Raw genomic sequence first — 57671 nt, 5'->3', positions numbered from 1 at the left:
CATTGGTTAACCGATAAGGTCACAGCCAGTTCCAAACCTTTCACCTGCAGAAATTCATTGACCTGTGACCCTAGTCCAAAGGCAACCACGTCCAACTCCGTGCCAGCCTGATTGACTCTAAACTTGAGATGACTATTATCTTGTCCCATAACACGAGCAGAGACCACCTTCAGGTTTTGAAGGTAGAAAACAGGCTGTCTATTGTCCATACCAAAGGGGGCTAGCTTATCTAAGCCCTTTACCGTTTCCAAGGTCAGTTGTGATAACTCGAGAGCTTCATCAAGAAAAAGTTTTGGCTTTTGCTCTTTATCCCTTACAGTTTCCTTGACAAAGCTTCCAAGGACTTCCGCTAAGTCTTCCAGTTTGTCTGTTTCTAGGGTCATCCCTGCCGCTCCCGCATGACCACCAAAAGCAACAAAGAGCTCTGGATGCGGACTAAGTGCCTCAAACATATTCACGGCTTCGGTTGATCTTGCAGACCCCTTAGCCAGACCATCAGCTATTGTTAGAACGATTACAGGCTGATTAAATTCTTCAAGGAGACGCCCTGCCACAATTCCAAGAACACCTGGATTCCAACCTTCTTTGGCCAATACCTGAACGGGGTTGTCTGCATTAACCATGGCTCTAGCTTCCTCATAGATGGCCTGAACCACAGCCTTACGCTCCGTATTTTTATCCTCAATCAGTTGCGCGATGTCGCGCGCTTCTTCGTCATCAAAGCCTGTTAATAGCTCAATAGCTGGATTGGGATCGTCCAAACGGCCTAGAGCATTGAGACGCGGTGCAATTTGAAAGCCTACTGTTTCTTCCGTTAGGTTTGCCAAGTCAAGGCCAGCTAATTGAGCTAATTCTTGTAACCCTATGCGTTGCGTTCTTTTAAGAACTTCAAGGCCGTACTTGACCAAGACCCGATTTTCACCAGTTATGCTGACCATATCAGCAATCGTTCCAATAGCCACTAAATCTAGCAGTTCCATATTGACATCGTCTAAAAGGGCACAGGCTAATTTGAAAGCAACCCCACACCCTGCCAAGTGTTTAAAGGGATAATCCGCTTCGGGATGTTCCGGATGGACCACCGCAAAAGCATCTGGCAACTCTGCAGGCAAACTATGATGGTCAGTCACAATCACATCCACACCTTGCTCTTGCGCATAGTTAATAGCCTCGTGTCCTGCAACACCATTATCGACTGTAAGGATAAGACTGATGCCTTCTTGTTCAATGAAATACTTATAGACACTGAGATTAGGACCGTACCCGTCGGTGAAACGATTGGGGAGATAAACAATACTTTCAGCTCCGAGCTCATCCAGAGTCTCTTTTACAATGCTGGCGCTAGTCATGCCATCGGCATCATAGTCCCCATAGATTAGGATTCCTTCCCCATTTTCGATTGCTTGACGAATTCTTCCTACACTTTTTTCCATATCCTGTAAGAGATAGGGGTCATGAAGGTCCTCAATAGACGGGGCTAAAAATGACTGTAACTGTATCTCATCTCTGATGCCACGGGCATATAGCAACTGCGCTGATAACTCGTCTAGCCCTTTCTTTTTGGCCATTTTTAAAAAGGATGTATCCACCACTGCTGGAGAAAGTTTCCAGTCATATCTTGTCTTTATCATTCTTGTCCACTCTTCTTATTTCAATCCACTCTATTATAACATGAATCAATCAGTCAGGTAAAAAATCGGTGATTCCTTTTTAGTTTTAATTATGATATGATTAATAAAGTCTAAGATTGATGAAGAAAAGGATTAATGAACATGATACAAAAAGTTAAATTAGGTTACTTTAACAACAGAAATTTTATTCGTATTATTAGTTATAGTTTGTTGTCAGTAGCCTTGCTCTTAATCACTTGGTTGTTTGACTATCGTCTTCCAGGTTTAAAGACTTATTTGCCTGATTTTTTACTGTTATCAACCAATGTCTCTACTTCCTTTTTATCCAATCTATCTGGGGTCTTTTTAACAGTTACGACATTTACGCTGACCACTATTCTAACCATCCTCAATTATTATTCCAGTTCCTTTACACCACGAATCGTTCAAGATTTTATTGACAAACCTCATGTTCTAAGCCTTTTTGGTGTCCTCATTGGCGGCTTCTTTTACACTGTTTTAGCCCTTTTCTTCTTGCAAAATCTCTCTGAAGATGTGATGGTTATCTCCGGAACAATCGCCATTTTTTACGCCGTGACATCTATGATTGCCTTTGTCTTATTCGTCAGGCGGGTTCTGCGTGACATCAAGTATGACAATGTGATTGATAATGTCTTTGCTCAGGCGAATCGTTTGATCATCACAGAATCTGAGCAACGTAAATCCTCTGAACGTTATGATGCTGAAAAATTCCAATCAAAACTTAACATATTTGGCCAATCAACAGGCTACCTCTACCATATCGATCATAAAGCTCTCCTCACAACCTTAAAAGATATCCCTTGCGAACTGGTCATTACTAAAAAAATCGGTGAATATATTCCAAAAGGCGTTTACATCGCTACCTTAAACTTTCTCAATCAAAATGAGTTGTCCCATGAAGAAGAAATCGAACTGGCTAAAAAGATTTCAAATGCCCTTGTCTTTAATACGGTAAAAAACGAAAGCCAAGATTACCATTTTGAAATTACTAATATCATTGAAATCGCCTTGAAAGCCCTTAGTCCAGGGGTGAATGACCCCAATACTGCCATTATCTGTATCAATAAATTAGCCCTACTCCTTGGAAAGCTTTTCTCCAGCCAGAATCACTTCATCCTACTAGCATCTAACGACAATGCCAAAGTCGTGTACCATTCTTATTCTGTGGAAGAAGAAATGTATCTGACCTTCAACCAAATTTTATTTTATGGAAAATCAGACCCTGCTGTTGCTAGAGCCATCTTAGAAAGTATTTACCTCATCTACATGATTTCAGACAGGAGTGCTCAAGCAGAAGTGAAAAAATTCTTTCAGTATAGCTATACCTTATGCTTAGAAGCGCTATCCTCTAAATTAGATCAAGACATGCTAAGCCGCATCAAAGACGATTTTGATCAAAACAAAGACCATGTCTCCGATGAAAAAGCGTTACGAAGCGCCGATTAATGCGCAAAGAAAATCAAAAAGACCTCTCGATGTGCCCTATGAACGAGAGGTCTTTTAAGTCATGTTAGTTGCCTAATGCTCTAGTCCGCTCAATGGCAGCGTTAACAGCTGAAATAGTCGCGTGACGGAAGCCGTTTTCTTCTAGAGCAACGACGCCAGCGATGGTGGAACCACCTGGCGAGGTGACTTGGTCTCTAAGAACAGATGGATGTGTCCCTGTCTCCAACATGAGCTGGGCCGCACCAAGCAAGGTTTGAGCAGAGAGTTCTAAAGCATCTGCTCGCTGCAAGCCATTTTGCACGCCTGCGTCTGCTAAGGCCTCGATCATTTGAAAGACAAAGGCTGGTCCACAGCCTGCTATACCAGTCGCTGCATCAATAGAACTTTCAGGCAGCGCAAGGAGTTTTCCAGAATTGGCCATGACTTCTGTAAAGAGCTGATTGTCCCGCTCAGCACGCGCACTTTCACTTAGGCAATAAGTCGTCATGCCTTGCCCAACCGCAACAGGCGTGTTGGGCATCATCCGAATTAGTCCCGCTTCACTTGGTAACAGCTCTGCTATTTTGGAAAGGGGCAATCCTGCAGACATGGAGACCCAGAGAGCCTTTTTGTTTTGAGCAATAGCTGGCGCTAAAGTCCTCAACAACTCTGTAACCTGATAGGGTTTCACCCCAAGAAAAATCATGTCACAGCTTGCTGCTATTTCTTGGTTTGACCCTAAAACAGCGTTTGGAATATGAGCTTGCAACACTGCTGCTTTTTGAGGGTTATGACTAGATAAATAGAGGGTATACTTAGCAGCGTCAATGCTTTTTGCAATGGCTGCTCCCATGTTACCAACGCCAATAAAACCGATTTTCATGTATTACCCCCTTACCTGTCCATCACCTGTGATAATGTACTTATAGGTTGTCATTTCACCTAGTCCCATCGGGCCACGGGCATGCATTTTCTGCGTGGAAATCCCAAGTTCACAGCCCAAGCCAAACTGACCCCCGTCGGTGAAGCGGGTTGAGGCGTTGACATAGACCGCAGCGCTGTCGACTTGTAGGGTAAACTGATCGGCGTTCTCTTTGGTTTCAGTGATAATAGCTTCGCTATGCCCTGTTGAATGTTGAGCAATGTGCTCAATGGCTTCAGAAGTGCTTGCTACAACTTTGACCGCTAGAACATAATCTAAAAATTCAGTGTCAAAATCATCTGGACCCGCAAGAGTAGCTGTCTCTAGGTACTCCTTGGCTTTTGCTTCCGCTCTAAAGGCCACTTGACCAGCTAAGCTCGCTTCAAGGCGGGGTAAGAAAGCCTCTGCTACTGCCTCATGGACCAAAAGCACTTCTATAGCATTGCAAACAGATGGGCGACTGGTTTTGCCATTGATGGCAATGGCTAAGGCCTTGTCTAAGTCAGCAGACTCGTCCACGTAGAGGTGGCAAATGCCTGTTCCCGTTTCGATGACGGGCACCGTCGCATTCTCAACTACCGCCTGAATCAGCCCAGCACCACCGCGCGGCACCAGTAAATCTACCTTGTCTTTGGCCGTCATGAGCTCCGTTGCAGACTGGCGACTGGTGTCTTGGACTAGTTGGATGACTTCTGGAGAGATACCCGCTTTTACTAAGCCAGCCTTTAAAGCTGTAACGATGGCATTGGCCGATTGGAAGGCTTCTTTGCCACCGCGAAGAATACAAGCATTCCCACTTTTAATGGCCAAGGCTGCCGCGTCTGAAGTGACATTTGGTCTGCTTTCGTAAATCATAGCCACTAGGCCAAAGGGCACGGATTTTTTAACAATCTTTAGTCCATTTTCCAAAGTCTCGTCAGAAAGTTCTAGTCCTACTGGATCTGGCAAGTCAATCAAAGCTCGAATACCATCAGCCATCTCCTTAATCCGCTCTTGATTGAGCATCAGGCGGTCCAGCATAACCTCTGAAATCTGACCTTTGCTATTAGCCATATCACTCTCATTGGCTACAATAATCTCGGAACTAGCTGCTTCGAGGCTATCCGCCATTTCAGCTAGGGCCTGATTTTTTTGATCTGTTGTCGCAAAGTTGATGGCTTTTTTATGAGCCACCAAGGTATCTAATAACTCTTGTGTTGAAATTGTCATCGTTTCTCCCCCTTTACAGGCTCACCCAATCGTTACGGTGTATGAAAATCCCTTCCGGATTGAGCTGGGTCATCTTGTTTTTCAAGTCCGTTGAGGACAGCTTAACACGTCCCTTGCCAATTAAGCTTTGGTCTTTTTGGCTAAAGACAGACACAATATCCCCTTCGTTAAAATCACCTTCCATGGCTTTAACACCAGAGACTAAGAGGCTTCGACCATGTTCTGTCATGGCCAGGCTAGCCCCCTCATCCAGGTAGACGGCTGCGTCAGTCCTCGCATAAAAAGCCAACCACTGCTTGCGTTGTGTTAGCTTTTGGGTATCGGCATGAAAGAGCGTTCCCTTATTGGACTGAGTGACGGCATCTATCAAGGCGGTATCTGAGGCTGATGAGCAGATATAAACAGGTACACCTGAGCGTGTGGCAAGAACGGCTGCCTGAATCTTGGTCATCATGCCTCCGGTTCCATTTTCCGAACCTGCCCCACGTGCCATCCGATGTAAATCGTCGCTGATTTGCTTCACTTCAGGGATATGCTGCGCATCGGGGTCTGTGGTAGGGTTAGCAGTGTAGAGGCCATCCACATCTGTCAATAGAACCAGCAAGTCCGCCTTAAGGAGCGATGCAACCTGGGCAGATAAGGTATCATTATCTCCTACCTTGATTTCCTCGACGGCTATCATGTCATTTTCATTGATGATGGGAATAGCGCCTTGCTTTAATAAGACCTGCATGGCCTGAGAAACATTCTGGTAGCGTCTGGCATCCGCAAAATCGTCTTGGGTCAAGAGAACCTGAGCCGATACGATACCATCTTCAAGGAGGTATTTGGTGTATTCTTCAATCAGAAGTCCTTGGCCTACCGCAGCGGATGCTTGATTTTCAGCGATACGAGTCGGTCGTTTGTCAAAGCCCAATCGTCTAAAACCAGCCGCAATAGACCCAGAGGTTACCAAAATCAGTTGATACCCTTCTCGGTGCAAACTCGCCAACTGGCGCGTAATTTTTTCAATCTTTGCTGGCACCAAATTGCCATCCGAATCGGTTAGGGAGCTAGTCCCTACCTTAAAAACGATTTTCTGATCCGCCATAATTCTCTCTCACTGTGATATTAAGCTTCATTATAGCATGATTTTGACCAGAAAAAAAGACTGAAACCAGTCTTTCTTGCTAGTAGCTGTACTCACCTAAAATATCCTGACCAGAATTGATACACTTGGCTCCCTCCCTAATCAAGTGATGGCAACCATCTGACTGGCCGTCCAGAATGCTACCTGGTATGGCAAAGACATCACGCCCTTCTTCTAAGGCCCGCTCACAGGTGATCAAACTTCCTGAACGCATCTTGGCTTCAGCTACGATTACCCCACTGCTGAGCCCTGCAATGATGCGATTGCGTTCTGGAAAGTGAAATTTCAGCGGTTGTTCCCCAGGCTCGTATTCGCTTAAGACCAATTGGTTCCTACTTAGGTATCCCTGAAGTTCCTTATTCTCCTTGGGGTAAAAAACGTCTAGGCCTGTACCAATTACTGCAATGGTCTGGCCACCGTTTTTGAGACTGGCCATGTGGGCTGCCGTATCAATACCTCGCGCCAATCCACTAACAATGACAAATTGATTCTTTAATTCCTTGATGATTTTCTGGACAGATTTGGTCCCTGTTTGGCTAGCCTTTCGGCTCCCCACGATTCCTAATTTTGGCTTTTGAAGCAAGTCCAGATTGCCTTGGTAAAAGAGCAAGGTCGGTGGGTTGTAAATCTCTCTCAGGGCTAAAGGATAAGCCTCATCAAGAATAGACAGCGAGGGAAATTGCTCAAACTGCTCACGGCATTTATCACTATCCAGATTACGATAACGCTCCAAGATTACAGCTGGGTTCTTCACTTCTGAGACGATAGCAATATCTCGGTCCGATAATGCTTTACCTAATTTTTGTGCATAAGCAAGCACTCGGTTGATTTGCAGGTTGGTCAGGCCTGCCTGTTTCCACTTAAAAATATCAAATGCTTTCATGATAGTCCTCCATTTCTTTATTCGAAAAAAGAGCCAGAAAAAAACCTTTTCCATTCAAAAAGGTCTTTCTGCTCTTAAATGTCATAAAAAATGTCTTCAGTTTATCCGATATGTTGCAAATGGCTGACTGAAAGGTATCCTAAAATGGACTGGGGTCGACCCATTTTAAACGACTAGCGAATCAAGAGGGAAACAGCGCCTAGAATATTGCTACCGTTTCGAAAAGCACACGGTTCAATGACCAGATCTGTAAACATGAAATCATAGATTTCAGAACCCCGCTTGTAGTCCAGATAAATCTGTCTGATGGTATCGATGAGAAGGTTCTGACTGGAAATCCCGCCTCCGATAACCACTTTTTCGACATCAACCACCGCCTGAAGGTTATAGAGGATAAAGACAATTTCTCGGCAGTAGCTTTCAAAAAGTTCTTGTAAGTCTGGGTGCTGACCTGACTTCAGCGCTTCAAAGACAGCTTGACCATCACTAGAGTTCTCTAATCCTAAGCACTCTGCAGCCCGCTTGATGAAGCCGACAGCCGAGCACGCTGACCCACTCATGTTCTGCCAAGTGATCGGGCCTGGTGATCTGAGGTTAAAGGTAAGCTCCCCAGCTTGGAAGTGTGAGCCTTGCAGCAACTCATCCTTAAGGATGATGCCTGAGCCAACGCCTGTTCCAAGAACTAAGGCAGCACCATTAGACACCCCCTTGAGATTCCCCAACCAATGCTCTGCTAAAACAGCAGCCTTGGCATCATTGATAACCGTGCAAGGCAAACCGTGCTTGCTTTCGATCACTTCCTTTAAAGCGATGTCTTTCAGATAAGTTAAAGCACCACCGACATAGAGGTACCCCTTATCCACATCAATCCTACCTGGCGCTGAAATCCCCACACCACTGATCTGCTCCCGATGGTTTTCGATTAACTCATCGAGACAGGCTAAAAAATCTGCTATATTTTTTGGCGTCGGCACCTTGCTTTCTCGCCCTAATTGACCAGCTTCTGACACAAGGGCAGACTTGATAAAAGTCCCTCCCACATCAATACCTAAGAATTGTTTCATACCATACGATCTCCATTTTCAATAGATTTGATAACACGAGCAGGATTACCTGCAATCACCACATTATCCCCAAAAGACTTGGTGACGACAGCTCCAGCTCCGACAACGACATTATCACCCAAGGTGACCCCAGGAAGAACAGTAGCGCCACCACCTATCCAAACATTATCCCCAATGGTAATCGGTGCCCCGTACTCGAGCCCTGAAATCCGAGGACCTGCTTCCAAGGGATGAAGTGGTGTCAGAAGCTGAACATTTGGCCCTAGCAGGGCATTGTCGCCGATACGGATTTCACAGACATCTAAAAATGTACAGTTAAAATTAGCGTAAAAATTCTCGCCAACATGGATATTACTGCCGTAGTCACAAACAAAGCGAGGTTCTATCAATAAATTTTCCCCAGTTGAACCAAGCCAAGTTTTTAAGATTGTCGTGCGCTTTTGACCGTCTAACTCATTGTTAAAGGCCTGCATTTTTTGCCTTGCTTCAAGACGCAGACGGCTCAATTCCTGTTCACTAGCGTCATAGAGCTGACCTGCTAGCATTTTTTCTCGTTCTGTTAGCATCTTATCTCCCTAACATAGATTTAATAGGCTCAAAGCTGGTGCGATGAATCGGTGTCACACCCTGATTTTTCAAGCCTTCCAGATGACTTGCTGTCCCATAACCCGCATTTTGGGCAAACCCATAACCGGGATACTGCTGGTCATAAGTCGCCATCATCTTGTCTCTAGTGACCTTGGCAACAATCGAGGCTGCTGCGATAGACAAGCTATTGCCATCTCCTTTAACAATGGCTTGTTGAGGGAGATTGACACGTTCTAAGGTCATGGCATCAATCAGAAGAGCCTCTGGCTGTACACTTAATTGCTCTAGAGCCGCTTCCATGGCTAACTTGGTTGCTTCATAGATATTAACCTGATCAATGATCTGGTTGTCCATGACACCTATTCCTATAGCTAAAGCTTGGTCTACTACCACTTGATAAATTGCCTCGTGCTTGGTTTTAGGGATTTTTTTACTGTCATTCAGGCCCTTGATTTTACAGTTTTTCGGTAAAATGACTGCCGCTGCAACCACCGGACCAGCCAGCGGCCCACGCCCAACTTCGTCTATGCCAGCTAAAAACTCAACGCCTTCTTGGTAAAATGCTCTTTCATAGCGCAGCATCTTTTCCAAACGAGCCTCCTCAGCTAAATCTGCTGTGATGGCTTTGCGCCGTTGTCGTATCGCTAATTGAACGCCTGAACGAGGATCTGTTTCATACTGGACCCATCGGCTGTCCTCGAGGGTCGTAATCTCCAGTAAAGCCGCCTTAATTTCCGCTATCGTCGCCATCTAAGTCCTCAATACGATCTAGTGTAAAGCGTCCCAGCTTCCCATCTCTCACTTCCTTGACAAACAGATTGTAAAAGCGGTCATAATCATCCCGAAAACCCAATTTTTTGGTCATTTGGATAATGATTTCAGGGGCTTCTTGGTCCAAATCAAGCCCTTTAAAGCGCTCAAGAAGTCTGTCTGGGTAATGCTCTCCAAAATACTCAAGTCCAAAAATCGTCACCTCATCCATAGGGAGCAACTGATCTTTGATTGCCCCAGTAAGAGCTAATTTTAAGGCCACACGGTCATCGTCAAATTTTGGCCACAGAATCCCTGGTGTATCTAAGATTTCAAGATCCTTGTTGGTTTTTAGCCACTGTTGGCCCTTGGTCACACCAGGCTTATTTCCAACGACAGCAATTTTTTTCCCAGCTAAACGGTTCATCAATGTTGATTTTCCTGCGTTAGGAATGCCGATAATCATGGTTCTCAAAGTTTCGACCTGAATACCGCGTTCACGCTTCTGGGCAATCTTGTCCCTCATGAGGTCTTTGGCGGCCTCAGTCACGAGCTTGACCGTAGATTGCTCTTTAGAGTTGATGGCAAGGGTTTTAATACCCTCTTTTTCGAAATGCTGGCGCCATATCTTAGTAGCCTGAGGATCAGCTAAATCTGCCTTGTTCAAAATCAGCATCTTTGGCTTATCCCCCACAATCTTCGTCAGCATTGGGTTTTGGCTAGATAAGGGCAGACGGGCATCTACCAAAATCGTGACAAAATCGACAAATTTGATATTTTCCTGAACCTGTCTCCGGGCTTTTGACATGTGCCCTGGAAACCATTGAATAGTAGCCATGTATTATATAAGTCCTTTCCTATCAAGGGAAGTCCTTTGTGACCTTTAAAAGGCAACAAACCCTCAACATTTCCCTTTGATTCCTTTAAAATACTTTGAAATTCTTCTTGAGAATGACATGAAATGTCACTTGCATCGACAGACGGGAGGTAAACGCCATTGAATCAAAACGATTTGCCATCCCTCTCATTTAAAGTCTATTATAGCAAATTTGTCAGTATTTGACTGCTCCTACCCGTCCCTCAAAGGAGCTTTACCAGCCATGGCCACCTTTCTTAGAATGTCATCTCATCTTTCTAATAATAAAAAGCCTTCTTTGACAAAAAGCTTTACCATATCAAAAATTTTGGTAGGTCTTTTAGATGTCAATTGAACCTTTTTACAACAGTTTTGAATAGCATATCAAGTTAAAACCATCTACACATGTGAGAAACAATTATTAATAAGACAAAAACCCACCCGAAGGTGAGTTCTCTTTGCTATGATGTCTAGCGATTATTTAAGAGTTACGGTTGCATAGTTATTTTTTTCCTTGAAAATCAAGTATTTTAGGTCTAAATTTTATTTATGGTGGGGTTTTAGTGGGGTTTAAAACCAGATGCAATCAAATGGTTTGTAATATCTTTTCCACCTGTGGCTTTTTTACTAGCATATATATGAGAATACGTATTTAATGTTGTAGCCTTGTCAACTCGTCCAGAGCGAGCAGCTACAAAAAGAACATCTTTTCCAAGTTCATTGATCATGAATGAATCATGTGAATGCCTCAGTCCTTTACCAGTTATTTCAGGAACACCTGCTATTTTTGCTTGCCGTTGTAATATACGCGTTAAGGTTGTTTTGTGCAACGGTACATCAAATCTAGCTAAAACATAATCAGATTCTCCACTTTTAACTTGAACATTTCTCCAACTTTCCAAAACTTGAACAGTCATATCATCCAATTCAATGAATCTCATGCCAGCTTCAGTTTTAGTTCGTTCTTTTCTCCGATACTCACCATTACCAAGATCCTCCAAAGTAGATTGAACATGTATGATTTTCTTTTCGAGATCGATATCAGACCAAATCAAACTTAGTCCTTCTGAAACACGTAATCCCGTAAAGAAATAAAGCCAAACTAGCATGTTTTTATATATACCATCATAAGTGTTCGTATCAAATGTACTGGTGACCTTTATGAAATCTTCAAATGTCCAAAAGTCAGTTTAGCATTAATATTGAATTCTAAAACAAATCTTTCATTCTTCACATAATCTCTTAACGCTTTATGAAAACTTCCAAATTTCTCTTTTGAGCTAGTTAAATCCTTATAAATTGTCTTTATTTTATTATTAAAGCCTTTCAAAATAATCTGTCCTTTCTTAATAATTTTTTAAAACAATTTCTTTCAACCGTTCCTGCCCAACCTTCAACATTTCCTCCTCGACCTTATTCCATTTTCCGAAAAGACATTCTTTCATATTATCGGTAGCTGTACCTTTATCGATTTCTGTATCAAATACACATTGTCGATCTCTTTGGTAAATTTGAATCTGGTCAAAGATTTTATGAGTTTCTAACTCTCGTAAGTTGTCAACTAAATGCTCTACAATGCCGTCATGGTGCTCTTTGGGTGTTGCCCTTGCCTGAGTTGGATCAATAGCATAGAGCTCTTCATAGCGAATCTGCGTACTGAGATACGACAACTCTGGCTTAGTTGCCATCAATGCTAATGAGACCTGATAATTTCTTGATTGCAATAACTGAGCTGTCTTTCTAGGTACCTCTGTGGTTCGCAGTGTACCTTCGATTAACAAATGGTATCTCTGTTTACTGAGTTCATCAATGAGGTGCTCAACCATTTTCCCTGCAAATCCTTTGGTATAATCCACGCTATCTTTCCCATAACTTTCTTGTAAGGCTAAAAAATTTGGATGCAATGACCTATAGCTATCTCCATCGATGATAATGATATTTCCTTGAAATTCTTTTTGCTTTATCCGGTGTATGGTAGTCTTTCCTGCTCCGCTTTGACCTCCAAGTAAGATAGCCACTGGCTTATCTGTAGTTCTTTTACCTCTACTCAAGGATCGAATCATCCGTTTTAAGGCGAGATCAAACTCGTCTTGACTAAATTCTTCTGATACCATTAAGCCACCACCTGATGATTGGCGAGGGCCAACATACGCTCAATGCCATCTAAGTAACCATTGTAACGTTCTACTTCATCAAAGGAATCAACTAAATAAATTTTTGTATTTATGATATCTGATAGATCATCACTAATTAATATCCAAGGATTAGACTCATCCTCATAATCAATGCCTTGAGTATCTTGATAGCGATATAGTTGAGACAAGATAGATGCCCCACGTTCTTTGATTATCTCTACTTTTAACGTCAATTGATAGTCTTCTACAGGTGTTAACATTTTTTCTTCTCCCACAATATCAACATAAGATACATTAAATTTCTGGCAGATGCAATCAATCAATTCAGTTGAAACTGAACTAGAGCCATTCTCGTATCGGCTTAAACTATTACGAGAAATACCAATTATCTTCGCAAACTCAGGCTGTGTTAAGTCATGTGTCTTGCGTAAATATCTTAAATTGTCTCCTATCATTGTTAAAGACCTCTTCTATATGTATATGCTTTACTATATATTATACCATAAAAAGAAAAAGACGCACCAAATTTGGTGCATCTTCTGCTGATGATTTCTTTCAAATGAACCTTAATTTTTATAATTCATTAGTATTTCAATACACTCATCATTTTTCTTTTCTGAAAAATAATAGATAGTTGCTGTATGTCCTAATTCTGCTAGGATTAACATCAAAGATTTAACTAATATGTATAATTCTTTAGTAGTACAAAATCTGGAAAAGTATAATTTATTATAGTCCTCTTCATTATCATTTGAAAATATAAGAACCTTAATAAATCCATTATCTTGTAAAGTTATTGATACCAATCCTTGGACATCCGAAATATCAATAGTTTTTTTGGTTTTAAATTTTGAATCCAAAAACAACGACTCAAATCTATCTGCTGCAAGAACAGCAGATAAAATAGAATTGATTCTTTCTTTCTTAAAATTATGAATTCTTTTTTAATTACACACTACTTCTAAAACATATATTTATTCAGAACATCTAAACGATTATGACCAACATGCTTTGGTTACCAAAATTAAACCTTCGCTCACTCGTACACCTGTCATATAATATAACAAGATGGCAGTAAATCGTTGCAATTCTTCATAATCATGTAAGTCAAATGATTTGATAAATGTCTGAAACTCCGCATAGGTCCAAAATGGAGTTTCTGGATGCTTACCTCTAGGATTATCTAATGCTTTACAAGGCATATTTGAAATATAGCCAAGTCTTTCTGCATAACCCATACAAGCTTTAAACCTTGACCATAAATTTTTCGCATAGTTTTCAGAATAGTTCTCTATGATATGCAATCTAAAAGCTTCGCAATCTCTAGGAGTTATTGCTTTTAATGGCTTTAAACCAAAATATTGAATAAAAAGTTTATGATGAGGAAGAGCCGTCTTATATGTCACAGACTGAACTTTTTGCTTATACGCTCTTAAATAAATTTTGTTCATATAGTTTTCAAAAGAATTCCTGCAACATATCTTTGAGTGTAATCATGATCCTCTCTTAAATTTCTCAATCGTATGTACATTACCTACTCCTATGAAAAGTATAGTGTACTTTCTTTAGGATTTTTATATATTGTCATAATGTGACAATATCAATAGATATAACGATTACATTCTAATCTAATTTTATTACTTCAAATATTAATTTCTATCTTTCCTAAAAAATATTAACTAATGCATTGTAGGTATAATCACAAACCGCTTGGTAATCATGCCTACCTCCCTGTCTTTCACGGAAAATGACATTTTCTTCCATCTTAAAGATAGATGGGAATTTCCTAGTAAGAGAGAGGACTTGCTCTTTAAAGGCGGTGTAGGCAAAATCATCTGTGCCACTAGCCGCATAAATGAAGAAGTCTTTTTGTTTCTCTTTAACTATATTTGCGAAATCTTTAGCTGGTGTTCCAACATTTCCACTCATAGGATTGAAATAATAAAAGTAATCTAAGGCATTTTCAAAGGTTCGCCAGGTATTGACAGAACCCATTGAAAAACCGCTGAAGGCACGAAATTGACGCGAGGCTATCAAATCTGCTGGGCTGGTTGATGCTGCGTAGGTACTGTACTTACTCTCAACAGCGGGTATCAAATCATTGGTCAGTTCTCGATAATAGCAACTTGTTAGCTGAATGGCTAAACCAAAATCGCTAGAATCTTTTGGACTGGTATTGTTGTATGTGAGATTAACAATAATAACTGGGGCAATTTCTCCATTTGCAATCGCATGATCCACAATGTGTTTGAAGGCATTGGGAGAATGAGGGCTTCCTATGGTTGTGCGTTCATTGGACCAACCACCATGACTAAGATAAACCACTGGATATTTTTGCTGGTCTGAATAGCCATAAGGAAGATAAATGACGGCTTCTTTTTCAATTGGAATTGGGGCGTTTGTCGTGTAGGAAAAAGATTCAAAAGTAGGATAGTTAAGGATTTCTAAGGTACCTGGTCTATCGCTAGGTTTGAAATAGTGTTTAGGAATGGTTTTCAAATCTGGAAATGTCATTTGTTCCTCACTTTCTCTTATTCTTAAAAAAGGTAAGTCAGTCCATGTTCAATCTCTAGTTCAAATGATTCTTGATTATGTCCGCCACCGTTATTTTCCCAATAAATGAGGTTATCATCTGTTATCAGATCACTATGATTGCTACGGAGGGCTTCGATCTGTGGAATCATGCTGTATTTTGTCCCATCGCTTCCACCTACCATTGCTATTATTTGGAAATCATTCTGCCCGTAGTTATTTTCTTGCAGACCACTGACCAAGGTTTCAGCAATAGCTTCATCGCTGTTTCTACCAGTAACTTGTCCAATCCAGCTATCGCCTGCCATCGGCATATAGTAGAAAAATTTATCACTTTGTTCAACCAGCACATCCCATGTCGTGATACCGCCCATAGAATAGCCACCGAAAGCTCTATGAGAACGACTTGCTGTAAAACCAGTTTCATCGGTTGTCTCAGCAAAGGTCGTGTATTGACTTTCAACCGTCTTCATAACCTCTAAAACTTCAGTCTCTGCAAAGTAATGATTTAAAGGATAATCGGCTGAATAATTCGACACAACAAAACTTCGATCTGGATAATAAGTCGGAAATACAACCAGCAGTGGCTCAATATCTCCATTTGCAATCAACTCATCTAGCAGTGGTTTGATGTCTGCCGCTACTTGCTCAGCAGACATGCCTGATCCGTGCATGAGATAAAGGATATTCATTGGTTTGCCTGTCTCATACGAATCAGGCACATAGACAAGCGCTTCCTTGTTATACTCTTTGCCATCATAAGTCGTTGTATAAGTCATACTGTCAATTCTACTTCCCTGTTCCTTAGAAAGCGAGTTAGTGCGAGAAGAACTTGACACATTCAACCCTGTTGAATTGTTGGCTGCATTGCTTTCAAAGTTTAGATAAAGAATCGTCCCTAGAACGACTAATAGCAAGCCTGTTAATGAAAAAATAAGAATTCTTTTCATTGTTCCTCCTTTACATCCTACATAGTTAAGCGCTCATCATGAATTCTATTTTTAGAAATACCTAAGGTAATGAGCGTTTTTTCAACTTTTAAGAGTGTTTGTGCACTACCAACAATAAAGAATAATCCCTGTCTCATTTCCTTGGCAGATAGCATTTCTCCTAATTCTTCCTTGGTAAAGCGATGAGCTTTTCCGTGATAACTGATCAACTGATTTTCTTGGGCTAAGGTTTCGAAGTATTCTTGATAATACATCTCTTGCTCATTTTTCCCGCTCCAAATGATATGGACCGAGCGTTTACCACTGTATTCGTCGGCTATACTTTTTAAAGGGGCAATACCTGAGCCTAGTCCGTAAAGAATAATAGGCCGTTTCACAGAGCTTTCTTCGATAATGGGACCGAATCGACCAAAGGGGCCTTCCAGCTCAACCTGTGTGCCAATTGGTAAATTCGGCACTTTCTTCGTAAAATCTCCCAGTCCTTGAATGATAAATGTTAAGATATTGCCGTCTTGACTAGGAGCAGAGGCAACGGAAAAAGGGTGTTTCTCACTGCTGATTCTTCTATCTTTAAAGCGCATAAAGTAAAAATCCCCTGCTTGATAATGATGGTCTTTGGGAACTTTGATTTGTAATTCTTGTACCGTTGGTGACAAGCTGGTGCTTGCAATGAGTTCACCTTGGACTAGACTACCAAAATCTACAATATACTTTTGCCAAACATAGCAAGCCAAAAAGTAAACCGTGTAAAGATCAAACAGGATCATAAATGGCGTCAAAATGGCAATACGATTGATGAAGTGAACATGTAGCCAGACTAAGCCAATCATGACAAAATGCAAGCGATGAATCCAAACGGAAAGCTCGTGTTTGAAAAAGATTTGCAAACGATCTTTCAAGCGTTTCGCCACAGGCATCCGATCAACCAACCAACCTGACATGAAAAAGCTGGCATAGGCAATTCCAAAAACAGCTAAATACCAAGCCCATTCGCCTGTCAGACGAATTTCTGTATGCATAGAAAATAAAAATTGTTGGTGAAAAAAGATTGCTAGAAGAGCTAAGACACCCATCATCCCATGAACAAAGTACATAGCTGGAAGTCCAATCAAGCGATCCAACCACTGCGGCCGAGTCGACAGATAAACAATGGCCAGCCACCAGACATAAGCGATCAAGCCTAAATCATATAAAAAGAGATTTAAATTTGTGTCAAGCAAACTAGTATTGAGCAAAATGATCAGTGGCAGAGGTAGGGCGACCAATATTGCCGTCCAAGTCAAATAGAGTGCTTTTGGTTGTTGTTTTAGCATTATTTTGTGACTCCAATTTCATTCAACCAAGCGGTAATGTCACCTTCTGCATTCTGCACAGTTTTATCTTCTCCGCGAACTGTAAAGCCGTCTAGAACGGTTGCATTTGGGAACTGACTCTCCAATTGACGTTGGGTATTGCCTAATCCAGAACCAAGATGGGTTGTAAACGGAACAAGCGTCTTATCTGCTAGTTCTTCAGCTTCAGCATCCAAGAAGGTCCGCACAATCATTGGATACTCACTCCACCAAACAGGAGATCCGATAAAGATGGTTTCGTAACCTGAAATATCTGGTAATTCATTGGCAATAGCTGGTCGAGCATCTTCCTCTTGTTCTTCACGCGCCTGATTAGCGGTTGCCTCGTACTCCTCAGGATAAGCAACTGCTGGGATAATTTCGTACTGGTCTGCATTAGTTGCATTGGTAATGTAATCCGCAATGACTTTGGTATGACCGATTTCCAGTGGTCCATCCCAAACACCTTCCGTTCTTGAGAAATAAACAACCAGGACATCATTATCACCTGATAAGTCTCTATCGGTTTGTAGGCTAGTTGACGCTGTTGTCGTTTGAGAACTTGTCGTTGATTGCCTCTGACTTGTCGATGTTGATTGTCGGCCTCTTGAGAAGTTCCATGTAAATAGGGCAACAAGTATTGCTACCACACCAATTCCAAAAATCATCTGTCGTCTTTTCATAACATTTTCCTCTTTCTATTTGTTTAAATTGTTATACCACATCATCAAGTCTGAATCAGCCTGATCGACCTTATTTCCTTCGACTGCAAAGGCAGGCTCAATACGAGCGTTAACCTGGTTTTCAGCCAAAATAGTTTCGATATAATCGATACTTGATCCTAGTCCATAGCCTCCATTTGTCGAAAATGGAATAATCGTTTTTCCATCAAGTTCTTTGGCGTAGGTTTCGATAAAGGTTGCAACGGGCTCTGCCATGGTCATGCCCCAAATGGGATATCCGATATAGATGGATTGATATTGAGATAAATCTGGCATCTCTACGTCCAATTCAGGAGTGTTTTCGACATTTCGTTCCTGATTGGCCCGTTGTACCGTTTCACCATAATCAGAACTATACGTTTCTTTGGCAACCAATTCAATCACATCTGCACCAGAAAGTGTCTGAATCTTGCTAGCCAGTAACTCAGTAGAGCCTGACCGTGAAAAATAGACAATCAGACTATCGGCCTCATCTGACAAAATTCGAGTTGGCTCTTGGTCAGAATTGGTATCTTTTCCATCTGAAACTGTTCCGCGACTGTTATTCCACTCTTCATCTGAGAGACCAACTTGCGGTGCCACAATCTGACTTTGGTCCATTTTCCCGCTTGGAAGAATAGATGCCGAAGATGATGAACTGCTGTTTGTTTGGCTTTCGTTTTGAACAGAGCAAGCGGCTAACACAAGGACACTTGCCAATAAAGCTTTTCCTCATAGACACCTCCTAGGGATTTTTTCCAAATTGATAAATAAAGATAAGGACAAAAAGAAAAGCGACTAGGCTAAAACCTGCCATCCAACCAAGACTGACATTGAAATTCGATGTCATAGCCATAATAACAGATAAGCCAATTGGTCCACCAATTTGGTGCATGGCATTTGTCAAGCCACTAGCCGAACCTGCCAAGACCTCAGGAGCTTGATAGATACCTGCTGCCGTCACAGGTGCAACGACCATTGCTTGACCAATACCAATCACCAGCATTGGCAAGGCAACAGCTTGCACATAACCCAACTCTAATGGTGATAGGCTAGCCCATAAAAGACCAAGTGACAAAGCGATCTCTCCAATGAGTAAAATACGATTATTACCAAATCGCTTAGTCAGTTTGGGGAGCTGAAGAGCAGTAAGGAAGGTTGTGATTGTCAAGGGCAGAAAGGCAAAACCAGACCCCAAGGCAGAAAAACCGTACTCAGCCTGTAATACCTGTGGCAATAGGAACCAATAGGGCAACATAGTCATCATGAATAGAGCTCTGACAAGATAGGCACCAAAACGGACCTTGTTTTTAAACAGAGCTAGCGGCATAAGAGGATGCGTTTGCCCTTTTTCATAGAAATAAAAGGCAAGCAAAATAAGAAAACCAGCGATAACAAAGGCAAGGGTGTAAATCTCACCGTCTAAACCATAGATCAGACTCGCTAAACCTGCAACTGACAATAAACTCCCCAAGTAATCAATTTTCTCTTGGTGTCCAGCCTTAGCAACTACATGGCGATGAGTCAGATACATCAAGAGCAAGGTCAAAGGGACATTGATTAGAAAGCCTGCTCGCCAGGATACAAAACTGGTTAGGCAACCACCAATCAAGAGACCAACACTTGATCCAAATCCAGCCGTCGCACTATAGTAGGAAATAGCTTTTGTTCGCATCTCACCTGTATAAGTATCCATCATTAAGGCAAGGGTTGTTGGCGCGATAATAGAACTTCCAATTCCTTGAATAGCACGTGCCAAAATCATCATAGATGCATTTTGGGCAAGGCCAATCACCAAGGAACTCAGTCCAAATATAGCTAGACCAATTTGAAAAATTCTCTTACGACCCAACAAATCAGACAAGCGACCAGATAGGAGCAAAAAGCCACCGAAGGTAAGCGTATAGGCATTCGATACCCAAGCTAGACTGGTATCTGTTAGGTTTAAACTCTCCCCAATCTGAACAGAACTGGTAAAAATAATGGAATTATCCATTAAGATCAAAAAATAAGCTAATAGGGTAATGGGTAAGATGATCCCAAATGATTCTTTTTTCATAGATTCACACTTTCTTAGTAAAAAACCGGTTTCGCTAGAGCTTCACTTCCTGGCTCCACGATTCCAACGCTCACACCCAAGTCACGACTTGGATCTTGCAATAAGTCCATAACATATTGGGCAACTGCTTGGCGGGTGACTTGAGCACCTTTATAGGGTTCTCCTTGCGGAATCAACTTGTAGGAGCGATTGCCTTCCTGATTATAGAGCCAAGTCATACGAAGGTAGGTATAATCCAAACCTGACTCATCCACTAACTTAGCACCGATGACCCGATTATTTGTTGGAGAATAAGCACCAATCATGGCTTCATTCCATCGACCAAAGTCTCCGACGACCTCATCATACACACCGAGAACCCCTGCTACAATGAGGCGACTGATCCCCTTTTCCTTCATGACGGCAATGGTTGGCTCTAACAAGGCTGGAGATGCTTCATTGACAAAGACAACATCTGCATCCTCTAAAGCCTGTCGGACATTATCAAGACGGGACATATCCCCATCCACATAGCGAATGAGGTCATCCTGATAAGACAAACGTTGACTGACCTTTCGTCCCGCCAGTGTCAATTTAAAATCGGTTTCTTCTAATACCCGTGGGATAAGAAATCCCGGAATTTGTCCTGCTGCACCAATAATTGTTAATCTCATATTTTTTCTCCATTTTCTATTGTTTAACTTGTTTTTCCCAGAAGGAAATGGCGTCATCAATCCACCCCTCTGCTACCGTTTCTCTTCCAATACCAAAGCCATGCCTCAAACCTTTATAGACTTGAAACCGGCTGTCAATCCCAAGCTTTTTCAAGTTCTTCAGTCGATTTTCCATCACCTGCCAGTTAGCAATCCAATCGTTAGTGCCACAATTAGCATAGGTCGGTGCATCATCTCTAGAAACAGATGAGTAGCCAGTATATTGACTAACAACCATGCTGGCAGAACCAATGGCCGTCCTTGTTAAACGTTCTAATTCGCGTTTGTTACCTAAGCGAATAGCCATCCTAGCTCCAGCAGAACCACCCCAAAGTGAATACTGATCAGGGGCTATCTTCAATTCGCTGGAGTGACTATAAAGATAATCTAGGGCCTGTGCTAGATCTTCATAGGCCTTATTGGGGCGATAGATTAGAGCAAAGGCATTGTAACCTCTTTGACTTAGAGCTAAAGCTTGGGGAAAGCTATCATGCAAGGCCGCAACATAATGAAAACCGCCGCCTGCATTGATAAGGGCAAATTTCTCATTCTCATTTCCTTTGAAGAAAAATAGCCCTGTCTCTCTCTTACTTGGATCCTTCACCATCTCGTCCTCATCATAAATGTGGAAAAAGACTTGCTCATTTTTCTGAGCACGCTCGAGTAAGTTATTCAAAACCTCTAAACTGGTCTCGGTTTTCAGGTTTGAGTACCATATATAATGGTTTGAATCAATCACATCTTGGACAGTCTCCTCAGGATGAAAGGCCAGCTGAAGAGGGAATAATAAGTGTCCAAATCCTCTAAAACTAGGATGTTGAGTAATTTCTCTGATTTTTGTATCTTTTGTAAATACCATAATTCCTCCTTTAGACAGGAGTCTTCTTACTCCCTAAACACAGGTTCAACCCTTTTACAACGGCTAAATTTTTATGGTCAATAATCTCACTGTAACCAATGTCTAGTTGTTTGATTTGGTCTAAGTCTTCTTGGTCCAATTCAAAATCCCAAAGGGCTACATTTTCTTCCAAATGTACGGGATTTGTTGATTTGGGGATGACGCTATTGCCCATCTGCACACTCCACTTTAAAGCGATTTGAGCAATGGATTTCTGATGTTTTTTCGCGATATTATCTAATACTGGATGCTGAAAGATATTTTTCATCCCTTCACAAAGCGGGCCCCAAGCCTGAACCTGAATCCCGTAATCCTTCATCAGTTTCCTTAAGGATGATTGATGAAAGAAAGGATGAAGCTCGATTTGATTTACTGCTGGGACAATTTTTGTATTTAAAATAAAATCAAGCAAGCGATCTTCTGAGAAATTCGATACGCCAATAGCCTTAATTTTCCCTTGAGCATAAAGCTCCTCTAAGGCACGCCAAGATCCATAAACATCCCCCATCGGTTGATGAATCAAATACAGGTCAATGTAATCTGTTCCCAAGCGATTTAGGCTTGTTTCAAACTCCTTCATCGTTGCCTCATAGCCATCAGAATGAATCCAGACCTTGCTGGAAATAAAAAAATTCTCTCGAGCAATTCCTGAATCCTTAATGGCCTGCCCTAAATCTGCTTCATTACCATAGATACTAGCCGTATCAAATAAGCGATACCCAGCCTCAATCGCCTGTTTGATGTAGGTTTGAGTCTCATCACCTTTCAGCTGAAACAGCCCCATCCCAACCTGTGGCATTTCTATTCCATTATTTAATCTAATCTTATTCATACAGCCACCTCCACTTGATGTCTCTATTTTACAAGTGCTTTAAAAAATAGTACAATAGCAATTAGTTAGACTGCTATTTATAAAGTGAATAGTCACAAAGGAGAAGATATGATCAATTTACAGCACCTAGAACAATTGATTACGGTCGCTAAAGAAGGGACACTATCACGCGCAGCTGAGGTTTTGTTGATTTCACAGCCGTCTTTGACCCGTAATATGCGTCAGTTAGAAGACGACTTAGGTGTCCAGCTTTTCCAACGAAGCAAAAACAAACTTTCCTTAACGGAAACTGGTAAATATACAGTTCAACAAGCAGAAGCTTTGCTCAACCATGAGCAGCAATTTTTGAAAAATATCCAACGTTTTTCTCTCCAAGCCACGACTTTATTTGGCGGCATCTCAGCTCCTGGTGTAGAATGGGAAGTGAGGAATCGTTTGGCAGAGCAGGATTTAGAACAAGAAGTCCATGTCGAGTTACATGATAATGACTCCCTACTAGAAGCCCTACTTAGTCAGAAATTCCAGTTTATCGTGACAGACTTTCCAATTGAGCATGACGATGTGCTAACAACTGGATTCTTCAAAGAACAACTTTATATTTCCGTCCCACCTGCCCATCCCTATGCCATGCGTGAGGAAATTACATTGGAAGATTTGGCAAACCTAACCATGCTCTTGCGGTCCGATTTGGGGATTTGGCAACCACTTGTGGATCAGCTAACACAAACCAAATTTATTGTCCAGACAGATTGGGAAGCCTTTGACGAACTGATTTCTGCTTCTGCTTTGCCAAGCTTTTCGACCAATATCACTCAGGCCGCCTCAGACAATCCAACCCAACGTGTGCATGTCCCAATCGTAGATAAGGAAGCCACAAAAACCTTTTACATCACAACTTTGAAAAAGAATAAAAGTGTACTACTGCAACTCACTTGATAATACAAAAAAGTATGGTTCGATTGAAAACCATACTTTTCTTTATTTTATGAATATTACTGACGAATCGCTCTTGGTATGACAATAACGACTGCTGTAAAAAGAACGGCCCACATCATTGCTGATGGGAATACTGTTAAGGTCAAGACCAGACCTACTAGTTTTATCACAATATCAACTATTCCAGCTCTATCTAGAATATTAAAATGCCCTGACTTTACAGTCTCTGGATTTAAATGTTGCAACTCACGATACATCCAGACATTGCAGGCTGTTACAAGTAGCACTATCAAACCGTACAAGGTCTGGGCTACTGGGTTATTAAAATCAGCAGAAACAAGGGCTGTTGTATAAGGGAAAAAGGAGGAGAAAAAAAGTAGAACAATCGAACTCCAAACCAAATTGGTATTGATTTTATTGACCACATCCCAACTTCGATGCAGATTAACCCACATGGTTCCCAACCAGAAGAAAGAAATGGTGTAGGCGAAAAAATTGGTCCGCAAATCCCATAGAGCCTGCCAGCTAATCTGATCCGGCCGTTCTAATTCCAAAACTAAAATCGTCATAATAATTGCCAAGACGGCATCTGTAAAAGCAATTAATCGCTCTTTTGACATTAACATTTGTATTACAATCCTTTCTGTTTACTCCTCATATCATGAAGTTCATTATTTTTGTGTCATAAAATAACCCGTCTATTATACCATAAATTGCTAATGTTGAACCAAAGAGGACTATCTTCTTATTGATTCACCATTCCTAGATAATCTAATCCATACAGCCCAGCATAACGACGCATGGTATATTCCCCCATTTCTAGCACTTCTTGTGTTGGCGCAGAGCCTTGAAAAATAAAATATAGTTTCTTGCCAACCAGCTCATCTTCCACCACATCATATTGACGATCCAAAAAGTTGCGGATCAAGCCATTGATACTGTGCCAATAAACTGGGGAGCCAATGACCAGAGTATCCGCAGTAAAGACTTTCTGGATGACTTCATTAAACTGATCATCAGAAAAATCCTGACCGTAGGCGTATAATTTATAATCTACCAAATGAAGGATTTCGTACTCTTGGTTTTTAAGCAATTTTTGTGCTAGAGTGACGGTCTTCCCATTTTTATTTGGACTGCCATTGATAAATAAAATTGTCATAATCTTATTCTCCTCTTATAAAAAATACTCTGCACTGTTCTACAAAGTAAACAATCGCAGAGTATCATGTCTTTTTTCTTAGAATGATTTTCCAACAAATCCAAGTAGAAGTTCATCCTCAGAGCCATTTGCATTATAGATTTTTTTCAAAGAATGGCAAGATAGCATCGAACGCTACGTCTACAAATGGATGAAGGTCATACATATCGAAGTGACTAGCTTCTGGTACCACAACCCATTCTTTTACCTCACTTTTAGCGGCATCAAAGATTTCACGAGAAGCAGGCTGGCTCCATGCATTTTCAGCGGTGACAACCAAATATGGTTTAGTCATATCTTTCATGATATTGGTCACATTGTAATTGATCAGCTCTAATTGACTCCAAGCTACAACTTGATTGCTCCAACGAGCACGATTTCCACGAGCTGAATAATAGTACTGTGCACCTTCTTCAAAAGCACGAGGTTGGAAATTAAGTGTAACCAAACTACCTGTTCCATTTTCATATGCATCTTTGGCTGCTTTGACTTCTTCTTCCGGCATGAAGAAATTTGTCATTGGTGAGGTTGAGATATCAGAAATCGCTGGTACTACGGCGGTAATAGCTTTCAAACGGCTATCTTTTACACCGGCTACTGACATATAAGAACCTGAACCACACATACCTAAACCACCGATACGGTTATTATCGACGTAAGGAAGGCTTTCAAGGAAGTCAATAGCCCCTTCGATATCTGATTGTTTAACATCAGGAAGTTCTTGCTGGCGTGGAAAACCTTGACTTTCACCGAAGTAGGCCCCATCAAATACCAAGGTAACGTAACCCGCTTCTGTAAGAGCATCTGCATAAACGGCTTGAGCTTGCTCTTTTACAGAAAGCATTGGACCCGTTACAACAATTGCCGGATAATTTTTATTCAAATCGAAGTTTGCAGGTAAGCGAAGGAGGCCTGCAAGGCGGAGATTTAATTCCTTGTTCATAAAAACAACATTTTGTATTTGCATCATTCATTTCTCTCTTTCTTTAATGGAGTCGTTGCTTAGTAAAAGCTAGGTTTGGTAAAAGCAGTTCCTGCTTCACCTAATCCCAAACTTTCGCGATGATAATTTTCTTTACCAGTGAGTAAGTCAACCACAAATTGTGCTACCGATTGTCTTGATACCTGAGCGGAAGTAAAGGGCTCACCTTTTCGAGTTATTTCTATAGGAACCAACCCCTTATTATAAAGCCAAGTGATGCGGAGCAGGACATAGTCCAAGTCACTTGCTTCAATCATGTCAGCAAAGTCACGTACTGGAGAAGTCCACATAATTCCTGTATTTTGCCGATACCATTTTTGAAAAGGACCAGTAATCTCCTGGTAAATATCCGGTACACTTACAGCAATCAGTCGTTTTACACCAGACTCTATAATAGAATCTAGTGCAGTTTGTAATACCTCAGGGCCTGAAACGTAATTAAGATAAACCGCATCTACTCCCTCTAAAGCTTTCAATAATTGTTCTTTATCATCAAACTTACCATCTATGAGTTGAACTCGTTCAGATGATAAATTTGCAAGTCGTTCATGAGCCTTCCTAGCATATAGCACTAAATCAAAGTCAGTCTGGTCAAGTAAATAATTTGTAACCATACTTGCGATTTGACCGGCGGCTCCTAAAATTAACACTTTTGTCATCACACTACCTCAGCAGTCTTTAATCATGGGCACGAATATCATAAGCCGTTAATAGATATTCTCCTACACCTGGTGCATCTGGATCATGAGATCCTTTCCCCTTATCGAGTGCGCGAAGAGCAACCAATTCCTCATCGGTAAATTCAAAATCAAAAATATCTTTATTAGAATTCATACGGATTTTTTTGGTTGACTTTGGCAAGACAACGATGCCCTCTTGGTTTGCAAAGCGTAAAATGATTTGACCTACATCTTTGCCATACTTACTTGCAAGGCTCGTGATAGCTGGCTCTTCAAATAAATCTTTATTACCTTGACCAAGTGGTGCCCACGCTTCAATAGTTACTTGATCTTTCGCAAGCAGGTTCCGTAATTCTTTTTGTTGGAAGTATGGGTTGAACTCAACTTGGTTGACAGCTGGGATAGTCGCAAAATTTGGAATAAATTGTTTCCAAAAGTTCGGTGTGAAGTTTGAAACACCGATGGATTTGATTTTACCAGCTGCTTTGGCTTCTTCAAGAGCTTTCCAAGCCTGCTCCACTTCCCCGTAAGGTTGATGAAGTAGATAGAGGTCAAGATAGTCAAGTCCCATTTTCTCTAGAGTCGCATCAATCGTTGACTTAGCAGTCTCATAGGCAAAATCCTGAATCCAGAGTTTACTGGTTACAAAGATTTCTTCACGTGGAATACCTGAATCCTTGATAGCCTGCCCAACTTCTTTCTCATTGAAATAGGCTTGAGCCGTATCGATATGACGGTAGCCAACTTCCAAAGCTTCTTTCACTGCTGTATAAGTTGAACCATCCGCTGGAATTTGGAATACTCCAAAGCCAATTGCAGGAATCTTGTTTCCATCGTTTAATGTGATTTGTTGTGTCATATGTTTTTTCCTCTTTCTTATTTATGAATCTATTTTATTTTTAAAAGAGTGAATAGTACAATACTTATTGTTTATTGCAGTATTGATTTTACAAATACTGATAGACTATTCATCTGAGTCAGCTTTTTTAGTTCGTTTTGTCAAAAAACGTTGGGAGCATATTGTACAGATATTCTTGGACAGCAAGAAGGTCATGACTAGAACCTGTACTAATATGAAGTGTCAGATTATCTTGAGAAAATGGCTGTCGTGTCCACATTTCTTCCACCTGTGTCACAATTAAATCCTGAGCGAAGTCTTCTGTACCAGTTGCTGCGTAAATCTGATAATCAGATATATCGTAGCCGCCTTCTGTCACTACTTGTTCAAATAAATCGACCGTAGCTTGACTATTATCTCGTCCACCATAAACCTCAACTTCCCAACTATCACCACTCATTGGTCCAAAGTATTTTATTAAGTCTAAATTGTGCAGGAATTGTGACCAGGTCGTCACAGAGCCTCCCGAAAACCCTGCAAAAGCTCGATGATTACGACTAGCTTGTAAGTCAGATAAATCACCACTCCTTGCATAGGTATGGTAACGCTCTTCAATATAAGGGGCTAAATCATTCCGAAAATCATGATAGAAATTCCGAATTTCTGCTTCCGAACGACTGAAATCTTGAGGGGCATTTTCTGCATCAAAGGTCGGTGTCACCACAATCAAAGGCTCTATATCACCATTTTCAATCATATGGTCTAAAATATTTTTCAAATCAGAATATTTGAAAAAATCTCCAGCAGTCATCCTCCAACCATGCATCAGATACAGAATATTGTAGGAAGCTGATTCATCGTCCACATCATACCCTGGAGGAAGATAAACATAGGCTACTTTTTCAATATCTTGGTTAGCATCTGCATAATCTTTGCTATTATAAGTAACCTCTTCAATTGTTCCACCATTTTCTACCTCCTCCAAATAGGACGGAGGAACATCTTGCGTTTCTTGCATTCGATTACTTGAATTATTAGTCGTTGTCTGCACTATATCTTGTCTCGCTTGTAAATAAATCCAACTAGCTCCCACTATAATAAGGAATAATAGACAAAGGACAACTACTAGTTTTTTATGTTTCATATCCATTTCCTCATGTAAACTACATTAGTAAGTAACTATTGGTCTTAGTTTATTCATCCAAATTACCAAAGAATCCACCCATGATATCATAATCAAGATTAAAATAACGACCTGCCTCACCTTTGTCTAAATCACGTATCTGCTCTATCTCGTCATCTGACAATTCAAAATCAAAGATATCAATGTTTTCAGCAATATGTTCTGGGTTGGTAGAGCCTGGGACGGTCGCGATACCTTCTTGCATAAACCAACGAAGGATAGTCTGCGGAACAGTCTTATTATGATTTTCAGCAATTTCTACCAGTACTTCATTTTCTAATAATTCAGGGTCTGCATGTCCAAGTGGATACCAAGCTTCCACCTGAATATCATTTTCTTCAGCCAATGTGCGTGTTTCCAATCGTTGTGCAAAGGGATGCATTTCAATTTGGAGTGCTTGAGGTTGAATTTCCGCATTCTCCATAATATCTTCAAAAATTTCTGGTTCATTATCAAAATTACTAATACCAATAGTCCGCACTTTACCTTCTCTTACTGCATTTTCAAGTGCTCTATAAGCTGACAGATAATCTCCTGTTGGATGGTGGAGATAGACCATATCGATGTAGTCAACTTGCAGTCGGTCTAGCATTTCATCAATTGCCTGCGAAGCATTTTCATACTCACTTGGCCACAGCTTGCTGGTCAACCATATTTCCTCACGAGGCACCCCAGATTCTTTAATAGCCTGCCCCACGCCTTCTTCATTGTAGTAGCCATGGGCAGTATCTAAATGGCGATAACCTGATTGCAAAGCTGCTACAACAGACTCTCTTGTCGTATCGTTCAATAATTTCCGACCAGTAGCACTCGAATCCTGTTCAAGAGATTGAATTTGTGTTCCCAGTCCTAACTGAGGCACCTCCGTACCATTATTTAATGTCAAAAGTGGTACACCGGCCACCGATTGGACATTGCTAACAATGGATGGTTTATCTTCATCAGCAACAGAAGCTACGGTCGTCTGAGCAGGTGTTTCTGATGTTTGTGAAGATTGTTGACCACAGGCAGCTAATGTGATAATTGATACTAGTGTAACTAATCCTATAAGTAAATTCTTATTCTTCATCGTTTTTTCCATTTTAACTTGCCCCCTGTCCACCATCAACACCGTAAATAGCACCTGTCACAAATGAGGCTTGTTCAGAACCTAGAAAGACTGCCAGACTTGCAACTTCTTCGGGACGTCCAAATCGGTGCATAGGGATCAATTGAGAAATAGCTTGCTCATGTGCCTTGGCTTCTTCATCTGATAAATCGGTTAAATTCCAAATATCTGTGCTAATGGCACCTGGTGCAATAGCATTGACGCGGACACCATCATTTGCCAACTCCATGGCCCAGACCCGTGTAAAGTTTTCGACAGCTGCCTTAGCACCAAGATACATAGACATATTTGGACCACGGTGCTGAGCGCCAACCGTTGATAGGTTAATGATATTCCCTTTTGATTGAAGAATAAATGGCAAGGTTTGAATAGTGACATCCAATAAAGCACGCACATCAAGAGCAAAGGCACGATCGTAATCTGCAATTGTCAATTCTTTAAGTGGTGTAACAGGTGCCCAACCAGCATTATTAACTAAAATATCCAACTGACCATTAAAGTCTGATTGAATCACTTCAGCGATTTTTGTCACATCTGCTGAATTCGTAATATCTGCTACTACATAACTAATTGTTTCATTGGCCTCAGAAACTTCTCTCAGAACTTCTTCACGACGTCCAGCGATAATCACTTTAGCTCCTTCTTTAGCGTAGCTTTCAGCAATCGCACGACCGATTCCTGATCCACCTCCTGTAACCAAGGCAACTTTGTTTTTAAATAATTGAGTCATATTTGTTCTCTCTTTCTTTTTGATGGTATAAGTATATTCCTAATATTACGATTTGGAAAATACCAAAATTCTATGCTAGTATTCAAAAATGAATAGTCAAATTTCAAATTAAGTCATCAAAAAAGTCAGTTGACCCTTGTCTAACTGACTCTGAGAATATAAAGTTATTAACTTAGTGCTAAGTAATCCTCTTCTGACACAGGCTCCAACCACTCCGTTTTGGTATTCTCACCTGGTACTTCAACCGCAATATGTGAAAACCAAGAATCACCTTTGGCGCCGTGCCAATGTTTGACATTTGCTGGAATAACAACAACCTTTCCAGGTTCAAGACTGACTGCTTCCTTTCCCTCTTCCTGATACCAACCTTGGCCGGCAGTACAAATCAAGATTTGCCCACCACCCTTATCTGCTCGGTGAATATGCCAATGATTGTGACAGCCTGGCTCAAAGGTAACATTGGCCAGAAAGAGTGGTGACTGTTCATCAACAAGCGGATTGAGGAAAGACTGCCCATCAAAATACTGTGCATAAGTTACGTTTGCTTGCCCTTGTCCAAAAATATTTTCTTCATCAAAGCTTACTTTATCTGACATATTTTATTTCTCCTCTTCTGTCCAAATACCTTTTGCCAGACGAAAGACTGCCCAAGCCTTTGGCCAGCCCGCATAAAATGCGACGTGGGTGATAACAGCCACAACCTCTTCTTTTGTAACACCATTATTTTTGGCATTTTGAAGATGATGTTTGAGCGAAGCATCTGTTATCCCCTGAGCCATCAAGGCCGTAACAGTAATGAGGCAACGTGTCTTTAAATCAATAGCTGGATTGTTCCAGTTTTCTCCAAACAGAATATCATCGTTGAAATGGGCAAATTCTGGTGCAAAGTCACCTAGAATATCACGCCCAGCAGTTTGTTTTATGGTCATTTTTCTATTCCTTTCATATCTGAAATGATGCAAAGTGAAAAGGTTGGAAAAAAGCATCTTCCTTCCCTTTTCTCCATTTAGTTTTCTCCATTTTTTCTCTGTTCAATCAAATGCAAGAACATGTCAACTGTTGAAGCATCTTGGTGATTGAAAAACAGACTTTCTTTTGTATCAAGTTCTGCAATGGCTGTCATATCTTCATCCGTTAAGTTAAAATCAAAAACATCAATATTCTCAGCCATACGCTCTGGTTTTACTGATTTTGTCAAGCAGACGATACCACGCTCCACCTGCCAACGAACCATAATTTGAGCTGTGGACTTACCATATTTTTCCGCAATCGCCACTAGTGTCGGATGAGAAAAGATGCCATTTCTACCTTCTGCAAAAGTAGCCCATGACTCCATCTGAACATTGTTTTTGATCATATTCTCTTGTGCGAAAATCTGTTGATTAAACGGATGGGTTTCAACTTGATTGACCTGTGGTGTGATTTCATTGAAGGCTACTAAGTCACTCAGACGGTCTGGGTAGAAATTACTAACACCGATAGCACGCAGTGTTCCTTCCTTATACAAGTCCTCCAAGGCACGATAAGAGCCATAATAATCTGAAAATGGCTGATGGAGGAGCATCAAGTCTAGATAATCTACGCCCATGACCTCCAATGAATGTAGAACAGCTTTTCTCGTTTTCTCATAACCGTAATGCTCTAGCCAGACTTTGCTAGTAATGAAAAATTCTTCCCTGGGCAAACCTGATTCTGCGATAGCTTCACCAACTTCTTTTTCATTGGCATAAGACTGAGCCGTATCAAAATGACGATAGCCAACCTTAATAGCATCAAGTACAGCCTGCTTGGTTTCACTAGCAGGAATTTGGAAAACACCAAATCCAAGAATTGGCATCTTCACTCCATTATTTAAATTAACATGTTTCATAAGATCCATCTCACTTTCTGAATTCATTATAATCCTATTTCATTTACCTGTACAATAGCAAAGAAAAATAGCAGTATTCATTTTTTTAATACTGCTATCTATACAAAACCTAATCCTCCTTCAATTGCCTTGGAATCACAAGAACTACCAGAGTCAAAAGAACGGAAAGAAGCATGGCTGGCGGAAAAATAGTAGCTGACTAGACAAGACCGACGACTTTCCCAATCGTATCAAAGAATATCCATTTCTTCATATCTTCAATTCGTTGTTTTAAGAGAAGATTGTTTGGATCATCTTGATAAAGCGAACGATAAAGTCCTCTGTTTGAAACGGTAATGAATTAGACAACCAGGCTATAGACAACTTGTGCTAATGAAGCAAAAAAGTTGTTCCGTAATGCCCAAAATCCTTCTACAGTTAATGAGTCCGGGCGTTCCAACTCCAAGACCAAAATCGTCAAGATAATAGCCAATACGGCATCTACAAATGCAGATACTCTTCCTTATTCATTGCTATATCTTCTCCCCTTTTCTATAAAAAGGGTGAAGCGATAGCACCAATCACTTCACCGATCATCGATTACTCTACGTTTTCTTTCAACCAATCTTCAATGTGCGCTGCAATCTCATCGCTATTCTTATCTTGGAACATGAAGTGAGTATTTCCTTCAATACCTTCTTTTGGCAAGTCAACGACACTTGCATTGCCACCCTCTTTTTCAATAGCATCCGCAAAGTCATAGGCTGTTTGACGCATTGCTTGCCACATACCAGTTGCTTGAATATCAGCATCACCATTATCAATGTAGTCACCATAATAGAAAGTTACTGGGATATTTTTCTCGACAATAGCCTTATATTCTTCACTATCTGTGCTTGGTGCTCCGCCTGGTTCAATGGCTACAATAGCACCAATATTATCTGTATAGCGAGCGGCTGTCCACCCAGCTGCCCCACCTTGTGAGTGAGTTACTACAATTGCTTTTTTACCTGTTCTTTTATAGACTTCATCAATGGTTTCTGCCAAAGCACGAGAAACCACTTCATTATCATAATCCGCTCCCATGTCTGACTGCATACCTGTATCTGGCTGGGGTCATTTGGCGGAAGAATTGATTCAAAGATTCCTCATCATTTGGGAATTGTGAATTATCGTACACTTCAGATTGACCATTTTCCCAACGACCAATACGGAATTGGGTGTACCAACGTTGATCAAGCGTTTTTGTGGAGATATTTCCGGCAACAGATGTTTGTCCAGCTTCACCACGACGTGGTTGGTCAACGAGATAAACACTATGTCCTTCTTTTAAGAAATAATCTGACCAACCATCACGACCGTCTGGAGTTGTTTGCCAACCCATACGAGATTGACCATACCCATGTAGGAAAATCATTGGTGCCTCTGTTTCATCCCCTGGAACTTGATAGAGAACGTTGGCATGGTCAACGTGAGAAGTCTGACCGGCACCGGTTTCCTCCCATTGATTAGCTGGGTCAAAAGTTCCTTCAGAAGTTGTCACAGTCCCGCCAGCTGAGAAAATTCCTTGATCCGCGATGCGAAGTACAGTACTATCAGTATTCGCTGAGCTTGCAGTCGAATTGCTGGTCGAATTTGCTGAGCAAGCAGCTAGCAACGTTTTACTGACTATCCTATCTACAATCTCTTTATCAATTAATTAATATATAATACTAGCAACAAAACACATAGAAAATATTTTATTTATTTTATTAAATTAAATAAATATTTTTCCAAAAACTCTATTTCTTATGAACTCACTTTACATCTTTTGATGCAAAGCGATTATTTCTACAATAAAATTAATTGATTGGACGTTAATTTTTTATTGATTTTTGTTTTCTAAAATTCTATTTCTATTTTCTAACAAGTTTGATCGATGTCAAATCTTTAACAATAATACTTTTAAATTAAGTATATTTTTAGATTGTTTAAATTTAAATGATACTATTTATTACTAATAATTTTAATCGAATTAGCATTACTTAAAATAAATCTAAAAAACAAACCCCACCAAGAAAAAATCTTGGTGGGGTTTTAGTGGGGAATGATTTCATTCGCCCTATTTTTAATCGCTTTGAAAATACGTCAAACCTTGCTATGCTAGGATTCCGCAATCAAATTGCGATACTCTATTATTTAAGAGTAACAATAACACAAGTTACTCTGTTGGCGATATAATAGGCTTTTTAGCCTTTACTCAGAGTTTGGCAGGAATTTTGGCATAAAATGGAATCTAGTCCTGCACTAATTACATTTTGAGTGATTTCTTCTGATACTGTTTTATCTAATGCGTTAAACCAGTGACTATATGTATTCAAAGTTGTAGATTTATCAGCATGTCCCATTCGTCTTGCTACATATAAAATGTCCTTCTGCAAAACATTTATAAGATAGGAAGCATGGCTATGTCTCAAACCTTTTCCTGTTATCACCGGTACTCCAACTTCTTGAGCTTTTCTCTTGATAATTCGACAGATTGTTGATTTACAAAACGGTTCACCAAATCGTGAAATGATGTAATCTGTATCTTGATTGGAAACTTGATTTTTTCGCCAGTTTTCCAATACTGATATTGTCACATCATCTAATTCAACTAGGCGCTCTCCTGCTGGTGTTTTGGTTTGGTCTTTGCGATACCAATTTCCATTTTCATCCTTTTCCAAGGTTGTATGAACCTTCAAGAATTTGTGTTCGAAATCGACATCTTCCCACCATAACGATAAACCTTCACTCACACGAACACCTGTCATATAATATAACCAAATAGTTGTAAACCTCTGTAATTCTTCATAATCTTGTAAATCAAATGATTTAATAAAGCTCTGAAACTCAATATAAGTCCAAAATGGTGTATCAGGGTGCTTGCCTCTAGGATTATCTAACGCCTTACAAGGCATAGTTGAAATATATCCTAATCTCTCAGCATAACCCATGCATGCCTTAAATCGTGACCATAAATTCTTCGCGTAGTTTTCAGAGTAATGTTCAATGATATGTAATCTAAAAGATTCACAATCTCTAGCTGTTATCCCTTTTAAAGGTTTGGAGCCAAAATACTGAATAAATAACTTGTGATGTGGCAAAGCAGTTTTATAAGTTACAGCTTGAACCTTTTGCTTATAGGCTCTTAGATAAATGCTATTCATGTAACTTTCAAATGTTATATTGTAATTTTCAATACTAAGATTATTATTAAACTCATACCTAATTCGGACCAGTTCATCATACGCTTCTTTCATTGTACTAAATGGCTTACCATACTGATTTTTTCTAGCTTTCTTTTGAACTCGTTTACCTGTTACAGGGTCAACACCAAGATCAGCTTGATAAAATATTTTACCATTCTTATCACAATAAACACCTTTGTATTTTTTTTGATTTTTTGTAGTCATCTTTAATTCTCACTTTCTAAACTTTCTTCAGAGAGTGAAATTCCGATTAACTCTTCTACAATATCTTTAGGAGCAATACCAAGTCTTCTATTGTCAAAGGGCGATTTACTTAATTGTACCGCATTATGGTCAACTTTGCGAGCTTCTTCAAACTTTTTTACTGCTATTCTTTTTGCTTCTTTAATGATATTTCTTGCCGTATGTTCCGGAAAACCAATATTCATCAAGTTTTTATATGTTACTGTTTTCATATCTCCACTCCTGTCAAAAAATTACTTCCTCCGTGGGTATGATTGGTTAAATCATTCATGGGCATCTCACCCGCTGTCCTTTTACGTTGGCAGCCTGAACGTTCAGAAGTATCATTATCCTTATTTGTGGTCATGGCAGATAGAGAACCACTCTATTTTATAGCTAATAATTTTCGCTCCTATCACGGCGTATCTCACTAAATTGCTCGACAAATAAGAAAGTCCCACCTCGGTTTATTCAATTGTCAATGAACAAATCAAGGAGAGACTATTTTATTTTTTGTTTAATTCTTTGAGGACAATCTGATAGTCCAAGAATATAATCCGTACTAACGTTATAGAGTGCAGAGAGTTTTATAAGTATTTCAGCTGTAAGAACTACCTCACCTCTCTCAATCTTTGCATAATTTGTGGAAGAGAACGATAGTTTTTCAGCTACAAATTTCTGAGTGAAGTCATTGTCTTCTCTCAAGTCCCTTATACGTTGGTACATATAGCTTTCTCCTAGGAAAAGTATAGAATACTTTTAGAAGAAAACTTGGAAATTGTCATAATATGACAGCTGATATATTACCTTAATATTACTGAAGTGTATTGATAAATTTTAAATCAATAAATCATAATTTCATGATATAAGTAAAAATATTAAAGTAAATATTATTAAGCTAATTGCCAAATTCATTAACAAATTTCAATTGTAAATGCTTTGCGAGATACTTCGCCTTTTTCAACATAAGTGACATGGGTTTTATCAATAAAGTTGTCCGTTTCTGTCAAAGAGGTAGATAAGCCACTCCACGGTTCCAGAGCAATAAATGGCCCTTTGTTGGTTGTTGTCCAAACAACTAAGAAAGGAAAATCTTCGAATGATACTTTTAATCCTTTTTGATGGTTTTTGGATTTCAAAGTAACCTTCCGAGATTTAAGGTTATCAAACGTCAACGCATCATGTTGAAACAGTTCATAATTCAAGTCTAAAATTCTTGTTTTAGATAGCATTGGTTGACGTTTGGAAAAATCAAGAAGTCCCGTATCTGGGAAACTTTCTGGAATCGTGCAATCTTCTTCCAATTCGAATTCTAGGTAATAGTCATCAAATGCTTCATCCTCTAATAATGGACAATTAAATCCTGGATGGCCTCCAATAAAGAATGGCATCGCATCTAACTCACCTAAATATCGAACTGCATATTCTGTTTCCAACTTCTTACCATCCAAGCGGTAGGTTAGTTGGAGTTCAAATGGAAATGGGTATTGCTTTAACATCTCGTCGTCAGATAAAATACGAAACTGTATCTCATTTTCGGTATGTTTTACTAAATCAAAAGTGCGTTTTCTGACAATCCCATGGCGAGGCATGGATCCAGAAATTGTTTTTTCACCAACCTTAAAAGTGGCTTCATCATTTCTTAGACTACCACAGATAGGAAAGAGAACTGGTGCCTGACCACCCCAGTACTCTGGATTGCCTTGCCAAAGATATTCCACACCATCTCGATCTTTAATCGAACTGATAGTAGCTCCCTCTGGTTTAAATTCAACCGTTAATTCGTCATTTTTTAATTTCATTAGTTGATTCCCCAATTATACTCTATGATTGCTGAAAAGGCATATAGTCCATTTCATATCTAACATTCCCTTTTAAAGAATCTTCTAAGAGATTGTTAAACAATATTTTGAATTCATCTAATTCTAAATCTGAATGACAAATCCATTCTCCTCCAGTAGAGACATACCATTTCCCTAAAGATTTTAAAACATCTTGATCTATGTATGGAATATAGGGACATTTTTCAAAATTAACAATATAAACTTTTTCATAGGCAGAAGTTAAAACACCGTCTGCCACTCTTTTTAATGTTTTAAACATAGGTACACACTTTCATAGTAAGGACTAATCAATGACTTGAGTTTCAGCAACTTTCTTGTACCAATGCGCTGATTTTTTAGGATAACGTTCTTGTGTCTCAAAATCAACATAGAAGAGACCGTAACGTTTCTCATATCCATTTGACCATGAGAAGACATCCATCAGAGACCAGATAAAGTATCCTTTAACGTTAGCACCATCTGAAATCGCATCAGAAATCACTTCCAAATGTTTTTTCACGTAGTCAATACGACCATCATCATAAACTGTTCCGTCTACAAATTCATCCTTATAACCAAGACCATTTTCAGTAATGTAAATCTTTTTATAATTAGGATAGTCTGTTTTTACCCGCATAATTTGATCATATAGACCTTGAGGATAAATAATCCAATCCCAATCTGTTTTCGGAACATTCACTGGTGCTTCTCTTCTACCAACACCTTTAATTTGGTATTTTGAACTTCCTTTTTCCCCTTTACCGTTATGAATGATTTCAGTCTCACCGTCAAAAGCTTGCATCCAATCACTCATGTAGTAGTTAATTCCAAGGAAATCATTCAAATCTTTAGCCGCTTCGAGGATGGCAAAGTCTTCTTCACGAAGATCTAATTCCCCTCCATTTGCTGCTAAAATGTGCTGAACGCCTTCCATTGTTTTCTCAGAATAACGGCCAAGGTAAGTCGCATCCAAGATAAATTTGTTGTGAATAATATCTTCTAATTCTGCAGCTCGCACGTCATCTGGATTAGCTGGATCATAAGGGTATTTGGTTGGTAGAGCATGAACGACACCGATTTCTCCTTTGTAACCTTTATCTTTATAAAGCTTAACTGCACGTGCATGGGAAACCATCATATTATGATGAGATTGAAAAACTTTTGACAAATCATATTGGATACCTGGAGGGAACTTACCAACTAAGTATTGCCCGTCACCGATAGGTCCAATTTCATTGAAGGTAGTCCAGTAGTTCACTTCCGGAAACTCATCGAAACAGAAGGCAGCATAGGCAACAAAATGGTCAATATTGTCACGATTTAAAAAATCACCGTTTGAATGCAAGGCTTCTGGTGTATCAAAATGATGCAAGGTAACGAATGGTTCTACACCACGCTTATGACATTCTGCAAATAAATTATGATAGTACTCAACTCCTTTGCGATTGACCTCACCATATCCAGTAGGGAATACACGAGACCAAGCAATCGAAATACGGATTCCATTGACACCGTATTCTTCAGCCAGCTTTAAGTCGACAGGATAACGATTATAAAAATCACTTGCAGGTTCTGCTGTGTACCAATAATTGTCTTCTAAATATTTATCCCATGCAACCGGGCCTTTACCATCTGTTTTAGTTGCTCCTTCTGCCTGGTAAGCTGCTGTTGCTCCACCGAAAATAAAGTCTTTTGGTAATGTTTTAGTCATTTCAATTCCTCTTTCTAATGAAAAAAAGAAAGGGAAGAGCAGATTATTCTCGGATAAGCTACTCCGTTAATCTCACTATTCCCTTACATGTATAGCATTAGCCTTCGATTTGTTGTGTTACAAAGTCCAAAGCACCTTGACCATCACGGGTCAATCCGATATATTGTGCACCCTCAGTTTTAGCTAACTTAATACCGAGTTTGTCAGTTTCTAATTTCATATCTTCATAGTTAGATGCCACTTGAGGCGCCAAGATAACTAATTGATATTGAGGTAAAATTTCACGGTGAGCACCATAACTACCAGCCGCAGCTGTTACAGGAGCTCCGTATTCTTTAGCAGCCTTGTTCAAGGCATTCGCTAGAAGACCACTTGTGCCGCCACCTGCACAAAGGACGAGAACGTTTGTTTGTTCTTTAATTTCTTTAGTAACGCCAGCATTTTCAAGAATAGCGTCTGCTTTTGCTGTGTTGAAGTTAGCAGCAACTTTTTCTTTCAAACTATCAGATGATTTACCTGAACGTTCTTCTTCCAAAATTTGTTGGTCATAGACCTTCAAGAATGGGTAGTAAATAAGTACGTCAACAACAATCAAAGTCAAAGCAAGAACAAATGACCAAAGACCAAAACCAGTACCCATGATAATACCTAGAGGACCAGGTGTTGTCCATGGCAAGTTCACACTAAAGCTGTTCATACCAAGAACATCAACGAAGAATTTGAAGATCCATACGTTTGCAATTGGAGCAAAAACAAATGGAATAAAGAAGATTGGGTTCAAAACAAGAGGTGCACCAAATAAGATTGGCTCATTAACACCGAAGAAGGTTGGAACAACTGATGCACGACCGATTGCTTGGTTACGTTTTGATTTTGTCAACCACATGAACATGAATGGCACCACAAGAGTTGCACCTGTACCACCCATCGTTACGATAAACATTTGAGTTCCTGAAGTCAAGATTTTATCAGCGTGTTGTCCAGCTTGAAGTAATTGGAAGTTTGTTTCAATATTGGCATAAGTAATAGCAGCAATAGCAGGTTCAACGATTGATGGCCCATGAATACCAACGAACCAGAAAAGAGCATAGGCACCAAAAATAATCGTGATTCCAAGATAACCATCAGCTGCTGTAAAGAGTGGCGCAAGTAATGTACCAATCGCTTCAGCAACGCTTGTGCCAACAGTATTACGAACAATAATATCAAGAGCATAAAGAGTTACAATTGATAATGTGAATGGGATTAAGTCTTTGAATACTTGCGAAATGTTCGGTGGAACTTCGTCTGGCATACGAATAGAAACGTTATTTTTTACACAGACTTTGTAGATATTGACAATGACAAAAGCTGAAATGAATGCTGAAAGAAGACCTTTAGTCCCTAAGAAGCCACTTGCAAAGCCACCTTCAATTGCATCTGATGCCAAAATCAAGAAACCAGTGATTGAGGCAAGCATAGTCGACAAGAAGTTGATTTGGTTTGTACTTTCAAGATCACGGTTTACAGAATCAGTTAATGATTTTGCAGTTGTTCCAGCAACCAAAAGTGCGACCACGCCCATTGTGTAGTTGTAAGGTTTCATCAACATCCCAACTACTTCTTCACTCCAATTAAATCCAAAGATGTTTGGAACAAAAGCAATCAGAAGGAAAATACTTGAGAATAAGATAACTGGCATGCTGGCAATAAAGCCATCACGGATAGCACGTAAGTAGATATTACGTGAGATTTTCTCGAAAAATGGTTTCCCTTTTTCAATTTGAGCAATTAGTTTATTCATTAGTTTGTACCTCTCTTATAAAGTTCGATCATATGTTTCATCATATCTTTCAATAGAAGAGTTGTCATCAAGTGATCTTGCCCGTGCATCAAAGTTACGCTAAAAGCTAGATCTTCACCTGCTGCTTCTTTTTGAAGTAGACTTGTTTGAGCATGGTGTGCTTCAACAATGCTTGAATTAGCAGATTCCACCAACTCTTCAGCTTTTTCAAAGTCGCCATTTTGTGCCGTTTTTAAAGCATCTAATAATTTGGAACGTGCTTCACCAGCATAAGATACAATTTCAAATCCCAAGAGGGTAATTTCTTCTCTATTCATTTTTTAAGCTCCTTTATTAATTTTTTGGTTTAGTGATTAGAGTAAGCGTTGTACATGTAATACAATATAAAACTTTTCACTTTCATGAATCGCTACACCTGTTTCTGAGGCTATGATTTGATAAATTTTATCACCAACATCATAAGCTTCAGGATAGGCTATCTGAATATGTTTCCCCATATCCATGAGAGGCCCATTATCATTTGGACTTCTATCCAAATATTGAAGGAAGTATGTTAGGTGGATCATTAAGCGATCGTAAAAATTACTATTTTCTTTTGTTCGCTTAATTCCTAATCTTTCTAACTCTTCTTGCACTTTTGATAACACCGATCGTGTTAAGTCTACTTTAGGTGACTTTTCAACAGCCGTTACCCCTTTTGCATTAATGAAATGTAAGGCTATCCTCCCAATCTCATCATCAGGTAAATCGTTCAAGAGTTTCTGACGAAACATCGCCAAAGCTTCTTTTGCAATGACATACTCTATGCTGTATTCTTGTGAAATATTCGGCAACTTACTTTCTTGATAATTATCTTCAAGAACCGCCTTATATGCACAATGAATATGGTCCGTTAAGGTAACATAGAGATATTCTTGAACGGGATAGGAATATTTGCTTGACAAGGTTTCAATCACATCATAGGTGACAGTGATAAAGTCTAATGGCACATCTTTTAGCAAGGTCATGAAATTTTCTTGCGATTCTGTGCTTTTTAAGGAAAAGACTTTTTCAATCTTATCAGCAATAACGAGATCTCCTTTTCGTTTCTGAAAAGTAATCCCAAGTCCCATCACCACAAACTGTTGATCATGCTCATCTTTTACTAAAGCGACATTATTATTAAGCGCTTGTAAAACACGATACATTTATTACCTCCCCCTCTTGATTTATAATTGGATAGAAAAAGAGACCACAAATAAACTAAAGACAGCAAAGGCTTACCTTCCATTCATTTGTAGTCTCGCCTATTCGTAATAGTTACGATCTACCCGTATTCGATTTATGAACTTATTATAACACAGGACAAGAGGTTTGTAAACCCTTTCTGTTTAAAAAAATGACATTTTTTAAAATTTTGTTTGTTTTATGTTGTTATAATGTTTAAATACGTTTTGTCCAAGGTGTTGCTGTTTCTTTCAAGACCTTGTTCAATTCATCAATATTTTGGAATCCAGTAGTACGTAACCACTCACGAGCAGCTCCTTCACCTTGTTCGATATAGTCTTTGACACTGCCAGCCCAAGTTGCACGCCCACAAAGGACACCGTTAAAGTTTGCACCAGATTCTTTGGCAAAAACCAAAGTGTCTTGGAAAAGCTTAGCTGATACGCCTGCGCTCAGGTAGATATATGGAAGGTGAGTCGCTTCATCCTGTTGTTTGAAATAAGAAGCAGCTTCTTCCTTAGTATAGACCACTTCGGCTTGACCGAAGCCTTCTACGAAATTCATATTGACTGGAACTTCTACCTTCAAGACATCAATACCAAAACGGTCATCTGAAAAGACTTTCATTGCTTCAATAACCTTGCGTGGTTTAACTTTGGCATATTCTGCACTTGAAGCATCAGCGATTTTCTCATCATAAGCTAGGATTTCAAGATAAAATGGAATATCTTCAGCTGTACATTCTGAACCGATACGTTCAATGTAAGCTTGTTTCTGACGATTTGTCGCTTCATCACTATCGACATCATAGTAGAGCAAGAATTTAATGGCATCTGCCCCTTCTTCTTTCAAACGCTTTACAGACCAATCAACCAAGCAATCTGGTAAGCGTTTCGTGCTAGTGGTGTCATAGCCTGTTTTTTCATAAGCGAGAAGCAACCCTGCGTCTTTATGAAGTACCTTAGTGGCAGGCAAACCGTATTCAGGATCCAAAAGCATAGATGAAGCAAATGGCGTCAATTCTTCAGAAACCAATACTTTAAGCTCTTCCATTTGAGCAACTGTTGGTTCATCAGTTTGATGTTGTGCCATCAAACGTTTTAGAGCACCACGTTGGTCAAATGCTAATGCTGAAATAATACCATTTTCATCACTTAATTTTTCCATGTAACGACGTTTTTGTTCTGTTAATACCATGATTATACCTCTTCTACTTTAATACGTTCAAATAATGCTGAATAGTTCGCCATATTAACATGGCCGGTTTGTTTTTCCTGGGCATTTAACATCCCCAAACAATTGGCTTTTTTCAATAACTCTTCATCTGATTCTGCATGGTAAAGAGCTGATGTAATTCCTGCTACCGTTGAATCACCCGAACCTACTGGGTTGATTACTTCTATTTTGGGAATCGTCACCTGATAATACGAATCAATATGTTTGGCAAAAGCACCCTTCGAACCTAGTGATACAATCACCCATTCTACTCCGTCAAATAAATCTTGATCCAGAGCTGCTTTTAAGACATTAGTATCACCCGTAACTTCCATATTTAAGAGCTGAGACAATTCTTCTGTATTGGGCTTGATTACTGTCGGTTTTGCATGTCCTTTCAAAACTTCTAATAAGGCTTGGCCAGAACAATCTAACACCACAGGCTTCTGATAACGCTCACAAATCTCAATCATTTTAGAGTAAAAATCCACTGGCAAGCCCTTCGGTAGGCTACCTGAAATAGAAATAATACTTACTTGCTTAACCAGGCTTTCAAAGTGCTCTAAAAATGCTTTACCTTCCTCATCAGAAATAGTTGGTCCTGACTCTAAAATCTCTGTTTGCTGACCTTCATGTAAAACCGCAATACAGTTGCGTGTTTCTCCTGATATTGGTGAAAAATCATGCTCAATACCAACTTGATCTAATTCCTTTTGGATAAATTCACCGATTTTGCCACCCAATATACCAGTAGCAAGAACATCATCTCCGACTTGAGAAAGAACTCGTGTAACATTTAAGCCCTTACCTCCAGGGGTTTTGTGTGTTTCAGCAACACGGTTAACCGTATCTAGATTAAAGACATCCAGTTGATAAGCAATATCAACCGACGGATTCATAGTGACTGTTAAAATCATGATTCACCTCTTAGTCGTGGTATTCTCCGCGATCCCATTTTTCTAAAAACTCATCGAAGAAATGCGGATCAGCTTGTCCTTGATTCAAACTTTCAACTTTTGCAATTTTTTCAATCAACGCTTTGTTTTCTTCAGTTGGTTTATATTCTGCATGGATAAATGCTTCAATAATATCCGTCATTAATAAGCCACCAGTGATTTTACCACCAAAGCCAATTACATTAGCATTCAACTCTTCTTTAGCGTAGATTGCAGAGGTCATATCACGAACCAAAGCTGAACGAATTCCTGGTACTTTGTTTACAGCATTATTGATTCCAACGCCAGTTCCACAGATACAAACACCTAAATCTGCTTCACCACTCGCAACAGCTTCACCCACTTTTTTTCCAAAAATTGGATAGTGAGTCCGAACATTGTCATAGGTTCCACAATCAATGACTTCATAACCTTGAGTCTTCAAGTAGTCAACAACAGCAATTTTATCGTTTGTTACAATATGGTCACAGCCAACAGCAATTTTCATCTTATTTTACCTCTTGATTATATTATTTTTTATTAGCACATTTTGTTAAGCATGTCGACACGGATTTGGTGACGACCACCGTCATACTCACCTTCGACAAATCCTTTAGCAATGTTTTTTGCAACGCCAGGACCAACAATTTCAGACCCCATTGTAATAATGCGAGAATTATTGTGTCCGCGGGTCATATAAGCTGAACGTTCATCTGAGACTTCAGCAGCAATCATGCCTTTAATTTTAGTAGCCGTCATAAATGAGCCAACACCGTATGCATCAATTACAATTCCTAGGTTAACATCGTTAGCAGTTACTTCTTTAGCTACTGCTAGTGTTGTATCAACAAAATCACGACCTTCAGCAGAAACATCTTGGACATCATGACCAAGTTCTACCAAATAAGATTTAACGATTTCTTTCAATTCTAAGCCTGCTTTATCAGCACCAATAATAACTGTCATCTGTTTTCTCCTGTTTAAAAATGTTGTTTTGTTTGATTTACAATTATATTATAAACATTAAAAAACATCTTGTCAACCCTTTTTGTTTATTTTTTGTTTGTTTTTGTTTGTTTGTTTCTAAAAAAAAGAACATCCATCATAGAATGTTCTTTTAAATCATGACCAAACTAGCTGCGAAGACGATAATGTTAACATTATTTATGCCTGGCAAGAATTTAAGCCTTGTTAATTAATTATTTCCGTCCATTTCGCGAGTTGACTGACCTTTTCCTCGTCTTTTTTATCGGTTATAACACCTGTTAACTGTGAAAGTTGGCAAAAGACTGAAAAATCCTCTTTGCCTATCTTTGAACTATCTAGCAGAAGATATTGTTCAACCGATCGGCTAATCGCTAAACGTTGGGTATAGGCCTCTTCAACTGTTGAAGTCATAACATCATCTTCACGATTACCATTTGCACTAAAAAACATTTTACTAAAGTGCATTTTTTCTAGACTTGTATTTGTCACTTCTCCTACAAATGATTCCGTGACCTGCCGCATCTCACCTCCTAAGAGAAAAACTTTAAATGTCTCTGATTTTTTCTTAAGTAAGATATTAAATACAGGCAAACAGTTTGTTACGACACTCAATCGTTGATTATTGATTTCTTCTGCAAAACTCTCAACCGTAGTACCAGGACCTAAAAAGATAGTATCCCCTTCTTCAATGATATTTGCAGCTAATTTAGCAATATGGCGTTTTTCTTCTATATTTAATGTATGTTTTTCTTTATGTGAAATCTCTCGGTATTGGAAAGCTGAATTACTTCTTGCTCCACCATGAATTTTTTTTAGCAAACCTTGTTCTTCCAGTTCGATTAAGTCTCTACGAACGGTCATATCTGTTACACCAAAAGATTCCATAATTTCAGAAATACGAACAGTCCCTTTTTTGTTAACCAATTTCGTAATCTCTTCTAATCGTTGAAATTTATTCATTTTACAGCCTCCTTTATTTTATTATATCTCTTCCTTAAACATTATTCAACATTTTTTGTTTGTTTTTTAAACAAAACTCATAGATAAATTATTATTACTATTTTCTTATTAAGGTGTGAACAATTAAGTCAAAATCTGAATATTAAGCGCTTGCTTCTAATAAATCTTGAATATCTTTATACTATAACGAAATCTCCTCGTCAAACTGTTTGTCAACTCCGTTATCAAAATTCAAGTTTTTTAGAAATTTTTCCAGTCTTTTTGTACTCTTCTCATAGTCATCTAGATAAAGTTGCAACTTGTGACAATCTGATTTTTCATTTTGTACAATAATAACAACAAGTATGATATAGAAAAGTATTCACAAAAATTGATATAATGTTAGTATAAAATTACTTATTCAAGAGGTTATTCATGGTTAAATCATCTAAGCAAATTGAAGAAGATGCTGTCGATTATTTGAAATTGGCATTAAAAAAATCTAAACATATTAACAGAGAAATTTCCGAAGGAGATAGAGAACCCATCTGGGACGGTCATATCTATTTTTATAAAAACATAAAAAAGCAAAATATTGATTTAGTTGAGAGAATTCCAGTTCAAGTAAAAGGTAAGGATGAATATTATAAAGAAAATGTTGGATACTCAATAAACAGGAATAATTTGGAGCATTATCTGACAGAAGGTGGTGTACTCTACTTTGTAGTGTATTTAAAAGATGATATCCCTACCGTCACTTATGCTTCACTAACCCCAAAGGTCATTAAGAAAGTTTTATTAGCCAGCGATAAGAAAAAGAAAAAGATTAAGAATATTTCGATTCATATGAAACCTCTCCCTAACAATGAAGATAAGTTAAACTTTGTATTTCTTAATTTTATTCAAAAACGCAAATATCAGAAAGGATTTGCTCATATTGATTGGAGAAGCCAAGAATCTCTCTTTGAAAATTTGGAATCATTTGACGGAGACTTAGAGTTTAAATTTATTGGCAAGGATTATCTAGACATTCTTGATTATGCAATATCTGGTGAGTTAGATCTTTATTACAAACCTAAAGGAGCTAGGATACCTGAACCTCTCATTGACGATATTGCTAATTTAAAAATATTTGAAGAAAAAGAAATGTTAGTTCAAATTCAGGGACAAGATCGTGTATATAAGACAACTTTTGCTTATGAAACCAAGAATGACTTCACCATAGATTTTCATAATGGCTGTTCGATAAAAATACAAAAAACACCTGATTTAGTAACACTAACTCTTAATTACTCACTTTCAAATATTCTCTCAAAAAGACTAGATGGATTAGAGTTTATTATAGAGCTTCAAAAAAATAAAGGAATTATTTTAAACAGAAAAAGACTAGAGTTTAGTGATGAAAATATAGCTAAAATTGATTTTAATTTTCTGAAAAAAGCGTTTAATGCGAACATACGTTTAAAAGAATTAGTAGACAAACTTAAAATTTCTACTGACCTTGACAGTACAGGTTGGTCACAAAAAGATGCTAGAACAATTGAATTATTGTATGATGGTATCGTAAATGAACAAGTGGTAACTCTAGATCGTGTAGACTATAATCCTACTCAAGTCATTCAATTTGCTAATGTACATGTATTACTATTTTTAATTCCAGAAAACGAAGGAACTAAAAGCTATAGACTATATAACTTTAGTGATTACGATATGGTACTAATCAACAAAGATAAACAGTTATTTTCAAAATATGAAACAGTTGAATTAGAGCAGCTACTACTTATTGATAATTTTAACATCTCTGATTATCTTTCATCATATTTGTCAAGTGGAAATAAAATTGAAAATATGGATCTTGGATTATTAAAATTATTAAACTATGCTGATTCTAAACACGATCAAAATGCCTTGCTATCCTGTTTAGAATTTGCTCAAAAGATATTAGCTATAGATAATTCTGAAAATAATATTCTTAATCTACTACAAATAAAAAAACGTTTAGACAAATTAACAAAAAAAGATAATAATTATCTTCGTTCATTAATGAGCCACACATCAGTAGAAATTAGATTTGCTGCAAATTGTATTTTAGATTATAAAGAACAAGCAGAATATTTATTTGAAAATGAATTTTCCAATGAGCAAAGAGAACGTTTTACTGACTATCCTATCTACAATCTCTTTATTAATTAATATATAATACTTGCAACAAAACACATAGAAAATATTTTATTTATTTTATTAAATTAAATAAATATTTTTCCAAAAACTCTATTTCTTATGAACTCACTTTATATCTTTTGATGCAAAGCGATTATTTCTACAATAAAATTAATTGATTGGACGTTAATTTTTTATTGATTTTTGTTTTCTAAAATTCTATTTCTATTTTCTAACAAGTTTGATCGATGTCAAATCTTTAACAATAATACTTTTAAATTAAGTATATTTTTATTGTTTAAATTTAAATGATACTATTTATTACTAATAATTTTAATCGAATTAGCATTACTTAAAATAAATCTAAAAAACAAACCCCACCAAGAAAAAATCTTGGTGGGGTTTTAGTGGGGAATGATTTCATTCGCCCTATTTTTAATCGCTTTGAAAATACGTCAAACCTTGCTATGCTAGGATTCCGCAATCAAAATGCGATACTCTATTATTTATTGCGAACTAATGACTATAAAATATTGATTCATTTTAGAACATATATTCATAACATCCTATAACTACTTGATTACACTACAAAAAACTAGAGGCAATCTAAATGACAAAACAATTATATCTAGACCGCAATTGAAAAAACGTAAACCGATTTAGCAAAGTAATAGAAAATAATAAACTCACGAAGTAGAAAACGCCTTATTGTAATTGATACAGCGAGAAAACTGAAACAATTCTTATTTATACTGATAGTAAGACTGAGAATTAGTAAAGCTTATATCGGTTAAAACGTTATCGCACTAGGAATGCTCTTTCGACTAACATTAACTATCATGCGAGCAACATGTATATTGTTAGATAACAACAATTAGATACTAAATTTTATTTATCAATTAATTGGTCTAATTTAAGGCAGTTACATAATTACATCATCCTCTTTTTTCTAGTTCATAACATGTTAATCTGTAAAAAATCACACTAAACAGAAGATTAACAAAGATAAAAATAGTAAGTTCTAATAGTGAAAAATCTTCTAAGGCTCTACTTCTCAATGCTATCATAAGTTGAGAATATGGGTAAAATTTATTTAAGTTTTCATTCAAAAACAATAAGACGAACCCGCCCATAGCGCCTAAAGCTGAAATGCCAATTGATTGACCAAAACTTCTAGTTTTAGCATAGGCAAACGCTTGTATGCATAAAATTGATAAAGAGCTCAAAATAGATAAAAGTGTCCATTTTAAAGTTAATAGGACAAAAGAAGAGAGTTCAACATTAGCTACTTTTAAAGCTACAATATAAACAATTAGTACGAGGAATTGAATTGGAATGACTAATGCAGTAACGGTAAATAGCTTGCTTATCAGTAACTTTTTGATAGATACTGCATTTGAATATAACATTTCCAAATTTTTTCTTTCAAACTCTTGAATTAAAGATATTGCTATAAAAATTGCGAGCATTGGAGGATTAAGAATTTGCGTATAATAGAAAGTTAATTGTCCCCACATCACTTTATCCTGTGTACCATCAATTAAAACTGATTGATTAGCAAAATAGGTACCTAAGCCAATAAAACTTGATAATGCTACAAAAACAACACCAATTATTAAAAGCTGAATTTTATTCAGCTTTTTCCATTCAGCTGAAATATAATGTCTCATTTTCTTTGTCTCTCTTTCTTCAAAAATATACCTCTTACAAGAAGATATAACAGTAAACAATAAATTAGATATATTAAAACTCTAAAGTATATTGATTGGTCAAATTTATAAAGATAGCTTGAATTATTTATTAGAGTAAATTTGTAAGGAGACAAATAAGAACAGCCGACCCACGGTATAGCGAATGTCCACAATATTGTAGATTTGGATGCTAATATTAAACCTATAAAGCCACCTATAAAACCTGATGATAACAATAAGCCTTGTTTATCAGTAAACATTGCGAAAGTTAAATAAAGGCAAATGAGACTGAAACTTGACAATAGTTGTCCTAAAATTTGAAGAATAGTGATTGTTAGAGGGACACTTACTCCGTTAACCATTGCAAATACATTCGTTGCAACTGTTTCTAAAATAGCCAATATCAAAAAGAAAACAGTTGATAAAATTAATTTACTGTAAAAAATTTGAGTTAATGTAGTTCCGTTTGATTCCTGTAGCTTAAATGTCTGTCCTTCAAGTTCATTAGAAACTATACGGCTAGTGAAAATACTAATAGCTATGGGAAGAAAAAAGCTATTCATTGTTTGATTATTAAATAGCACACTAACTCCGTCATAACTTACTGAATTAATTTCACTACCAGTACTAACTGTATTCCACAAGAATCCAATTAACATGAGGAATATTGTAATAATAAACGATTTTGTCCTACGACTTTTCAATAATTCTATTTGTAAAGCATTAACCATTTTATAACTCCTTAGTTAATTCTAAAAATATATCTTCGAGATTTTCTTTTCTATGTTCTACACGAAAAATTGGAAAGTCTAGTTCAACCAAGGAACGGACTATATTAGCGATTTGCTCGTTATTAGCATTCCAGATTTTAATAAGTTTTGCAGTATATTCTACTTTTCTATTACTAAAACTATCACCAAAAAGATTTTTTAATTTTTCAATGTCAAATTTTCCTTCAATCTCTACCCAATTATTAGCATTTATTTTTTCAATTTCCCCCTCGTATACTAATCTCCCATGATTTATAATTCCAACTCTATCAGCAATCTGCTCAATTTCAGATAGAATATGACTAGAAATGAAAATTGTTAGTCCTTCCTCTTTAGCCAAACGAATAATCAATTCACGTATCTCATGAATACCAGAGGGATCTAATCCATTTGTTGGTTCATCCAATAATAATATCTGAGGTTCTTTTACTAAAGCAAATGCTAGGGCTAAACGCTGTTTCATACCCAAAGAGTAGGCTTTTACTAATTTTTTTCTATTTTTTTCTTCTGATAACCCCACAAGTTCAAGTGTTTTTAAAATATTCTCTTCTTTAAAACCTAACATTTTTTGAAAAACTAATAGATTTTCATAACCTGTTAAATTTGGATAGTATGAAGGTTCTTCAATCATTGACCCTATATATTTTAGGCAATCGTTTGATTTGTTAATTGGAGCGTTCATTACTTCAATTGAACCAGAAGTAGGTTCAATTAATGATAGAATCATCTTCATTGTCGTAGTTTTTCCTGCACCATTAGGACCAAGGAAACCATAAATTTCCCCTTTTCTAACTGTAAGTCTTTCTAAATCAACTGATGCTACTCCTTTAAAATTTTTCTTCAATTTTTTTAGTTTTATTACTTCTGTCATTGTATAATCCATACCTTTCGTTTTAAATTTTTGTTAATGCCAACACTAAAGTACTAGACACTTTTATTACAAATAAATTTCTTGTAGTCCAAGTTATTCTTTTTTAAATCCTCGTGAGTTGATTTAATGACCTCACCTGTTTCATCATTTATAAAGATAACACTACCAACATAGTTCACAATATCCAAGTGGTGACTTAATATGTAACAGATAAAAATACTTGAGTGCTTAAGTAAAATTTTTCTATTTAAATGATTAACAACATTTTAGTTTTTTAGTCCAAGTTGCTAGGTTACATTCGTGAGTAAGAGTAAGTACTACTCCGTTTCCAGCACCAATAATTTGGTCGAGTTCCTCCATACTTACTTCTTGTAGTGCATTTACTGCTGCGATTTCTGCGATACTTTGATTATTTGTTGATTTCATAGCTATTCTCCTCGGTTAAAGTAAATCAATATCAAGCATCTTTATCTTGTTACAGTTACATTTTATAAGTACAAGATAAAGAAATATTAAAATTCACTTTAAGAAATCCTAAAGATTTTAGTGGACTTACTTTTTACTTGAAATTTTTGATATACTATAAATATAGATATGGAAAATTCAAATTATTTTACTAGGAGAGCTTATGGATATAGAAACGCCTTTTTTAACTAGAAAAATATTGGTTGTAGATGATGATATTGCGTTAAACAATTCAATAAGGGAGATACTATCAGTTTCTGGTTTCAAAAAAATATATAGTGCATACAGCATCAGTGAAGGAATAGAGTCTTTTATTAATAATTCTATTGATTTGATTATATTAGATGTCATGCTTCCAGATGGGAAAGGATATTTACTATCAAAATACGTAAGAAAAAATTCTGATATTCCAATTCTTTTTCTAACAGCAAAAAATGAACCTGAAGATGAAATTCAAGGGTTACAATCTGGAGGAGATGATTTCGTGACTAAGCCTTTCCTTCCTAAAATTCTCATTTATCGCATAATTTCTCTTCTCCGTCGGTCGTACAAAGAAGACAGTAACATTATTAAATTAGATAATTGCATTATTAATTTAGGAAATGCTATTGTTGAAAAAAATAATGAAAAACTTTCTTTAACCCCAATAGAAATTCAAATCGTTCGGAAATTATATGATAATAAAAACTATATTGTATCTACAGAGGCGATTTGTGATACCGTATGGGGCATTGATAGTTTTGGATATGAAAAGTCTTTAATGGTCCATATCAGAAATATCAGAGAAAAAATCGAACTTAACCCTTCAAAGCCACAATACTTAATTACTGTTAAAGGACTCGGCTATAAACTAATGGTATAGGAGCTTGTACATGTTTAAACTACGTGTAATAACACAATTTATTAGACGTTTTATTGTTTCAATCATAGTCATGTCCATAATAAACGTTTTTATTCTAGGATTTTTTGTTTTTAGTCAAGCAAATCAAACTAATGTGATGGACACAGTGAATAATCTAGTCAAACAACTTGATATCAGTTCTAATTCTGCCAAATTATCTAACTTTGGGAAAAAATTAGCTAATTCTAAAGAGGTATGGATTATGATTTTAGACTCTGATAGTGGCGAGGAAATCTATGATTATAAAAAGCCAAGTGAAGTCCCGACACAATATAACCTAGCTGACGTCGCTAAGTTTACACGTTATTATTTAAATGATTACCCCGTATTCGTACAAATTGTTAATAATAAGATCCTTGTTTTTGGATTTTCAAAAGATAGAGTTTTTAGATTTCCTTTCGATTATTATGAAAAATCCGACCTTCATGGCTTATTTATTTTAGCTTTTTTTCTACTTGGAATGAATTGTCTGTATCTATTAATTATTTATACCTACAGTACTAGATTAGTCCAACGTAAGATTACTCCTTTAGTTTTAGCGATTAAAAAATTACCAGAAGGGCTAAGTGGTTCTGTTTCAACTCAAGATGAGCTAAAACAATTAACGGAAGCTATAAATATTGCTGACAAAAAACTAAAAGAAGGTGAACTTTTTAAAGAAAATTGGATTTCTGGTATCGCACATGATATAAAAACCCCTCTTTCCGTCATTACTTCAAATGCTTCTCTTATTAGATCTGATACAGTGGATAAAAATCAATTAAGACGTTTACGTTCCATACTTAATGAGAGTTATTATATTCAAAATACTGTAAATGACTTAAATATTTTTGCCAGATTAACTAATAGCCAGTTCACTCTGAAATTAGAATCAGTCAAAATAATTCCATTCTTCAAGGAGATCATTATACAAATAATAAATCAAGAAGTTTGGGAAAATATAAATTTTTCATTTGAATTTGATGATGAACTTCAAAATAGTAAAATCTCAATTGAAAAAAACTTAATTTCACGTGTAGTTCATAATATTATCTATAACTCTATTCTCCATAATCCTGAGGGCTGTAATGTGAATATTAGTCTACACAGAGATAAAGAATTTTTAATAATTACAATTGAGGATGATGGCATCGGCATAGCAAATGATAAACTATTATCAATTTATGATAGTAATAAAATCATTGAAGAATTTGACATCTCAGGAATTAGACGACACGGTATGGGATTAAAAATCTCAAAACAAATTATTGAAGTTCATGAGGGAACTTTTAAAGTAGAAAGTAAAGAGAATCAATTCTTTAAAGTTATTATTAATTTACCTCTAGAACATGATAATTATTAGTAGCCATGGCAGATAAAGTACCATTCTATTTTATATTCGACAATAATTGCAAACGTCACAAAATATCTCACTGATTGATTAACAAAATTGTTTATTCAACAGAGACATTTTCTTGAAATTTTTGGTAAATATTCTTGTTGTTATTAAAAATTTTCGCAAATGTTTCCAATTTTCTAACTAATGATTCATACTCATCGAGATAACGATCTAATTTCTCTTGTAATCTCCATATTTCTTCACTCACATGTTCTAATGAAGTTGATTCTGTTAAATTCAGTTCTGAAAAGTCATACCTTGCTAATTTTCGACTATTCGAATCATCACTCTTTAGATTGATAAGCACTTCTGCCATCTTGTTTAAGGTGGCGATTTTTTCATTTGTTTGAGTCAGTTTGATGTCTAGCTCTGCTATTTCTACAACCAGTTCGTCTTTGATGTCCTGGTATTTTTTGTCTATCTCTGTTAACTCAATCAAGAGGTTAATCTCAGTAATCTTTTCTTGAAGTCTTTCAACAGTCGGTCGTCTGTATGGTATTGCTCGACTATCGTTGGTTAGCTGTCTAATCAAGGTTCGCCCTTTAATATACTGATTCTTATCCGAATGTTCCTTGTTATAGACAAAATATGAGGTTGTCTCACGGATATAGACTTTATATTTTGTCTGATTCTCTTCTTCAAGAATATCTAATTGATAGTTGGGAATGAAAATAAGACCGCTCTGTTTGACACCGAAAGACACCTTGATATAGACACCCTTATCAGCTAGCTTCTCTATTTGGTGTCCTGCAAGTTCCACTTCAAATTCATGAACGGCATCTCGTTTTTCCTTAAATGTCTCAAAGGCTTCTTCAATCTCTTCAGTGGATACCTTATCCTTATCTCGTTCTTCTTGAAAAGCATGGTACTGTTCCTGTAAATTTTCTAATCCTTCTGAATCACCGACCTCCTTATTTTTAAAGTAATCTTGAAAAAAATTAACATCATATAATTTCTTGTCACTTATTTTTTTATGACCCAAACTTATCTTTTGAGTATCTTCTTCTAGTATAAAAGTTACATTTTTTTGTTTTAAGTCAATGGTTAGATTCAATTCTTTTGCTTTTAATAGTAGCTCCTCTAAGGAATTAACACAGTTCAACAGAAATTCTAATCGACTTTCAATCTCTTGCTTGGCAAAATGTGTACGGAAAAAGTCTTTATCATATAAATCTCGTTTGCTGAGTTGGCGTCCTCGAATTGGTTTTGTCATTGCTCTATCCGTCATCATGAATCGACTATGCTTCTGACTAAAATCAATATAAACATGTAACTGCACTGCTTTTTCTAAAAAATCATCAAAAGACTTTGACTGTTGCATCAAAAAATACAGACGTTGCTTTAATTCAAATTTATGACTAGACTGCCTATATTTTTGATAGTCACGATACGAGTAACGCTTCTCGATAATTTTTGCCCCTGCCATTTTAGAAATACGGTCTGAAATCATACGAAGGTTTCGTTCCAAGGCATAATTCCATATCAACTTTTTATCTGAATTACGATCAATGGCGTTGATTAGGATGTGATTATGAACATGATGTTTGTCTGTATGAGTTGCCACGATAAAACGAAAACGGCCTCCTGTTAATTCCATCATGGTCTCATAACCAATGCGGTTAATTTCTTCAGGTGTCAGATTATCCTCTGGAGAAAATGATTGGATGAGGTGATGGGCATGAATATTTTGTTGGTGTTTTTCTTGTCGGTCATTTCTGGATTCGTACAACTTGTCGTTATTGGTAAAGTTGACATTGTACATTTCTACCATTTCTTCATAGCTAGGAAAGTCTAAGTAATTGCTCATGCCAAAATCAGATACCAATTTCAAATTGTCCGTTTTATCGGGATTGAGGATATACTTAATCAGACGCCTACGGTATTTTTTTCCGTGCGTTGCAAAGTGTTTAGTGACTACCATGAAACTCCCTCAGTCTTTTCACTTCCACTTGAAATTCTTTCCCTACTCCAGTAATCAACTCACTAACTCCCTTACTCAATTCTTGTAACTGTTCCTGAGAAATCAGATGGCTTTGATTGATGGCACGCGCAATTTGATTAATGTTATTTCCAATCCGTCTCAATTCAAATACTAACTGGTCATAGGTATCCGTGTTAATGGTGATAAATGACATATTGGGATTCAGCAACACTTTTCTGGCATAGACTGAAAAATTTTGACAATGACTCTTAGCAATTCGTTCATTCAATTGATGTAACTCTGAATCTGTTAAAAATACTTTTTTGAGATTAGTGCGATATCGATAAACCATAGTAGCCTCCTATCTCATGTATTTTTCACGAAACTCATGACTGAGTGGTTGTACTTGATTGACTTCCGCTATCAATTCTTGAACGCAGCTCAATAAGATTGAAACGTGTTCTTGAGTCACTTGGTGATTTTCTCTTGCAATAATCAAAACTTCATACACATCTCGACTAATCTGCTCAAACTTTTGAGATTGCCAAAGGGAGAACCAACTTTCAAAAATTCTATCCTGATAATTCTTTTTCAACAAATTTTGACGAAGAAATTCTGAGAAACTATCCAGTTTTTGTTCCCTCATCATTTCTTTTATCTGTTTTTCTTCTTGTCTCGTGATTCTAAATTGCTTACGAATCAACTTAATTTCTTGTCCCATCCTACTATCCTTTCAACATTATACTTGTCTGACAATGTCAGGCTGCCTCACATTGTCAGTACGCTTCCTAAATACCTCACTCTCTTCTTGTTCGGTCTTTGCGAGCTCAGGCATTGTGGTCACAATACCCAAAAAATCATATCGCCAGCCGACAAAAACCTTCCAGTTTTGACAGCCAACGATAAGATAACTTGGTGGCTTCGCCCCCAAACCCCCAGTAGAAAATCAAGACTTGATTTTCTTGGGAATGATATTAGGATAGCAGGGATGATTTGGAAAAGTTATCACATTACTATAGCAGGTAAGAAAAAAGAGAGCCTGGGCTCTCTTTTTCTATATATATGATAATGATTCCAATACTTCATTAGTAATAAATAGAACAAGTCACTGTCTATTAATCGCTAACTTCATCATCTAATAATAAAATATTCTTTATATTTTTTAGTCCTACATTTGATATTTCAGAATCTGAAAATAATTCAAATTTATATTTGATAAACATAGCACTACCATCACTATGTGTGGACATAATAATTTGATAATCTGATAATGAATGCCTTATCAAATCAATCAAAGCATATACATTCATAGAATCCATATCTTGAATCGGATCATCAATTGATAAAAATT

Annotated in this window: 60 protein-coding genes and 3 pseudogenes (2 of these 63 running past the window's edge); 5 read left to right on the top strand and 58 right to left on the bottom strand. The window is 37.8% G+C overall.

From position 1 onward, the window contains the following. Nucleotides 1-1631, bottom strand: partial view of a single-stranded-DNA-specific exonuclease RecJ gene (recJ, locus tag ACVRYP_RS01105; RefSeq protein ID WP_447466935.1) — the 5' portion only. 610 nt of this gene lie to the left of the window's left edge; the window shows 1631 of its 2241 coding nt (coding positions 1-1631); its start codon is at nt 1629-1631; its stop codon lies beyond the left edge, outside the window. A 141-nt stretch (nt 1632-1772) separates the two neighbouring features. On the opposite strand from recJ, the gene ACVRYP_RS01100 reads away from it, so the two are divergent. Next, the gene (locus ACVRYP_RS01100; protein WP_447466934.1) at nt 1773-3098 is read left to right on the top strand and encodes a DUF2254 family protein; all 1326 of its coding nucleotides are present in this window, start codon (nt 1773-1775) and stop codon (nt 3096-3098) included. A 64-nt stretch (nt 3099-3162) separates the two neighbouring features. Here the strand turns inward: ACVRYP_RS01100 and proC are convergent, their stop codons facing one another. From proC to ACVRYP_RS00995, 21 genes and pseudogenes are all read right to left on the bottom strand, one after another. Then, entirely contained in the window at nt 3163-3960 is a 798-nt protein-coding gene (gene proC / locus ACVRYP_RS01095; RefSeq protein WP_447466933.1) for a pyrroline-5-carboxylate reductase, read from the bottom strand. Between the two features lie 3 nt (nt 3961-3963). After that, entirely contained in the window at nt 3964-5208 is a 1245-nt protein-coding gene (locus ACVRYP_RS01090) for a glutamate-5-semialdehyde dehydrogenase (protein ID WP_447466932.1), read from the bottom strand. A 13-nt stretch (nt 5209-5221) separates the two neighbouring features. Beyond that, nucleotides 5222-6298, bottom strand: a complete 1077-nt coding sequence (gene proB / locus ACVRYP_RS01085) for a glutamate 5-kinase (protein WP_447466931.1) — start codon at nt 6296-6298, stop codon at nt 5222-5224. A gap of 79 nt (nt 6299-6377) precedes the next feature. After that, complete coding sequence (gene dprA / locus ACVRYP_RS01080) at nt 6378-7220, bottom strand: DNA-processing protein DprA (RefSeq protein WP_447466930.1); 843 nt, start codon at nt 7218-7220, stop codon at nt 6378-6380. 173 nt (nt 7221-7393) lie between these two features. Beyond that, entirely contained in the window at nt 7394-8284 is an 891-nt protein-coding gene (locus ACVRYP_RS01075; protein WP_447466929.1) for an ROK family protein, read from the bottom strand. Further along, nucleotides 8281-8850: a sugar O-acetyltransferase gene (locus tag ACVRYP_RS01070; RefSeq protein ID WP_447466928.1), complete on the bottom strand. Its 570-nt coding sequence runs from the start codon at nt 8848-8850 to the stop codon at nt 8281-8283. The genes ACVRYP_RS01075 and ACVRYP_RS01070 overlap by 4 nt, the downstream gene beginning before the upstream one ends. A gap of 1 nt (nt 8851) precedes the next feature. After that, nucleotides 8852-9622, bottom strand: coding sequence for a ribonuclease HII (gene rnhB / locus ACVRYP_RS01065; RefSeq protein ID WP_447466927.1), 771 nt, complete (start codon nt 9620-9622; stop codon nt 8852-8854). Further along, nucleotides 9600-10460, bottom strand: coding sequence for a ribosome biogenesis GTPase YlqF (gene ylqF, locus ACVRYP_RS01060; RefSeq protein ID WP_447466926.1), 861 nt, complete (start codon nt 10458-10460; stop codon nt 9600-9602). The genes rnhB and ylqF overlap by 23 nt, the downstream gene beginning before the upstream one ends. A 565-nt stretch (nt 10461-11025) precedes the next feature. Continuing rightward, nucleotides 11026-11668, bottom strand: a pseudogene (locus ACVRYP_RS01055) (site-specific integrase); the annotation flags it as partial. A 156-nt stretch (nt 11669-11824) separates the two neighbouring features. Further along, on the bottom strand, nt 11825-12592 hold the full coding sequence (gene pezT / locus ACVRYP_RS01050; protein ID WP_447466925.1) for a type II toxin-antitoxin system toxin PezT: 768 nt from the start codon (nt 12590-12592) through the stop codon (nt 11825-11827). Then, complete coding sequence (gene pezA / locus ACVRYP_RS01045) at nt 12592-13068, bottom strand: type II toxin-antitoxin system antitoxin PezA (RefSeq protein ID WP_447466924.1); 477 nt, start codon at nt 13066-13068, stop codon at nt 12592-12594. Before pezA ends, pezT begins: the two co-directional genes overlap by 1 nt. Nucleotides 13069-13614: 546 nt before the next feature. Further along, a pseudogene (locus ACVRYP_RS01040) lies at nt 13615-14079 on the bottom strand (tyrosine-type recombinase/integrase); the annotation flags it as partial. 199 nt (nt 14080-14278) lie between these two features. Continuing rightward, a complete protein-coding gene (locus ACVRYP_RS01035; RefSeq protein WP_447466923.1) occupies nt 14279-15127 on the bottom strand; it encodes an alpha/beta hydrolase in 849 nt (282 codons plus the stop codon). 23 nt (nt 15128-15150) lie between these two features. Next, complete coding sequence (locus ACVRYP_RS01030; RefSeq protein WP_447466922.1) at nt 15151-16095, bottom strand: alpha/beta hydrolase; 945 nt, start codon at nt 16093-16095, stop codon at nt 15151-15153. Between the two features lie 17 nt (nt 16096-16112). Continuing rightward, nucleotides 16113-17408, bottom strand: a complete 1296-nt coding sequence (locus ACVRYP_RS01025) for an FAD-binding oxidoreductase (protein WP_447466921.1) — start codon at nt 17406-17408, stop codon at nt 16113-16115. Continuing rightward, nucleotides 17408-18109 (bottom strand): flavodoxin, encoded by a 702-nt coding sequence (locus tag ACVRYP_RS01020; protein WP_447466920.1) that lies wholly within the window; start codon nt 18107-18109, stop codon nt 17408-17410. The genes ACVRYP_RS01025 and ACVRYP_RS01020 overlap by 1 nt, the downstream gene beginning before the upstream one ends. 15 nt (nt 18110-18124) lie before the next feature. Further along, on the bottom strand, nt 18125-18847 hold the full coding sequence (locus tag ACVRYP_RS01015; protein WP_447466919.1) for a flavodoxin family protein: 723 nt from the start codon (nt 18845-18847) through the stop codon (nt 18125-18127). Between the two features lie 25 nt (nt 18848-18872). Further along, a complete protein-coding gene (locus ACVRYP_RS01010) occupies nt 18873-20186 on the bottom strand; it encodes an MFS transporter (protein WP_447466918.1) in 1314 nt (437 codons plus the stop codon). A 14-nt stretch (nt 20187-20200) separates the two neighbouring features. Then, a complete protein-coding gene (locus tag ACVRYP_RS01005) occupies nt 20201-20839 on the bottom strand; it encodes an NAD(P)H-binding protein (protein ID WP_447466917.1) in 639 nt (212 codons plus the stop codon). A 16-nt stretch (nt 20840-20855) separates the two neighbouring features. Next, a complete protein-coding gene (locus tag ACVRYP_RS01000; protein WP_447466916.1) occupies nt 20856-21737 on the bottom strand; it encodes an alpha/beta hydrolase in 882 nt (293 codons plus the stop codon). 10 nt (nt 21738-21747) lie between these two features. Then, entirely contained in the window at nt 21748-22608 is an 861-nt protein-coding gene (locus ACVRYP_RS00995; RefSeq protein WP_447466915.1) for an aldo/keto reductase, read from the bottom strand. Nucleotides 22609-22716: 108 nt separating this feature from the next. Here ACVRYP_RS00995 and ACVRYP_RS00990 point away from each other — a divergent pair, with 108 nt between their 5' ends. Beyond that, entirely contained in the window at nt 22717-23544 is an 828-nt protein-coding gene (locus ACVRYP_RS00990; protein ID WP_447466914.1) for a LysR family transcriptional regulator, read from the top strand. A gap of 56 nt (nt 23545-23600) precedes the next feature. On the opposite strand, the gene ACVRYP_RS00985 is transcribed toward ACVRYP_RS00990, so the two are convergent. The 28 genes and pseudogenes from ACVRYP_RS00985 to ACVRYP_RS00850 all read right to left on the bottom strand — a co-directional run bounded on the left by ACVRYP_RS00985 (nt 23601) and on the right by ACVRYP_RS00850 (nt 46184). Then, entirely contained in the window at nt 23601-24164 is a 564-nt protein-coding gene (locus ACVRYP_RS00985) for a TMEM175 family protein (RefSeq protein WP_307122780.1), read from the bottom strand. Between the two features lie 125 nt (nt 24165-24289). After that, nucleotides 24290-24703, bottom strand: coding sequence for a flavodoxin family protein (locus ACVRYP_RS00980; RefSeq protein WP_447466913.1), 414 nt, complete (start codon nt 24701-24703; stop codon nt 24290-24292). A 133-nt stretch (nt 24704-24836) separates the two neighbouring features. Beyond that, complete coding sequence (locus ACVRYP_RS00975) at nt 24837-25712, bottom strand: alpha/beta hydrolase (RefSeq protein WP_447466912.1); 876 nt, start codon at nt 25710-25712, stop codon at nt 24837-24839. A gap of 32 nt (nt 25713-25744) precedes the next feature. After that, complete coding sequence (locus tag ACVRYP_RS00970; protein ID WP_447466911.1) at nt 25745-26383, bottom strand: NAD(P)H-binding protein; 639 nt, start codon at nt 26381-26383, stop codon at nt 25745-25747. A gap of 19 nt (nt 26384-26402) precedes the next feature. Then, nucleotides 26403-27263, bottom strand: coding sequence for an aldo/keto reductase (locus ACVRYP_RS00965; RefSeq protein WP_447466910.1), 861 nt, complete (start codon nt 27261-27263; stop codon nt 26403-26405). Between the two features lie 127 nt (nt 27264-27390). Then, nucleotides 27391-28386 carry an alpha/beta hydrolase gene (locus tag ACVRYP_RS00960; RefSeq protein ID WP_447466909.1) on the bottom strand — a complete coding sequence of 332 codons (996 nt, stop codon included), beginning with the start codon at nt 28384-28386 and terminating at the stop codon, nt 27391-27393. Nucleotides 28387-28435: 49 nt separating this feature from the next. Beyond that, the gene (locus tag ACVRYP_RS00955) at nt 28436-29506 is read right to left on the bottom strand and encodes an aldo/keto reductase (RefSeq protein WP_447466908.1); all 1071 of its coding nucleotides are present in this window, start codon (nt 29504-29506) and stop codon (nt 28436-28438) included. Between the two features lies 1 nt (nt 29507). Beyond that, on the bottom strand, nt 29508-30263 hold the full coding sequence (locus ACVRYP_RS00950; protein ID WP_447466907.1) for an SDR family NAD(P)-dependent oxidoreductase: 756 nt from the start codon (nt 30261-30263) through the stop codon (nt 29508-29510). A gap of 167 nt (nt 30264-30430) precedes the next feature. Further along, entirely contained in the window at nt 30431-30859 is a 429-nt protein-coding gene (locus tag ACVRYP_RS00945; protein WP_447466906.1) for a cupin domain-containing protein, read from the bottom strand. A 3-nt stretch (nt 30860-30862) separates the two neighbouring features. Then, a complete protein-coding gene (locus ACVRYP_RS00940; RefSeq protein ID WP_447466905.1) occupies nt 30863-31192 on the bottom strand; it encodes a carboxymuconolactone decarboxylase family protein in 330 nt (109 codons plus the stop codon). Between the two features lie 77 nt (nt 31193-31269). After that, entirely contained in the window at nt 31270-32133 is an 864-nt protein-coding gene (locus tag ACVRYP_RS00935; protein ID WP_447466904.1) for an aldo/keto reductase, read from the bottom strand. A gap of 376 nt (nt 32134-32509) precedes the next feature. Next, a pseudogene (locus tag ACVRYP_RS00930) lies at nt 32510-32632 on the bottom strand (TMEM175 family protein); the annotation flags it as partial. An 80-nt stretch (nt 32633-32712) separates the two neighbouring features. Beyond that, nucleotides 32713-33210, bottom strand: a complete 498-nt coding sequence (locus tag ACVRYP_RS00925) for an alpha/beta hydrolase family protein (protein WP_447466903.1) — start codon at nt 33208-33210, stop codon at nt 32713-32715. Beyond that, the gene (locus ACVRYP_RS00920) at nt 33182-33769 is read right to left on the bottom strand and encodes an alpha/beta hydrolase family protein (RefSeq protein ID WP_447466902.1); all 588 of its coding nucleotides are present in this window, start codon (nt 33767-33769) and stop codon (nt 33182-33184) included. The genes ACVRYP_RS00925 and ACVRYP_RS00920 overlap by 29 nt, the downstream gene beginning before the upstream one ends. A gap of 571 nt (nt 33770-34340) precedes the next feature. After that, nucleotides 34341-35546 carry a tyrosine-type recombinase/integrase gene (locus tag ACVRYP_RS00915; protein WP_307122183.1) on the bottom strand — a complete coding sequence of 402 codons (1206 nt, stop codon included), beginning with the start codon at nt 35544-35546 and terminating at the stop codon, nt 34341-34343. A 2-nt stretch (nt 35547-35548) separates the two neighbouring features. Beyond that, the gene (locus tag ACVRYP_RS00910; RefSeq protein ID WP_000860227.1) at nt 35549-35797 is read right to left on the bottom strand and encodes a DUF3173 family protein; all 249 of its coding nucleotides are present in this window, start codon (nt 35795-35797) and stop codon (nt 35549-35551) included. A 268-nt stretch (nt 35798-36065) separates the two neighbouring features. After that, nucleotides 36066-36290, bottom strand: coding sequence for a helix-turn-helix domain-containing protein (locus ACVRYP_RS00905; RefSeq protein ID WP_000284847.1), 225 nt, complete (start codon nt 36288-36290; stop codon nt 36066-36068). A 188-nt stretch (nt 36291-36478) separates the two neighbouring features. After that, nucleotides 36479-37366 (bottom strand): aldose 1-epimerase family protein, encoded by an 888-nt coding sequence (locus ACVRYP_RS00900; RefSeq protein WP_447466901.1) that lies wholly within the window; start codon nt 37364-37366, stop codon nt 36479-36481. 22 nt (nt 37367-37388) lie between these two features. Then, a complete protein-coding gene (locus tag ACVRYP_RS00895) occupies nt 37389-37667 on the bottom strand; it encodes a DUF3884 family protein (protein WP_307122180.1) in 279 nt (92 codons plus the stop codon). Between the two features lie 24 nt (nt 37668-37691). Next, entirely contained in the window at nt 37692-39098 is a 1407-nt protein-coding gene (gene lacG, locus ACVRYP_RS00890) for a 6-phospho-beta-galactosidase (RefSeq protein ID WP_447466900.1), read from the bottom strand. 97 nt (nt 39099-39195) lie between these two features. Beyond that, entirely contained in the window at nt 39196-40881 is a 1686-nt protein-coding gene (locus ACVRYP_RS00885) for a lactose-specific PTS transporter subunit EIIC (RefSeq protein ID WP_046391246.1), read from the bottom strand. Beyond that, nucleotides 40881-41198: a PTS lactose/cellobiose transporter subunit IIA gene (locus ACVRYP_RS00880; RefSeq protein ID WP_447466899.1), complete on the bottom strand. Its 318-nt coding sequence runs from the start codon at nt 41196-41198 to the stop codon at nt 40881-40883. The genes ACVRYP_RS00885 and ACVRYP_RS00880 overlap by 1 nt, the downstream gene beginning before the upstream one ends. A gap of 36 nt (nt 41199-41234) precedes the next feature. Continuing rightward, nucleotides 41235-42068: a PRD domain-containing protein gene (locus ACVRYP_RS00875; protein WP_037592259.1), complete on the bottom strand. Its 834-nt coding sequence runs from the start codon at nt 42066-42068 to the stop codon at nt 41235-41237. Nucleotides 42069-42303: 235 nt separating this feature from the next. Then, nucleotides 42304-43284 carry a tagatose-bisphosphate aldolase gene (gene lacD, locus ACVRYP_RS00870; protein ID WP_307122178.1) on the bottom strand — a complete coding sequence of 327 codons (981 nt, stop codon included), beginning with the start codon at nt 43282-43284 and terminating at the stop codon, nt 42304-42306. A gap of 2 nt (nt 43285-43286) precedes the next feature. After that, a complete protein-coding gene (lacC, locus tag ACVRYP_RS00865) occupies nt 43287-44219 on the bottom strand; it encodes a tagatose-6-phosphate kinase (RefSeq protein WP_307122177.1) in 933 nt (310 codons plus the stop codon). A 10-nt stretch (nt 44220-44229) separates the two neighbouring features. After that, entirely contained in the window at nt 44230-44745 is a 516-nt protein-coding gene (gene lacB, locus ACVRYP_RS00860; RefSeq protein WP_050196751.1) for a galactose-6-phosphate isomerase subunit LacB, read from the bottom strand. 32 nt (nt 44746-44777) lie between these two features. Beyond that, nucleotides 44778-45203 carry a galactose-6-phosphate isomerase subunit LacA gene (gene lacA, locus ACVRYP_RS00855; RefSeq protein WP_000215993.1) on the bottom strand — a complete coding sequence of 142 codons (426 nt, stop codon included), beginning with the start codon at nt 45201-45203 and terminating at the stop codon, nt 44778-44780. Between the two features lie 225 nt (nt 45204-45428). Then, a complete protein-coding gene (locus tag ACVRYP_RS00850) occupies nt 45429-46184 on the bottom strand; it encodes a DeoR/GlpR family DNA-binding transcription regulator (RefSeq protein WP_307122176.1) in 756 nt (251 codons plus the stop codon). 414 nt (nt 46185-46598) lie between these two features. On the opposite strand from ACVRYP_RS00850, the gene ACVRYP_RS00845 reads away from it, so the two are divergent. Further along, complete coding sequence (locus ACVRYP_RS00845) at nt 46599-48356, top strand: DUF4365 domain-containing protein (protein ID WP_307122175.1); 1758 nt, start codon at nt 46599-46601, stop codon at nt 48354-48356. A 902-nt stretch (nt 48357-49258) separates the two neighbouring features. Here the strand turns inward: ACVRYP_RS00845 and ACVRYP_RS00840 are convergent. The 4 genes from ACVRYP_RS00840 to ACVRYP_RS00825 all read right to left on the bottom strand — a co-directional run bounded on the left by ACVRYP_RS00840 (nt 49259) and on the right by ACVRYP_RS00825 (nt 52081). After that, nucleotides 49259-49993 (bottom strand): ABC transporter permease, encoded by a 735-nt coding sequence (locus ACVRYP_RS00840; RefSeq protein ID WP_307122174.1) that lies wholly within the window; start codon nt 49991-49993, stop codon nt 49259-49261. Further along, nucleotides 49990-50745 carry an ABC transporter permease gene (locus tag ACVRYP_RS00835; RefSeq protein ID WP_307122173.1) on the bottom strand — a complete coding sequence of 252 codons (756 nt, stop codon included), beginning with the start codon at nt 50743-50745 and terminating at the stop codon, nt 49990-49992. The genes ACVRYP_RS00840 and ACVRYP_RS00835 overlap by 4 nt, the downstream gene beginning before the upstream one ends. Before the next feature lies 1 nt (nt 50746). Further along, on the bottom strand, nt 50747-51655 hold the full coding sequence (locus tag ACVRYP_RS00830; RefSeq protein WP_307122172.1) for an ABC transporter ATP-binding protein: 909 nt from the start codon (nt 51653-51655) through the stop codon (nt 50747-50749). Nucleotides 51656-51910: 255 nt separating this feature from the next. Beyond that, the gene (locus ACVRYP_RS00825; protein ID WP_050572218.1) at nt 51911-52081 is read right to left on the bottom strand and encodes a lacticin 481 family lantibiotic; all 171 of its coding nucleotides are present in this window, start codon (nt 52079-52081) and stop codon (nt 51911-51913) included. A gap of 202 nt (nt 52082-52283) precedes the next feature. Between ACVRYP_RS00825 and ACVRYP_RS00820 the strand changes: the two genes are divergently transcribed. Together ACVRYP_RS00820 and ACVRYP_RS00815 are read left to right on the top strand one after the other, a co-directional pair. Further along, nucleotides 52284-52982, top strand: coding sequence for a response regulator transcription factor (locus ACVRYP_RS00820; RefSeq protein ID WP_024380728.1), 699 nt, complete (start codon nt 52284-52286; stop codon nt 52980-52982). A gap of 10 nt (nt 52983-52992) precedes the next feature. Continuing rightward, nucleotides 52993-54363: a sensor histidine kinase gene (locus ACVRYP_RS00815; protein ID WP_307122171.1), complete on the top strand. Its 1371-nt coding sequence runs from the start codon at nt 52993-52995 to the stop codon at nt 54361-54363. Between the two features lie 91 nt (nt 54364-54454). Here ACVRYP_RS00815 and ACVRYP_RS00810 read toward each other — a convergent pair whose 3' ends face one another. From ACVRYP_RS00810 to ACVRYP_RS00795, 4 genes are all read right to left on the bottom strand, one after another. Then, a complete protein-coding gene (locus tag ACVRYP_RS00810) occupies nt 54455-56320 on the bottom strand; it encodes an SAG1250 family conjugative relaxase (protein ID WP_307122170.1) in 1866 nt (621 codons plus the stop codon). Then, nucleotides 56307-56672: a plasmid mobilization relaxosome protein MobC gene (gene mobC, locus ACVRYP_RS00805; RefSeq protein ID WP_307122169.1), complete on the bottom strand. Its 366-nt coding sequence runs from the start codon at nt 56670-56672 to the stop codon at nt 56307-56309. Before mobC ends, ACVRYP_RS00810 begins: the two co-directional genes overlap by 14 nt. A gap of 9 nt (nt 56673-56681) precedes the next feature. Next, nucleotides 56682-57041, bottom strand: a complete 360-nt coding sequence (locus ACVRYP_RS00800; RefSeq protein WP_000529541.1) for an SAG1252 family conjugative relaxosome accessory protein — start codon at nt 57039-57041, stop codon at nt 56682-56684. Nucleotides 57042-57435: 394 nt separating this feature from the next. Continuing rightward, nucleotides 57436-57671, bottom strand: the end of a protein-coding gene (locus ACVRYP_RS00795) for an AAA family ATPase (RefSeq protein ID WP_307122168.1). The gene runs 2413 nt beyond the window's last position; only the last 236 of its 2649 coding nucleotides appear in the window; its start codon lies off the right edge, out of view — the gene reads right to left on this strand; the stop codon is at nt 57436-57438.

Source organism: Streptococcus rifensis (genome assembly GCF_053203525.1).
Note: the sequence above shows the minus strand (reverse complement) of the source record. Positions and strands in the feature narration are given on the sequence as shown.

What these genes read in the sequence shown, in the direction of transcription:
- ACVRYP_RS01100 (WP_447466934.1), top strand. Translation starts at nt 1,773, where the DNA reads ATGATACAAAAAGTTAAATTAGGTTACTTTAACAACAGAAATTTTATT.
- proC (WP_447466933.1), bottom strand. Translation starts at nt 3,960, where the DNA reads ATGAAAATCGGTTTTATTGGCGTTGGTAACATGGGAGCAGCCATTGCA.
- ACVRYP_RS01090 (WP_447466932.1), bottom strand. Translation starts at nt 5,208, where the DNA reads ATGACAATTTCAACACAAGAGTTATTAGATACCTTGGTGGCTCATAAA.
- proB (WP_447466931.1), bottom strand. Translation starts at nt 6,298, where the DNA reads ATGGCGGATCAGAAAATCGTTTTTAAGGTAGGGACTAGCTCCCTAACC.
- dprA (WP_447466930.1), bottom strand. Translation starts at nt 7,220, where the DNA reads ATGAAAGCATTTGATATTTTTAAGTGGAAACAGGCAGGCCTGACCAAC.
- ACVRYP_RS01075 (WP_447466929.1), bottom strand. Translation starts at nt 8,284, where the DNA reads ATGAAACAATTCTTAGGTATTGATGTGGGAGGGACTTTTATCAAGTCT.
- ACVRYP_RS01070 (WP_447466928.1), bottom strand. Translation starts at nt 8,850, where the DNA reads ATGCTAACAGAACGAGAAAAAATGCTAGCAGGTCAGCTCTATGACGCT.
- rnhB (WP_447466927.1), bottom strand. Translation starts at nt 9,622, where the DNA reads ATGGCGACGATAGCGGAAATTAAGGCGGCTTTACTGGAGATTACGACC.
- ylqF (WP_447466926.1), bottom strand. Translation starts at nt 10,460, where the DNA reads ATGGCTACTATTCAATGGTTTCCAGGGCACATGTCAAAAGCCCGGAGA.
- pezT (WP_447466925.1), bottom strand. Translation starts at nt 12,592, where the DNA reads ATGGTATCAGAAGAATTTAGTCAAGACGAGTTTGATCTCGCCTTAAAA.
- pezA (WP_447466924.1), bottom strand. Translation starts at nt 13,068, where the DNA reads ATGATAGGAGACAATTTAAGATATTTACGCAAGACACATGACTTAACA.
- ACVRYP_RS01035 (WP_447466923.1), bottom strand. Translation starts at nt 15,127, where the DNA reads ATGACATTTCCAGATTTGAAAACCATTCCTAAACACTATTTCAAACCT.
- ACVRYP_RS01030 (WP_447466922.1), bottom strand. Translation starts at nt 16,095, where the DNA reads ATGAAAAGAATTCTTATTTTTTCATTAACAGGCTTGCTATTAGTCGTT.
- ACVRYP_RS01025 (WP_447466921.1), bottom strand. Translation starts at nt 17,408, where the DNA reads ATGCTAAAACAACAACCAAAAGCACTCTATTTGACTTGGACGGCAATA.
- ACVRYP_RS01020 (WP_447466920.1), bottom strand. Translation starts at nt 18,109, where the DNA reads ATGAAAAGACGACAGATGATTTTTGGAATTGGTGTGGTAGCAATACTT.
- ACVRYP_RS01010 (WP_447466918.1), bottom strand. Translation starts at nt 20,186, where the DNA reads ATGAAAAAAGAATCATTTGGGATCATCTTACCCATTACCCTATTAGCT.
- ACVRYP_RS01005 (WP_447466917.1), bottom strand. Translation starts at nt 20,839, where the DNA reads ATGAGATTAACAATTATTGGTGCAGCAGGACAAATTCCGGGATTTCTT.
- ACVRYP_RS01000 (WP_447466916.1), bottom strand. Translation starts at nt 21,737, where the DNA reads ATGGTATTTACAAAAGATACAAAAATCAGAGAAATTACTCAACATCCT.
- ACVRYP_RS00995 (WP_447466915.1), bottom strand. Translation starts at nt 22,608, where the DNA reads ATGAATAAGATTAGATTAAATAATGGAATAGAAATGCCACAGGTTGGG.
- ACVRYP_RS00990 (WP_447466914.1), top strand. Translation starts at nt 22,717, where the DNA reads ATGATCAATTTACAGCACCTAGAACAATTGATTACGGTCGCTAAAGAA.
- ACVRYP_RS00985 (WP_307122780.1), bottom strand. Translation starts at nt 24,164, where the DNA reads ATGTCAAAAGAGCGATTAATTGCTTTTACAGATGCCGTCTTGGCAATT.
- ACVRYP_RS00980 (WP_447466913.1), bottom strand. Translation starts at nt 24,703, where the DNA reads ATGACAATTTTATTTATCAATGGCAGTCCAAATAAAAATGGGAAGACC.
- ACVRYP_RS00975 (WP_447466912.1), bottom strand. Translation starts at nt 25,712, where the DNA reads ATGATGCAAATACAAAATGTTGTTTTTATGAACAAGGAATTAAATCTC.
- ACVRYP_RS00970 (WP_447466911.1), bottom strand. Translation starts at nt 26,383, where the DNA reads ATGACAAAAGTGTTAATTTTAGGAGCCGCCGGTCAAATCGCAAGTATG.
- ACVRYP_RS00965 (WP_447466910.1), bottom strand. Translation starts at nt 27,263, where the DNA reads ATGACACAACAAATCACATTAAACGATGGAAACAAGATTCCTGCAATT.
- ACVRYP_RS00960 (WP_447466909.1), bottom strand. Translation starts at nt 28,386, where the DNA reads ATGAAACATAAAAAACTAGTAGTTGTCCTTTGTCTATTATTCCTTATT.
- ACVRYP_RS00955 (WP_447466908.1), bottom strand. Translation starts at nt 29,506, where the DNA reads ATGGAAAAAACGATGAAGAATAAGAATTTACTTATAGGATTAGTTACA.
- ACVRYP_RS00950 (WP_447466907.1), bottom strand. Translation starts at nt 30,263, where the DNA reads ATGACTCAATTATTTAAAAACAAAGTTGCCTTGGTTACAGGAGGTGGA.
- ACVRYP_RS00945 (WP_447466906.1), bottom strand. Translation starts at nt 30,859, where the DNA reads ATGTCAGATAAAGTAAGCTTTGATGAAGAAAATATTTTTGGACAAGGG.
- ACVRYP_RS00940 (WP_447466905.1), bottom strand. Translation starts at nt 31,192, where the DNA reads ATGACCATAAAACAAACTGCTGGGCGTGATATTCTAGGTGACTTTGCA.
- ACVRYP_RS00935 (WP_447466904.1), bottom strand. Translation starts at nt 32,133, where the DNA reads ATGAAACATGTTAATTTAAATAATGGAGTGAAGATGCCAATTCTTGGA.
- ACVRYP_RS00925 (WP_447466903.1), bottom strand. Translation starts at nt 33,210, where the DNA reads ATGCAGTCAGACATGGGAGCGGATTATGATAATGAAGTGGTTTCTCGT.
- ACVRYP_RS00915 (WP_307122183.1), bottom strand. Translation starts at nt 35,546, where the DNA reads ATGACTACAAAAAATCAAAAAAAATACAAAGGTGTTTATTGTGATAAG.
- ACVRYP_RS00910 (WP_000860227.1), bottom strand. Translation starts at nt 35,797, where the DNA reads ATGAAAACAGTAACATATAAAAACTTGATGAATATTGGTTTTCCGGAA.
- ACVRYP_RS00905 (WP_000284847.1), bottom strand. Translation starts at nt 36,290, where the DNA reads ATGTACCAACGTATAAGGGACTTGAGAGAAGACAATGACTTCACTCAG.
- ACVRYP_RS00900 (WP_447466901.1), bottom strand. Translation starts at nt 37,366, where the DNA reads ATGAAATTAAAAAATGACGAATTAACGGTTGAATTTAAACCAGAGGGA.
- ACVRYP_RS00895 (WP_307122180.1), bottom strand. Translation starts at nt 37,667, where the DNA reads ATGTTTAAAACATTAAAAAGAGTGGCAGACGGTGTTTTAACTTCTGCC.
- lacG (WP_447466900.1), bottom strand. Translation starts at nt 39,098, where the DNA reads ATGACTAAAACATTACCAAAAGACTTTATTTTCGGTGGAGCAACAGCA.
- ACVRYP_RS00885 (WP_046391246.1), bottom strand. Translation starts at nt 40,881, where the DNA reads ATGAATAAACTAATTGCTCAAATTGAAAAAGGGAAACCATTTTTCGAG.
- ACVRYP_RS00880 (WP_447466899.1), bottom strand. Translation starts at nt 41,198, where the DNA reads ATGAATAGAGAAGAAATTACCCTCTTGGGATTTGAAATTGTATCTTAT.
- ACVRYP_RS00875 (WP_037592259.1), bottom strand. Translation starts at nt 42,068, where the DNA reads ATGTATCGTGTTTTACAAGCGCTTAATAATAATGTCGCTTTAGTAAAA.
- lacD (WP_307122178.1), bottom strand. Translation starts at nt 43,284, where the DNA reads ATGGTATTAACAGAACAAAAACGTCGTTACATGGAAAAATTAAGTGAT.
- lacC (WP_307122177.1), bottom strand. Translation starts at nt 44,219, where the DNA reads ATGATTTTAACAGTCACTATGAATCCGTCGGTTGATATTGCTTATCAA.
- lacB (WP_050196751.1), bottom strand. Translation starts at nt 44,745, where the DNA reads ATGAAAATTGCTGTTGGCTGTGACCATATTGTAACAAACGATAAAATT.
- lacA (WP_000215993.1), bottom strand. Translation starts at nt 45,203, where the DNA reads ATGACAGTTATTATTGGTGCTGATAAAGCAGGCTTAGAATTGAAAGAA.
- ACVRYP_RS00850 (WP_307122176.1), bottom strand. Translation starts at nt 46,184, where the DNA reads ATGAATAAATTTCAACGATTAGAAGAGATTACGAAATTGGTTAACAAA.
- ACVRYP_RS00845 (WP_307122175.1), top strand. Translation starts at nt 46,599, where the DNA reads ATGGTTAAATCATCTAAGCAAATTGAAGAAGATGCTGTCGATTATTTG.
- ACVRYP_RS00840 (WP_307122174.1), bottom strand. Translation starts at nt 49,993, where the DNA reads ATGAGACATTATATTTCAGCTGAATGGAAAAAGCTGAATAAAATTCAG.
- ACVRYP_RS00835 (WP_307122173.1), bottom strand. Translation starts at nt 50,745, where the DNA reads ATGGTTAATGCTTTACAAATAGAATTATTGAAAAGTCGTAGGACAAAA.
- ACVRYP_RS00830 (WP_307122172.1), bottom strand. Translation starts at nt 51,655, where the DNA reads ATGACAGAAGTAATAAAACTAAAAAAATTGAAGAAAAATTTTAAAGGA.
- ACVRYP_RS00825 (WP_050572218.1), bottom strand. Translation starts at nt 52,081, where the DNA reads ATGAAATCAACAAATAATCAAAGTATCGCAGAAATCGCAGCAGTAAAT.
- ACVRYP_RS00820 (WP_024380728.1), top strand. Translation starts at nt 52,284, where the DNA reads ATGGATATAGAAACGCCTTTTTTAACTAGAAAAATATTGGTTGTAGAT.
- ACVRYP_RS00815 (WP_307122171.1), top strand. Translation starts at nt 52,993, where the DNA reads ATGTTTAAACTACGTGTAATAACACAATTTATTAGACGTTTTATTGTT.
- ACVRYP_RS00810 (WP_307122170.1), bottom strand. Translation starts at nt 56,320, where the DNA reads ATGGTAGTCACTAAACACTTTGCAACGCACGGAAAAAAATACCGTAGG.
- mobC (WP_307122169.1), bottom strand. Translation starts at nt 56,672, where the DNA reads ATGGTTTATCGATATCGCACTAATCTCAAAAAAGTATTTTTAACAGAT.
- ACVRYP_RS00800 (WP_000529541.1), bottom strand. Translation starts at nt 57,041, where the DNA reads ATGGGACAAGAAATTAAGTTGATTCGTAAGCAATTTAGAATCACGAGA.